Origin of the sequence: Tahibacter amnicola, assembly GCF_025398735.1 — a bacterium.
Taxonomy (GTDB): Bacteria; Pseudomonadota; Gammaproteobacteria; order Xanthomonadales; family Rhodanobacteraceae; genus Tahibacter; species Tahibacter amnicola.
Genome location: NZ_CP104694.1, coordinates 811651 through 866956 on the forward strand (window position 1 = coordinate 811651; position 55306 = coordinate 866956).

Genomic DNA, 55306 nt, shown 5'->3' on the forward strand with positions numbered 1-55306 from the left:
TGATCCCTTCTACTCGCCGGGCAGCGACTTCATCGGCATCAGCAACACCTACATCACCGAGCTGATTGCGCATGATCGCGCCGGCACGCCGGTGGCGCCGTATGCGAAGTTGTACGAGCAGTTCTACTTTTCGTTCTACGAAAACACGCTCTCCCTTTATCGCGACCAGTATCCGCTCTTCGGCGACGCGCAGATCATGCCGGTCAAAGTGATCTGGGACTACGCCTATTACTGGGGCGTGCTGTGCCAGATCGTTTTCCAGAACCGGCTGACCGACCTGCGGTTCCTCGGCGCGTTGCGCACGGACCTGGAATCGGCGAGCGCGTTGAACCTGCGCATGCAGGCCTTCTTCCGCGACTGGCTGGCGGTGAGCGAGGGCCGCAATCCGGCGGTGATGCTCGACCAGGGCCGTCTGGACTGGTTCCATGCGCTCAATGCAACCTTGCATGACGTGCTCGACCAGGCCACGGCGCAACAACGCATCCGCGACAATGTGAACATGTTGCAGAACCTGGCGGCCGGGATCGTGGCGCGGGCACAGCGGGCCTGCCCGCACCTGGCGGCCCCGGAAGACCTGGGTGATGCCTCCCTCGCGCCGGAACTCTTCGAGGGGCCCGCCTGGCAGACGGAAGGCGTGACGCGCTGCTCAAGCGGGCCCGCGTTCGCTTGACCGTGCCGGCGGCAGCGGGCTCAATGCCGTCATGAAACGACGACTGATTCCTGTCTGCCTGATGCTGGCCGCATGCGGCCAGTCCAACATGGCGCCGCCGCCGGAAAAATCCGCCGATGCGCCGGCGTTTTCCAACAGTCCGTCACGGGGTTCGGCGCGTGCGGGCAACTGGGCGCGGGCGAGCGCCGAGCACCAGGGCAAGCCGATCGTGTGGGAATACCGCGAGGATTTCCCGACGGAGAAACTCCAGCAGATGCCGCAGCTGATGGTGGTGTCGCTCTTCTACGAACCTTCGCGGGAGGATGCGCTGCCCAATGCCGGCCAGGAAGCGCGCTTTGACCTGGCGGAGGAACGCATGCGCGAACTGGCCAAGGGCAAGGCGGAACTGGTGGCAGCGATGAGCTGGAATCGCCAGCACGACTGGTATTTCTACGGTACGGCCCAGGCCAGCCAGGCGGAGTTCCGCAAGGTATTCGCCGACGCCGAACGCGTCGCCGGCACGGTCGAGGACGATGCCACCGGCAAGTTCTACAGCACCCTGCTCAAGCGCATGACCGGCAAGTAAGTTGCCGCGTCACCCCATGGCGCCGTTGATGCCGATCACCTGCCCGTTGATATAGCCGGCGATATCGCTGCACAGGAATGCGACCAGCGCGGCGACTTCCTCTGCCTTGCCCGCACGCCCGGCCGGCACCAGCTGCCGGATCTGCTCGGGCGGGAAACTCTCGCGCGCCATGCCGCCTTCAATCACACCGGGCGCCACGACGTTGACACTCACGCCGCGCGAGGCCATCTCGCGCGCAAGTGATTTCACCGCGCCGTGCAACCCGGCCTTGGCCGCGGCGTAATTGGCCTGGCCGCGGTTGCCGAGTACGGCTGCTACGGATGAGATAGCAACGATGCGCCCGTGCCTGGCACGGTTCATCGGCAGCAGCAGCGGCTGCGTGACGTGGAAGAACCCGTGCAGCGAAACATCGATCACGCGCGTCCATTGGGAAGGCTGCATGCCGGCCATGGGCGCGTCGTCGTGAATGCCGGCGTTGTGAACCAGGGTGGTGACCGGGCCGGATGACTGGAGTTGCTCGATCGCGGCGCGTGTCTGATCGCCATCGGCGAGGTCGAAGGCAATGGCCTCGGCGGTGCCGCCCTGTTTGCAGATGGCGTCCACCACCTGTTGCGCCCGGTCCGGCGCGCGATTGGCATGTACGATGACGTGCAGGCCCTGTTGCGCCAGCGCTGCGCAGATCGCACCGCCGATATCGCCACTGCCGCCGGTCACCAGCGCCCTGCGGTTTGGTGCGTTCATGCCGGTTCCTCTGCCCCGCCCGCGCTGCGATTGACCACGGCCGCACGTCCCTGGGCCAGCACCCTGCCGGCGTGTTCGACGCGGAACCCGTATTGCCAGCTGTCGGGGCCGGCGAGGAGGCGTTCGACATAGACGTCCAGGTCACCGGGGAGATCGTCCAGCCGGGCCACCGTCAGCTGCACCTGGCGTAGCGCGACGAGGAAACCCGGCGCTGCCGTTTCGCCGGCGGCCCGGGCGCAAAGGCCGCCATGTACGGCCATGGCCTGGGCGCCGTACTCGCAGGCGTGCACCGCGCGCAGCTTGTCACCATTGCGCAGCGGGTTGTCCAGCCGCCGGTGCGAGGCACTGCGTGCGTGCAGGGTCTGGGCGTCCCAGGCGACGACCTGGTCGAGCAGGCACATGGCGCCCGCGTGCGGAATCAAATGTTCCCATTGGGATCTATCCACGGGATGGCACCTTCTGGCGTCCGGACAGGAGCAGCGCAAGGATGAAGTTCGACACGACGCCGATCGTGACAGTAACGCCGATCGCGCGCAGCACCGGCAGTGTCGACAAGGCCAGCAGCAGGAACACCAGGAAGGTGCTGGCGCTGCACACCAGGATGGCGTGCAGGGTGCGCCGTTGCTCGCGTTCGTCGTCCTCGACGTGTTCGAAAAAGAGGGCGTAATCCAGGCCCAGGCCCGCCGCCAGGATCAGCGCCACGAGGTGGAACAGGGTCAGGCTGACGCCGCCGGCGCGCAGGCAGGCCAGGATGACCAGCGTGGTGAGCGCCATCGGCAGCACCACGCGCAGGATGCGGCCGACCCGTCGCAGGGCGAGCGCAACGACGCCGACCAGCAGCACGGAGGCCACCGCCAGCGACCACAGGACGCGCGTCCGGTAGGCGGCCACCAGCGATTCGGAAGCCTGTTTGAGATCCAGCAGGCGCACCGCGCTGTCGGGCGTGGCGGCCAGCTGCGCCAGGGCCTGGGGTTGGTGCACGCCGATCAGGCTGACCAGCCCGATGTGGTGATCGCCACGGGACTGCAGGACGGCACGCAGCCGCAATCCCAGGGGGCTGTCGCTGAACCGTGCGGCGTCGACAGGCGCGGCGGTGCGTGCGGCTTCGACATCCGCGAGGAAGGGGGCGAAGAGGTCGGTCTTGAACGGCAGCTCCTGGCTTGCTGTCGCCAGCTGTTGCCGCAAGGTTGTCGCGTCCGGCAGGCGCTCCTGGCGGGCGCGCTGGGTGAACTGGCTGGGCAGGTAGCGCGAGGGCAGCTCATAGCCGTCCAGTGCGCCGGCGGTCTGCAGTGCCGCAAGCGGTGCGTCCAGCTGCTCGCTGCGGCGTAGCACGGTTTCCGCATCGGCGCCTTCGATCACCAGCAGGTAGCGCACGTCCGGCGCGCCCAGCTCGGCGCGCAGCGCGGCGTCGCGCTGGACCAGGGCGGGGGCAACCGGCGTCAAAGCCGCGAGATTGTTCTCCCAGCAGGGCGTGCGCCCGGCGCCGATGCATACGGCGATCGCCACGCCACCCACCAGCGGTGCCAGCCACCAGGGCCGGGGGAGGGCCGCGACCCGGCGCGACAGCTGGGCCAGGCGCGGCGACTGCGCCGCATCGTGGGGGCGTCCGCCGAGCAGGCGGGACAGACCATAGCGCGTGGTCAGTGCGGCCGTGGCAAGACCGACGATAGTGAAGACCGCCAGCTGCTCCAGACCGTCCACGCCCGAGGCAAGGAAGGCCAGGTAGGCGATGCAGGTGGACGCCACGCCCGTTGCCAGTGTCGGCCAGAGGCGACGCGCCACTGCCAGTGCAGAGGTGCCTTCGCGCAGATGGCTGAAGAGATGGATCGGGTAGTCCTGCGCCACGCCGATCAAGGTGAATCCAAACGCCAGCGTGATGCCGTGCGCGCCGCCGAAGAGCAGCGTCAGTGCCGCCATGCCGGCCAGGCCGCCAGTCACCAGGGGCAGGGCACCGGCCATCACCGTGCCGACCCGCCGGTAGGCCAGGAGCAGCAACAGGACGAAGCCGATCGAATCGACCCTGCCGATCCGGTTGGCCTCGGTGCTGGTCTGGTGATTGATCGCAACCGTGAATGCGCCCGGTCCGCTGATCTCCCAGCGCGCCTGCGTGCCGGTTGCCGCGTCGGCCAGGTGCCGTTGCAGCGAGGCCAGGGCCGCGGACTGGCCCGCCGGGTCGAAGCCCGCGGCCTGGGTTTCCACCAGGAGCAGGGCCGAGCGGCCATCGCGGGTGAACCAGACATCGCCGTAGCGTTCCGGTTCGGCCGGGGGCGCCCAGGCTTCGGCCAGGCGAAGCGTCTCCAGCGTGGGATCCCGCGCCAGCAGCGGTTTGATCCAGGCGCCTGCCGGCGAGCCCAGGTCTTCCAGCCGCTGCTGCAGTTCGTCGCGCAACTGGTCGGCGTCCAGCGGGTGTTCGTCAAATCGCGGGCTGAGCAGATACCTGTACGGCAGAAAGTCGTCGCCGACGGCAGACAAATCCGTATCGCCGTTAAGGGCGCGTACGAACCGGGCATCCCCGCGCAGCGCCGGCACCAGGCGTTTGGAAACCTCCGCCAGACGGTCCGGGGTATCCCCGTACAGGGCCAGGAGCAGCAGCCGCGAGCCTGGCCCTTCGCCGATCTCCTCCAGCAGCAGGCGTTGCTCCGGCGTGCGTGCCGGCGGCATGAAATTGCGCAGGTCGGTGCTGACCCGGAGTGTCGTCACCACGTAGGCGAGCAGCGCGCCCAGGACGCCCAGCCACAGGAGCAGCAGGCCGGCCCTGGCCCGGGTGCTCATGGGCTGGTCCGGCACAGCTGGTCGAGTGCCGCCGGGGTGGGGGTTTCCGCCAGTGCGTGGGCGGCGAGGGTGTCGACCAGCAGGAAGCTGCTGTCGCCGCCGGCTTCCTCGACGCGAAAGCAGCGTGGCGTGTCGCCGCTGCCGTCGATCCGGACCCGGGTGACGTGCTTGGAAAGGGCCGCATCCCGCGGCGCCAGATCCAGCTGCCAGCGCGTGGCATTGCCGGTGCTCGCCAGTGTGTAGCTGCGCGCCAGGCGCGCGGCGTCCCCGGCCAGCGTCGCGCCGAAGCTTTCCAGGAACCCGGCCAGCGCCGGAGCCCGCTTGAGCGAAAAGCTGCGGCGCGGCTTGCCCTTGCGCTCGATCGTCACCTGGGAACCGGCGATCCTGGTGGTCTCGGAATAGGGCGCAGTGACGCGTTTGACGAGGGTGCCGTCGGCGTCGTACGCAAGTTCCCCGGCAAGGAGCAGTGGTGCATCGAGCATCTGCACGAAGCGGATCTCGCGGTAGGGGGTGAGCGCCGGCGCGTCGCGCCTGAGGCGCGCGACCAGCGCCGCGGGATCCGGCGGTGCGGCCGACTCAGGCGCGGCGAGGCTCGCCGTTGGCGGCAGCAGGCACGTCAACGCGATCGCTATGCCAGAAATCATAGAAGTTGAACCAGTTATAGGGATCCAGGCGCGCATAGTGCTCCAGCCGTTCGGCATAGCGGGCGAGCCACGCATCCAGGCGCTGGTTGCGCTCGGTGCGGGGTATTTCTATACAATCAGAAAATGACTCGAAATACAGATCGTAGCGGTTGCCGCCGCGATACAGGCCGAAGCACAGCAGTACCGGTGTCTTGAGCACGGAGGCGATCAGGTAGGGGGCTACCGGCAGCGGTGCGGGCTCACCCAGGACCAGCGCCGTGCGCGTGGGTTCATGCGGGCGCGCCCGGTCGGCCAGCAGTGTCACCAGCGCGCCTTCTTCCACGGCCTCCTTGAGCGCAAGCACGATATGCGTGCCGCCGACCGAGGCATCGATCACCGTCGCGGCGATCGCCGGGTTGAGTGCCTGCAGCAGGTCAGTCACGGCGGGCGTCTGCGACTTGTCCAGCACGACGCGGACTTTCACCTCCGGCCGCTCGCGCGCCAGCACGCGCAGGATCTCGAAGCTGCCGACGTGCGAGCCGAGCATCAGGATTCCGCGCCCCTGTCCGTAGGCCTGGAGCAGCAGGTCCAGCCCGTGGACGTTGACCTGGAAGCGGCGGCAGTCGTCACTGGCCAGCAGGAAGACGCGATCCAGGATGACACCGGCGAAGCGGTGGATATGGCGCATCACATCCAGCGTGCGTGCGGGCCGGCCCAGCACGCGGGTCAGGAACGCGCGCGATGCCTCGCGTTCAGGGCCCCGGCGCCAGTAGAAATACAGGGTGATCGGATACAGCAGCAGGCGGGCGATTCCGCGGCCGCCGTACAGGGCGATCGAGCGGATCAGCCAGATCGCGAAACGACCACCGCCTTCGGGACGGTCGGTCCAATGCGGTTGGCTCATGCCAGCTGCACCTCGCCGGTGGCGATGACGCGATCGGCATGGCGCACGTGGAAGCGCAGGCGCCCGGCGCCGTCGGTCAGGTCCAGCTGCGCTTCCTGCCCGGGCAGCAGCGGGAGCAGGAATTTCACCTGCGGCAAGCCGGCGGGCGGCGTACCCCGCCAGCGTTCGAGCGCTCCGGCCACCTGGTCGAGGATCACCACGCCGGGAACGACGGGATTCCCCGGAAAATGGCCGGGCAGGCTCGGATGGGTCGCCGGGATGCGGAAGGATTCCTGGTAGGTCTGCGCGGACATGGCTTGCGGCGTTGAAAACACGGAACGTGATGCGGCGGGCAAGGATCGCGGGTTTGCGCCGCACCGGCAAGTCGAGCCGGATGCGCGAACGGCGCCGGCTCAGTCGGCCTGGTGGACGATGCTGCGCCAGTTGCGGCTCAGATTGCTCGCGAACTGGCGTGCGCTCAAATGTGGTAAATGCCGCAAATGCCAATGCCGATAGGCGAATTCCGCCGCAAAACACAGGGCAATCACGCCGTAGCTGCCGACGTGGCCGTACCAGATGAAGGTGTCGCGCGAGACCGCAAACGCCGGCGCGATCCCCAGGTCGTCGAGGATGCCGCCGGGCACGGCCAGCACGGCGCCGGCCAGCAGCACCAGGGCTTGCGCGCCCAGGACGATGGCCCAGGCCCAGGTCAGGCCCAGGGCGTAGCCCGCGACGCCGGGCAGGGCCAGGCGTTCCTCGCCTTCGATCGCGACGATCGCCCGCGCCACCAGCGGGCGGTTTCCGGGCAGGAGGGTCCGGGCGAAGAAGCCGGCGATGGCCGCGTTGATCAGCACCGGCAAGAGCAGCAGTGCGGCGTCCGCGTTGCCGTGGACGATCAGCGCGGCGCCGCCCGCGGCGCTCAGGCCCCAGAACGTCCAGGCCACGCGGCCGCCGCGGATCAGCGAAGGCCATAGCAGCACGCTCAGGAGTACCAGTCCCGCGGCGATGGACAGCACCGCGCGGCGCGTCACCAGTGCGGTGACCAGGAGCGGAAAATAGGCGATGAGAAGCAGGGCGAAGAGACGGTCGCGCCAGGCCGGCTGTGGCAAAGGGAGATCTGGCGGCATGCGGGGCAGGAACCTCGGGACAGGCAGACAAAATGACGCACGCCGGCCACGGCGCCCGCCGCGGCCCCGGCGGACGCGCGGCGGGCGCTATGATACGGGCGGTCTCGACGAGGCGGGAGTTCCCATGCAAGAAGTGCAAGGCGACGTGAAATCCGACGCGGTACTCGATTGTGATGTGCTGGTGGTCGGCGGCGGGCCCGCCGGATCGACCACCGCCGCGATGCTGCGGCAACGCGGCTGGCAGGTGGTGATCCTGGAGAAAGAACACCATCCCCGTTTCCATATCGGCGAATCCCTGTTGCCGGCCAATATGCCGATCCTGGAAGAGCTCGGCGTGATGGAGCAGGTGCGCGACATCGGGGTGCTCAAGCTGGGCGCGGACTTCCCGCAACAGGCCGACAAGTTCCACACTTTCCATTTCCGCCGTGCGCTGGGCAATACCAAGCCCTTCGCGTTCCAGGTCAAGCGCGAGGACTACGACCGCGTCCTGTTCGAAAACACCCGGCGCCTGGGTGCCGATGCCCGCGAAGGCGTCAAGGTTGAAAAAGTGGACTTTCTCCCGGGTGGCGGCTGCCAGGCCCGGTGCAAGGTGGAGACCGGCGAGGCGCTGACCGTGCGCGCCCGCTACCTCGTCGATGCCAGCGGCCGCGACACGCTGCTGGGCAACGCGATGAAGATCAAGGTCAAGAACGAGAAGCACCAGAGCGCGGCGATCTTCGCCCACTTCGACGGTGTCGAACGGCGTCCCGGCGAGGATGCCGGCAATATCAGCATCTACCGTTTCGAGCACGGCTGGTGCTGGTTCATCCCGTTGCGTGACGGCCTGATGAGCATTGGCTGTGTGTGTTTCCCCGGCTACCTCAAGCAGCGTCGCGGCCGCACCACCGAGTTCCTCCTTGACACGCTCAAGCAGATGCCGGAGGCCTGGGCCCGCATCGGCGAGCCGAAGATCGTCAACGAAGTCCGCGTCACCGGGAATTATTCCTATACCTCGCAGCGCATGTGCGGGCCGGGCTATGTGATGGTCGGCGACGCCTATGCCTTCGTCGATCCGATCTTCTCCTCCGGCGTGTACCTGGCCATGCACAGTGGCAAGCACGCGGCGGCGATGGTTGACGCGATCCTGCGCGATCCTGCGCGCGAGGCGGCGCTGCAGGCGGCCTACGATGTCCGCATCCGGCGCGGTATCCGTGTGTTCTCGTGGTTCATCTACCGCTTCAATTCGCCGGTGATGCGATCGCTGTTCGCCAATCCGCGCAACTACTGGCGCGTCGAAGAAGGCGTGATATCGATGCTGGCGGGCGACGTCTTTGACAGTGCCCCGGTGCTTGCACGGCTGCGTGTCTTCAAGACCTTCTACGCGATCGGCAGCCTGCTGGATTTCCGTCGCTGGTGGGCGGATCTGCGTGAACGCCGGCGGCAGTCGCGAATGGCCTTCGAGGGCGGCACGACGCCGGTGGATCCGGCGTGAAAACGCGGAGAGCCGGGCGCAGGACCATTGCCGCGCGAGGCGCGGCGTCGGCCATTGCCGGCCGCACGGTGCTCACCCCAGCGAGGCGCTCAGGTGGTGCGATTCTGCTCGATATGCGCCGACAGGGCGCGCAGGGAGCCGAAGATGCGCTTGTTGTCGTCGTTGTCCGAGCGCAGCTGGAAACCATAGCGCTTGGACACGGCCAGCGCGATTTCCAGTGCGTCGATCGAATCCAGGCCCAGTTCGCCGCCGAACAGCGGCGCTTCGGGCTGGATCTGGCTGGCGGTGACACCGTCCAGGTTCAGGCTGGCAACAAGCAGCTCGGCCAGCTCGTGCTCGGCAGGAGTAAGTTCCGACATGGGATCCGCTCAGGTCAGGGCGCCGTCGCGGCAGCCCACAGGGCCGGCGAGTGTATCATAGGGTTTTGCCTGCGCCGGCCCTGCCGGCCAAGACACCGGTTTGATATGCCTGTCCACACCATCGCGCCCGTGCGAGGCGTAGCTGCGGGGCTTTGCCCGCATGAGTGACCTGCCGCTGTTGCACGTCGAGTACGCCCGCAACGACCTGGCCGACCTGTTGCGCCAGGACGACGTCCTCGCCGTCCTGGGATTTGGCCGGGACGCACCGCCCACCGGCGATGACCCGCGATACCTGCGCGTCGGCCTGGAGCCGTTGCAGGATCGCGCGCCGCTGGAAGTGTGGCGTGCGCCGGGCCCGATCAGCCACGGTGTCGCCGGCCGCGTGCGCTGGTCGTCCACGAACGACTATTGCTTCGGCGCGATCGAGGTTGCCGAGGCCGACTTTCCGGACGTCGCGACGGCGACCGAGGCGGCGTACAGCAGTCTTTCGGCGTTCGCCAGGGGCGGGCGCTGGCCGCACCTGCTGCGGGTGTGGAACTACCTCGCGGCCATCAACGAAGGCGCCGGTGACGCCGAGCGCTACAAGCATTTCTGCACGGGCCGGTCCGCCGGCACGCGTGAACTGGGCACGTATTTCCCGGCCGCCAGCGCAATCGGACGCAGCGACGGCGTCCCCGTGCTGCAGGTGTACTGGCTGGCGTCCCGCGTGCCGGGCACGGCGGTCGAGAACCCGCGCCAGACCAGCGCCTGGTGCTATCCGCGCCAGTTCGGTCCGACGCCGCCCACCTTCGCCCGGGCCATGCGCGGCCCGACCGCGACGCCGCAACTGCATATCTCCGGCACCGCGGCCGTGGTCGGGCATGATTCGCAGCACACCGGCGACCTTCAGGCGCAGCTGCGTGAAACCTTCGCCAACCTCGGCAGCCTGCTCAAGAGTGCCGGCAACCTGCCGGCGTTTGACCGCAACAGCGTGCTCAAGGCCTACGTGCGTCACCGCGAGGATCTCACGCGGGTCGAGGCCGCTCTGGGCGGTTACCTTCCACCGGAAATCCCCCGCCTGATCCTGCTCGGCGACATCTGCCGTGAAGAGCTGCTGGTGGAGATCGACGGTATCCACTCGGTGCGCTGAGGCAACGACTCAACGTGGGACTGGCGCCATCGGGTGCGGGCCTTCGCGCCGCACCGTCGCCGTCACCAGCCCGGCCGATACCACCAGGGCGAATGCCAGCGCCGCGTTGAAGATCAGGTGACCCTGCTTGGCCACGTCGGCCGTGCCGTCGCCGAGCAGGGTGATGGTGAACGTGGCGGCCATCAGCGTGGCGGTCAGCACGGCCAGCAGGCCCATCCCGTCACCGCGGCGCAGCGCCAGTACCACCCCGGCGAACGGCAGCAGGAACACCAAGTAGCGCAACGGCGCGGCATCGCGCAGTACTCCGTTGAGCGTGAGGTGATGCGCCGGAAGCTTGCCCAGGATCGCCCCTTCGACGTGCCCGAGGTTTTTCGGCAGCCAGGGATCCAGGGCCTGCAGCCCATTCAGCGCATAGCGGATGGCCGCCGCCGGCTCGCGCGCCAGTTCGCCGATGACGTCCAGACGCCCGACCTGCCCGATACCGGGGCAGACATCCTCCGGCATGCCGGGCATCTGCCAGGCCATCTTTCCGACATAAGCGATGCAGTGCGCCGGCAGCCCCAGGCGTGCGATGACGGGCGCCGGATCGCGCACGGCGGGCAGCAGGCCGGTGAACACCACATGCGCCCGGTTGAAGGAGCGGATCGACCGCATCATCGGATCGTCGCGGCCGAGCTGTCCGCACTGGACGAGAGCGCCCAGGATGGCGCCGGCCAGCAGGGCCGCACCTTGCCAGGGCAGCGTCCGACGGTGCCAGGCACCGAATGCGATCACGCCCACTGCCAGCGCCAGCGGCAGCACCAGGTGCTGGATCTTGCTCAGGGACAACAGCAAGGCGCCCAGGGCCAGCCACAGCACGCGCCGGCGGTCGGGCGCCTGGTTCCAGCACAACAGGACGCCATTGACCAGCGCATAGGCCACCGTCAGCGCGGTCGCCTCGGCGTAGAAGGTGTTGAAGTACATCGTGTTGGCCGGGTCCGTGAGCACCAGGGCGAAGAGGGCCGCGTTCGCGGACGCGGCAAACCGGTTGCCGCGGCGCCACCAGGCGCGGCAGAACCATCCGGCCAGTGCCGTGAGGGCGACCAGGCGCAAGGTGCCCATCCAGCGCACGGAATGCGTCCGGGTACCCGTGGCCATCGCTTCGACACGGTAGACGCCGTTCGCCAGGGCCTGCGGCAGGAGCTCGGTCGACAGGTAGCACAGCTTCACCGGATTGGCCTGGTAGCGGTAATCCTCGAACGGCGCGTTGGGGCTGTTCTCGTCAGGTCGGATGGGGACAGGGCGATCGGGGAACAGATCAAAGCAGCCGGTGTAGCGCGCCTGGTCGAAACTGTTGGCGATGGCGTAGACCGGATCGTGCCCGATGAGCGCCACTGCGCGCGCGAAACCCAGGACGAAAGCGAACCCCAGCAGCAGGGCCACGAGACGGTGGGATCGATCCATGACAGCGTGCTCCACAGCCGTCACGCGCGGCCGGTCCGGCGATTGTGCGGAGCGATGATGAAACTTGTGTGGTGGCCGCGCTCAGCGCAGGGCGCGCGCGTCCCGGAAACCGGTGCCGGACTTTTTCCGTGGCCAGGGCCGTGCGAACAGGGCGCAGAGCACGAAGGCACAGCTGGCGTTGAGTGCCAGGTGCGCGTGTTTGGCCAGTTCGGAAATGCCGTCACCGAAAACGCTCACGACCGGAACGCTGATGGCGACGGTCGCGCACAGAGCAGCAAATGCCAGGGCTGAAGGCGCCACATTCCGTCCGAGCAGCAGGCCGAGCCAGGCGAGCGGTGCCACCAGCAGCAGCGGCCATACCAGCCATGGCCGCGCGGCCAGCGGCCGGTCGATCGAATGGAACTTGCCGGGCACCTTGGCCATGTCGCGTCCGGCAACCATGCCGAGGTACCGGGGTTGCCAGGGCAGCAGCTGCGGCGGAACCGCGGCCACGACGCGCGCCAGCGTGACCGGTTCGGTTTGCAGCAGGGCCAGCATCCGCGTGCGGCGGAAATCGCCGATGCCGGGGCAGGCCGTCTCCGCGGGTACAGTCAGGCGGTACACCGTGTAGCCGGCATACGCGGCACATGCCGGCGGCAGCCCCAGTCGCTCCGCAGCGACCTCGGGTGACGAGGACGCCGGCAGCAGGGCGCTCAAGACGAGGTTGGCGTTGTTCACGGTGGCGATGCCCTCGAACAGGGCCGTGTTGCGCTGGCTCTGCTGCCATTGCAGCAGCAGGCCGGCTGATCCGCCGATCAGCAAGGCAATCGCGGCCGGCCACAGCGGCCGTTGTCGCAGCGCGCAAAGCGCCAGCGCGCCTGCCAGGAACAGTGGCAGCGCCAGATGCTGCATCTTCGACAGCGCCAGCAACACGGCGGCCAGGGCCAGTGCCGCGCAGCGCAGCAGACTCGGGCGCACGGCCGTCAACGTGCACAGCGCCACCACGAGGTAGGCAAAAAACACCGCCCCGGCTTCGGCGTAGAACGTGTTCAGGTAGACCGAATTGACGGGATCGAATCCGAGCGCGGCGAGCCATAGTGCATTGGCCAGCGCGAGCGCCGGCCGCCGCTCACGCCACAGCGCCCGCGAGATGGCGGCAACGACCAGCACCCACGCCAGCCAGCGCAGGCCGCCGAGCCAGCGCACCGAATAGGCGTTGTCGTGCCCGAACCCACTCATCGCGTGAAACAGACCGACGGCGGCGCCCTGGAACAGGTGATCCGAGCTCAGGTAGCACGGCGCGCCGTGAACCTCCTGGAAGGCGAAGGTTTCCAGTGGCGCCTGGTAGGTGATGGCGGTCGGATCCTCGCCCGGCCGCAGCGGGAAAATACCCAGGCAGGCCGAATAGCGCACCTGGTCATAGTTGTTCGCCATGGCGATCAGGGGCTGGGCGCTGAGCATCAGCAGCCCCCGAACCGCTGCGACCAGCCACACGGCCACCACCAGCCAGCCCAGGCGCTGCGACGGCGCGTGGCGCCGGTGCGGTTCCGGGAGCAGGGTGGGCCGGGTGCGACGGTGCAGGCTCATGCGGCGATCACGTCCTTGCGCAGAGTAGACCGTCGCTGCGTGAGGCGCCGGCCGTTCGAAGCTGTGGCTGGGAAGTGCCACGGGCCAATCCGCGGCGGGCTGGCCTGAGTCTAGCCTGACTGGCGAATGGTCGAGGCTGTTCGGTCAGCTCCCGCAGGGGCGTTTTTCGAGGAAACCGCCGCCGGAACAACCCTGGCGTAGACTGTGAGCGGTTTCACGGAAGCGAAGTGACCCCCGTTCGCGGCGGCGCGCCAAGCGCGCCACGGCAATCCGTACGCGCGGTGCTAAGCTGCCATCAGAGTCAACAGGCGTTCGCGCCTAACCGGAGCCGTCATGAAAACGCATCTGGGCCACTATGACATCGTCGCCGAATTGGGCCGCGGCGGCATGGGCGTGGTCTACAAGGGGTACGAGCCGTCCCTCAACCGCTACGTCGCGATCAAGGTGCTGGCCGAGTCGCTGGCCCACGACGAAAGCGTCAAGGAGCGGTTCCTGCGCGAAGCGCGCAGCATGGCCTCGCTCAACGACCCTCACATCATCCAGATCTACTTCATCGGCGAACACGAAGGGCAGACGTTCTTCGTGATGGAGTTCGTCGAAGGCGAATCGCTCGGTTCGCTGCTCAAGCGCGAGGGGCGGCTGCGCACGGAGCAGGCGGCACGGGTGATCTACCAGACGGCGCTGGGCCTTGCCACGGCGCACGAAAAGGGCGTGGTCCATCGCGACATCAAGCCCGGCAACCTGATGGTCACCAGTCGCGGCGCGATCAAGATCGCCGACTTCGGCATCGCCCTGGTCACGCAGGATTTTTCCAAAAAGCTCACTTCTACCGGCGAGTTCGTCGGTACGCCCGGCTATCTGTCGCCGGAAGTGTGCCTGGGCAAGACAGTGGACCAGCGCTCCGACATATTCTCGCTCGGCATCGTGCTGTTCGAGATGCTCACCGGCCGCATGCCCTTCACCGACGAATCGCCGCTGGGCCTCATGCTCGAAGTGGTGCGCGCCGATATCCCCGACGTGCGCCAGCTCAACAGTGACGTCGACGCGGAACTGTCGCGCGTGCTGACCCGCATGATTGCCAAGGATCCGGCTGACCGCTACCAGGATTGCCACGAGCTCGTCGCCGACCTCGGCCGTCATGCGGCCATTTCCGGCAACCCGACGATCAATCTGCGTCCGGTGATCTCCACTGCGGCGGCCACGGTCATCGGCATGAAGACGCCGACCTCGGGCCAGCGTCCGCTGCCGCCAACGCAACCGACCCCTCGCCCGGGCCCGGTGGCGCACGCACCGACCATGGCTTCGGCGATGCCGACGCCGCCGCCAGCGCCGCGGCCGTCGGTCATGGAACGCCAGGGCGCGCCGACCCGCCGATCCAGCCCGCTGCCGTGGGCGATCGCCGCGGCCGTTCTGCTGGCCCTGGGTGGCGGGGCGTATGCCTTCCGCAACCAGATTCCGTTCCTGAAGGGCGCACCGACGGTGGCTGAAACGCCCGCGGCGGTGACCGCGCCAGTGGCCACGGCCGCGACGCAGCCGCCGCCGGCGACAACGCCGCCGGCCACCCCGGCCATCACGGCGCCGGCGACGACAGCGCCCGCCAGCACGACCTCGCCGCCGGCCGTGGCAGCGACCGATGCGCTGCCGGCGTCAACGACACCGCCCGCCGCCACGACCGGCACCTTGCTGGTGGCAGCGACCGACAACGCCCCCGCCAAGGACGCCGCGCCCTCTGCGAGCGCCGACCAGCGTCCGGCCGAAACAGCATCGCCCGCTTCCGCGGACGCGCGTCCGTCGGAGGTGCAGGTCGCCGATACGCGCACCACGGGTGGTGAAACCGGTCCGGAACCACGCGCATCGCGCGTGGAGGCCTTGCGGGAGCTGGCTGCCGCACGGGCTGGCCAGAACGCGGGTGGACCGGGTCCGCGCATGGCGCGTATCCCGCCGCAGGACTCGCAGACCGGCCCGGTCGAGCCGAAGGTGCCCACCATCGCGGTGATTGTCGGCGGAGACCCGGTCATTGCCGGACCCGCACGCCAGGAAGTGACCCGTGCGCTGCAGCGTTCCGGTTTCAACGTCATCGAAGGTGGCCGCGCACGGGAAGACAACGATCTGGATGCCGGCCGCCTCGCCGGGCGCGCCAACGCCGCCGTGGTGGTGTACGTGCGCCCGGTCGGTTCGCAGGTGCTGACCTACTACGGCCAGGCGTCCACGCTGTACACCGCGCAGATTTCGCTGCGTGCCTTCGCCATCAAGGGCAAGCGTCCACTCGGTGCCGGCTGGACGGAGCAGGTCAACTTCACCAGCTTGAATGCGGCGGAGAAGGCCCGTGAAGTGATCGAACCGATGGCCGACGACATGGCCCAGGCGCTGGATGAATTCCGCGCCCGTCGCCGCGGCTGACCGGCCTGTGATGTGCTGATGAAAAACGGGGCGAAAGCCCCGTTTTTCATTGTGCGGCACTGGTTCCCGGTGCGCGGACCAGGGCGAATTCGCGCGCGTTCTCGTGCCATCGCGGCGTTTCGCGAATACGCGGCAGCACCGCCTCGGGCGTGTCCACCAGTGACCACATCTTGCCGTGCTCGGCGGTCATGAAACGCTCATCGATGGAGTGCCTGAGGAAGGCATCCAGCGGCGTGTAGAAATGGCGCGTGTTGAGCAGCACGATGGGGTTGAAATAGAGGCCCAGGCGCTTGAGCGTGATGGCTTCGAACAGTTCCTCTAGTGTGCCGCAGCCGCCGGGCATGGCGACGACGGCATCCGAATCGGTCAGCAGCCGGTGCTTGCGCTCGCGCATGTCCTCGACGATCTGCAGGTCGTCGACGCCCGGATGTTGCCATTCCACCTCGGTCATGAAGCGTGGAATGATGCCGATGATTTTTCCCTTCTGGGACAATGCACCATCCGCGACTGCGCCCATGAGGCCGTTGGCGCCGCCACCATAGACCAGGGTGGCGCCGGCCTGGGCAATCAATTCACCCAGGCGGTAGGCGGCCTGGTGGTAGGCCGCGTCGCAATGGGGGCTGGAAGCGCAATAGACGCAGATGCGCATGTTCGGCTCGCTGGCGGAAAGAATCCGCCATTGTAGCGTGCCGCCCGGACGGGCCTGGCAAGTGCTAGAGCAGCCGCGGATGCGCCGCCAGCACGATCGCGTCGGGGAACTCGCGCGAACTGGCTGCGGGATCGGCCATGCACAGCGCGTGGCGTCCGAAGGCGTTGAGCACCTCGCGGTCGCTGCTCAGGCGGCGCACCTCGACCAGCACGCGCACCAGGCGTGCGAACGTGGCAGCGAGACGACGGAATAATTCCGCCCACGCGGTACGCGCGGCATCCGCCAGCTCGCCGTAGGCGCGGCTGCCCATGTCGAGGAAGTAGCCCAGGCTCACCAGTCGCCGTTCCGCCTGTTCCGGAAACAGGCCGGCGATGAGCAGGCACCGGTCGCCCACGTCGCGCAAATTCTCGCGCCGGGCGTGGCCGCTGTCTTCCAGTGCGGCCAGGTAGTCCAGTGCCAGCACGTGGCCGGCAAGTCCGGCGTCGCGCAGATGTCGCATGAGGAGAAAGACGAGGTAGCTTTCCGTCTCGGAATCCAGCGTGGTCTGGCCGCGCTCCTCGGCTTCACGCACCAGGTCGTGCCAAAGGGCTGTGGCGGCACCGGTGGTGAGAATGGCGTTCATAGGCTGCACCTCCCGATTTCATTGTCTGCAAATCCGTCGCCGCGGGGAGTGCTGCATTGTGAACAGGCGAAAACTCCGTGAACCAGCGCACACCTTCGCCGCGGAACGGCGGCCATGGACGGACAAGTGGCGGCGATTTCGCTTGTATCGTGGTGAACGGGAGCGCAGGAAATGCACCGTCTGCGCAAGCGCCGGCGCGCCGCACAACGCACGAGCCCGGCGCGTCGGCGTGCAAACTGCGCGTTCTGTAAAAGGTTCGGTTGCGCCGTGGGCGTATCGGTCGTACAAGAGGCAAGGCGGCTGGCGGGGGCCATGCAAGATTTTCCGCGCCGCTCCGGTCTGTTGCCGGAGCGTGTGCGGCGCACTGCGCGAAACCGGGGGATCGCGCGGGATGCCGGCGGGGAGAAAGCTATGGCGATGAGCCAACGGATCAACACCGATCATGAAGCGGGCGTCGCCGAAGCCCTGTTGCAGCGCATCTGCGCCCGCGACGAGCAGGCCCTGGGCGAGCTCTACGACTGCTCCGTCGACAGGGTGTACGCCATCGCCGTCCGTATCCTGGGCGATGCCGACGATGCGGAAGAGGCGGTCGCCGACGTGTTTGCACAGGTCTGGGAACGGGCCGATCGCTACGACGCCAGCCGTGGCGGCGTGCTGGCCTGGCTGACGATGCTGGCCCACAGCCGGGCCGTCGACCGCCGGCGCCGGCGCGGCGACGGTGCTCCGCTGGTCCGCGGCGAGGAAGCCGACACCGTGCTGGCCCTGCAGCCCTGCCAGCAGGCGGGCCCCGCCGATCTGGTCGACCACCTGCAACAGGGCAGCGTGCTGCGCACCGGCATGGCAGCCTTGAGTCCGGTTCAACGCGAGTTGATTGGCCTGGCCTTCCTGGAAGACCTGAGCCACCCGGAGATCGCCGCTCGCACCGGCCTGCCGCTGGGTACGGTCAAATCGCATATCCGCCGGGGGCTGGAAAGCCTGCGGCGCGTGCTCGGGGTGGAGTGATACCGTGCATCCGCGAGCCCGTTCGCAGCCGTATACCGAGTATGCGATCCGTCGTGCTCGGTAGTGGGGCGGAGTCGAGAATCCAATGAACAGCCACGAAAAAGACCAGCCAGCCCTCGACCAGGACATCGTCCTGGCCATTGCCGACGCGATCGCGCCGGCCGCGATGACCCCGGCGCGGCGCATGCAGCTGCGCCAGCGCATCGTGGCGGCGGCGCGCCCGGCGGCACCGCCCCGGGAACTGATGAGCATCGTGCGCGCCGAGGAGGGGCAATGGTTGAGCCTGCTGCCGGGCATCTCGATCAAATTCCTGCGGGTGGACGCTGACGCCGGCAGCCAGTCGAGTCTGTGGCGGCTGGAGCCGGGCGCGACCCTGCCCTCGCACACGCACGACGACGACGAAGAATGCGTCGTGCTCGAAGGCGGCGTGCGCTTCGGCGGCAGGGATTACGGACGCGGCGACTTCCTGCTCGCCCGCTCCGGGCTGTTGCACGAGGCGTTTACGTCCGAGCAAGGCGCTTTGCTGTACATCCGCAGCGGGCTGAACGAACACCTCAAGGCGCTGGCGCGCCGGTCGGGCTGGTTGTCAGCCTGAGCGGCCTCAGCGCCGCCGCTGGGCGATCCACTGGTCCAGCTGGTTGGCAAAAGCCTGCCGATCGCGCGGATGCAACGCCGCCGGTCCGCCCGTCTGGACGCCGGCGCCGCGCAGTTCCTCCATGAAATTGCGAATGCTCAGGCGCTGCGCGATGGTGTCGGCGGTGTAGCGCTCCCCGCGGGGATTGAGCGCCGTTGCGCCTTTGGCGATCACGCGCGAGGCCAGCGGGATATCCGCTGTCACGACCAGGTCATCGGCCTCGACGCGCTCGGCGATCGCCGAGTCGGCCTCGTCGAAGCCGCCCGGCACCACGATCGAACGGACAAACCGCGACGGTGGCGTGCGGATCGACTGGTTGGCGACGAGGATGGTCTCGATCTGCGCACGCTCGGCCGCGCGGAAGACGATTTCCTTGATGACGTTGGGACACGCGTCTGCATCGACCCACAGGCGCATCAGCGGTCACCCCCGTGGGCAGCGCAGCGGGCAATCTGCTCCTCGACCGCGGCCACGAAGGCCTCGCGACCGGGCCAGGCGGTAATCCGGCCCAGGCGCCGGCTGCGGTGGAACAGGAAGAAGGCCGGTATGCCGTGCAGGCCGAAGCGCGGCGCCATGGCGTCGTCGTCGTAGACATTGCAGTGGAGCCATTGCACCTGCGGCCAGGTGAATGCACCGGGCGTGGCCAGGATGGCGCGTTTGGCCAGGTCGCAGTTGGGGCAGTCGCGCCCCCACAGGAACAGCACGCACACAGCCTCAGCGGCGGCCGCAAGGGTTTCGTCCAGGGCGCTGCTGGTCACCGCCCGCATCGGAAACCGGGTAAAGAAGTCGGGAACAGCGCTATCGTTCATGGCGAACCGGAAAGGACACGGACAGTGAGTGTACGGTGGATGGTGCCGGCAGCCGATGTCCACCCTCGTCGCTGGGTTTGGCGCACAATCGGCTGGCGACCGGGCAACAGGATTCGGCATGCACAGGGATCGGCGATGGGATGGCCAGGCAATCTTCGTGCGACGCCTTGTCGCACCGGCCCTGGCACTGGCAGCCGCCGCAGCGCAGGCGGCGGATCCGCCGCCCTGGCTTCCGCCGATCCTGGTCTCGCCGACGCCCGACGCCCTGGTATCGGCAGGCACTGTCCACCCGGCGCGCGAGGCGGCACTGGGTGTCGGATTGTCCGACTATCTCGCGGCGATTCCCGGCGTCCTGGGGCGCCATCGCCAGAACTATGCCCAGGATGAACAAGTGGCGATCCGGGGCTTCGGTGCGCGCGCGCCGTTTGGTATCCGCGGCGTGCGGCTGTACGTCGATGGCATCCCCGCCACGCTGCCGGACGGCCAGGGCCAGGCGTCCCACATCATCGTGGATGCCGCGGCGCGGATCGATGTCCTGAAAGGGCCTTTCAGCGCCCTGTTCGGCAATGCCAGCGGCGGGGTGATTGCGGTGACGTCCCGCGATGGCCGCACCGATCCGGGCCTGCAGGCGCGCATGGCGTTGGCCTCGCATGGCACCCGGCGCCAGACGATCGGCCTGGGCGGTGGCGCGGATGCCCTCGACTACCGGCTGGAGCTGGCGCACACCGAGATCGGTGGCGAGCGCCCGCACAGCCGGGCCCGGCGCGAGACGGCCAACCTGGTCAGCCGGGTCCAGTTGGCGCCGGAAACGCAGATCACGCTCGCCGCCAATCACTTCGATCAACCGTTTGCGCAGGATCCGCTGGGCCTGAGTGCCAGCCAGTGGCGCGACCGCGTTGCCGTGACGCCGGGCGCGATCGCCTTCAACACGCGCAAGACGGTGCAGCAGGACCAGCTTGGCCTCACCCTGGACCACGCCGGGACTTGGCATACGCTGGTGTACGCGGGCAATCGGCAGGTGCGGCAATTTCTCGCGGTGCCCGTGGCCGCACAGGCCAATCCGCTCAGCGGCGGCGGCGTGGTGGACCTGGATACGGACTACCGCGGCGCCGACCTGCGCTGGACCTTTTCCCCGCTCGGTCGCCTGGAGGGCGTGCTCGGCTTCAGCCTGGACCAGCAGCGCCAGCACCGTCGCGGCTACGAAAACAGCGTGGGTGACCGGCTGGGTGTCGTGGGTCGTCTGCGGCGTGACCAGACCGATCGCGTGACCAATGCCGACCCCTACGCCCAGTTGCGCTGGCGCGTGGCCGATTCGACCGACGTGCTGGCCGGTATGCGGCGCAGCCGCGTCCGCTTCCGTTCCGCAGATCGCCACATTACGCCGGACAACCCCGATGACAGCGGGCGGACCGATTACGCGGCGTGGCTGCCGGTCGCCGGTGTGCGCTACCGGCCGACGCCGCGCGATGAGGGTTTCGTCTCCTACGGACGCGGGCTGGAGACGCCGACGTCCAGCGAACTGGCCTATCGCCGCGATGGCAGTGCGGGGCTGGCCAGCGACCTGCGTGCTGCCCGTTCGCGCAGTGTCGAGGCCGGCTGGCAGCACGACTGGCCAGAGCGCGCCGCGCTCGCGCTGGCACTGTTCCGTGCCGACAGCCGAAACGAGCTGGCCGTGGCCAGCAACCTTGCCGGACGCACCAGCTACCGCAATATCGGCCATTCACGGCGCGAAGGACTGGAAGTGTCGGCCAGAGACAGCGGTGATGGTCCGTGGCGCTGGCAGCTGGCCGCGACAGCCATCGACGCACGTTACCGGACGCCGTTTCCGGCCTGTACGACGCCAGGCTGCACCGAACCCACCGTACCCGCGGGAACACGCATTCCCGCGATTCCCCGGACCCAGGCACAGGCCCGCCTGGGATGGGCGGACACCGGCGGATGGCGCTGGGACGCGGAGGCCCGCTGGATCGGCGCTGTCACTGCCGACGACCTCGGGCAGGCCAGGACCGCGGGCCATCTCCTGCTGGGCGTGTCAGCCAGCCGGACCTTTTCCTGGAGCGACGGCGCGCTGCGCATCCGCGCACGCATCGACAATCTCTTTGACCGTCGCCATATCGGCTCGGTCATCGTCAACGAGAGCAATGGACGGTTCTATGAACCCGGGCCGGGACGCAGCGGTTTCATCGAGATCGAATACCGCCACAGCCAAAGATTTGTTACAGATGCGCGGTGACCGCCGATGCCGGCGCCACACCGTTCCGGCCGCCTGGGTTGGGGCAGGGTGGGTGTGTATACTAATTTCAACCGGCGCGGCGGCGTGCCCTGGAAAGGGCGTTCGCCGCGGACGGCGCGACGCAGTGGGGGAGCCATCCGCCGGGGCGCTGACATGACCGCAGTCGACATCATGCACGCGCCGCTCAAGGCGCTGGTCGTCGAGGATAACCCCGGCGATGCGCGTCTGCTGCAGGAAGTGCTGCGGTCCGCGGATCCGCCGGTGTCCGTGCAGGTCTGTGATCGGGTGCAGCGCGCGCTCGAGCGCCTGCGCGCCGAGCCCTTCCACGTCGTCCTGCTCGACCTGGGCCTGCCCGACTCGGTGGGATTTGACGGCATCGAACGCCTGCAGCAGGAATTTCCCCACGTCGCGGTGGTCGTGCTTACCGGCCACGACGACGACGCGCGGGGCGCCCAGGCGATCGCCCGGGGCGCGCAGGACTACATCTTCAAGAGCGATCTGCGGCTGGACCTGCTGCAACGCGCCGTACGCTACGCTGTGCTGCGCAAATATCAGGAACAGCAGCTGCGCGAACACGAAACGCAGATGCGGGTGCTGTTTGACCTCAATCCGCAGCCGATGTGGATCCACGACCAGCAATCGCTGCAGTTCCTGTCGGTGAATCTGGCGGCGATCAAGACCTACGGCTACTCCGAGCGCGACTTCCTCAAGATGACGCTGACCCACCTGCTCTCGGACGAAGAGGTGGTCAATCTGCGCCGGGCGGCGGAACTCAACTCCTATACCGCGACCGCGATCGGCGTGGGCCGCCACCGACGCAAGGACGGTACCGAGATCGCGGTGGAGGTTTACGTACAGACGATTCCGTGGGGCACGGCCAAGGCGCAGCTGGTGCAGGCGCGCGATGTCACGGTGGAGCGGCGCGCCATCCGTGCCATGGAATCGAGCGAACGGCGCTTCCGCGACCTGTTCGAATACAGCCTGGGTTTCATCTGTACCCACGATGCGGACGGCGTGCTGCTGTCGGTCAATCCGGCGGCCGCCAATGCACTGGGCTACCGCACGGTGGAGATGATGGGCCGCTCGCTGCGCGATCTCGTCCCCGACGAGCTCAAGCAGGTGTTCGACCACTACCTCAAGCGCATCTACCAGCAGACGCACGACGCCGGCCTGATGGTGCTGGTCGACCGGAAAGGCGAGCGCCGCATCTGGCAGTACCAGAACCGCCTGTTCTTCGACGTGGAAGGCGAAAGCTATGTCATGGGCCACGCCCAGGACGTCACCGAGCGCCGCCGCTACGAGCTGGAGCTCAAAACCAAGCAGGCCGAACTCGAAGCGGTGAACGATGCATCACCCCTGGGCCTGTTCCGGACGGATGCTTCCGGCCAGTGCACCTATGTCAACCGCACCTTCGAGCGCTTGTCTGGCCGCCAGCGGGAAGAGGCATTCGGCGACGGCTGGCTGATGGGTGTGCATCCGGACGACCGCGAGCGTGTGCACAACGAATGGCGCAACGCCGTGCGTGCGGGCGTTCGCTATTCCGGTATGCATCGCTATCTGACCGATAGCGGTGACGTGGGTTGGGCGGTCGTCCAGGCGGCACCGGTTCTGGTCGACGATATCGTGGTCGGCTATGTCGGCTGCGCCGAAGACATCACGGCCCAGCACAACGCGGAGCGTGCGTTGCGGCTGAATGAAGAGCGCCTGCGCACCATTGCCGATGCGCTGCCGATCGTGATTGCCTACGTCGATCGTGACGAGCGCATGACCTTCGTCAACGACGCCGGCACCATGTATTTCGGCCGGACCAGCGCCGATATCCTGGGGCATCCGGTCAAGGAGATCCTGGGCGAAGAGCGCTACCAGCGCCGCCATCCGTATATCGAACGCGCCTTGCGCGGCGAGCGCGTCACCTTCGACGACGAGCAGGGTACGGGCAACGCCTTCCGCGCCATCGAGGTGTCCTACATCCCGCAGCGCGCCGACGACGGCGGCGCGGCGATCGGCTTTCACGTCATGATGCAGGACGTCACTGACCGCAAGCGCGAGCAGCGGCGCCTGATCCAGCTGGTACAGATCGACAACCTTACCGGGCTGCTCAATCGGGCCGGTTTCCTCGACCGGCTCGAGCAGGCCATGGCGCGCAGCCGCGACCAGCGCAAGCCGATCGCCCTGATGTTCATCGACGTCGACAAGTTCAAGTCCGTCAACGACACCTACGGCCACGCAGTCGGTGATCACGTGCTCAAGGCATTTGCCGACCGCCTGACGACTACCCTGCGCGCATCAGACGTGATTGCGCGCATGGGCGGCGACGAGTTCACCGTCATTCTCGAAGGCATCAGCCGCCCCGAAAACGCCGCGGCGACCGCCGCCAAGGTCGTCACCGCAATGGCGCGGCCGTTCGAATTCGAAGAAGAAGGCCTGTCGTTGCAGATCGGCGCCAGCATTGGCGTGGCCATGTACGAAGGCAGCGCCCAGAGCACTGCCGAGCTGGTGCGGCAGGCGGACGCGCAGCTCTATGAGGCCAAGCAGGCGGGACGCAACACCTATCGGTTGAAGGTGGCGGGTGCGGCTGTCGGGGTTCCGGCGGTTGCACCGGCTGGTGAAGCTGCCGATGGTGTGCCGGCCCCGGCGGATGACGTGGTGGATGGAGGGGCGACGCAGCCCTGAGGCTCGCTGCGTGGATGGGGGCGGCTGGTGGCCCAGCACAATCAGCAGATCAAGGGCGTTTCGTCTGCCCGCAGGGCAGACGAAACGCTTCTGGACTTCGTGCCGGGGTGACCGGCAACTACTCCACCGTCACACTCTTCGCCAGATTCCGCGGCTGGTCCACATCCGTCCCACGCAGCACGGCGACGTGGTAGGCCAGTAGCTGCAACGGCACGGTGAATACAGCCGGTGCGATCAGTTCGCCGCAGGGCGGCAGGGTGATCATCTTGCCGTTGGCATGCGGCATGTGCTGCGCGACGTCGGCATCGGCGAGCACGTAGAGTTCGCCGCCGCGGGCGCGGACTTCCTCGATGTTGGACTTGAGCTTTTCCAGCAGATGGTCGTTGGGTGCCACGGCAATGACCGGCATTTCCTCGTCCACCAGCGCAAGCGGACCGTGCTTGAGTTCGCCGGCGGCGTAGGCCTCGGCATGGATGTACGAGATTTCCTTGAGCTTGAGCGCGCCTTCCATTGCGATCGGGAACTGCGTGCCGCGGCCCAGGAACAGGGCGTGCTGCTTGCTGACGAAGCGTTCGGCGAGCTGGCGGATTTCGCCGTCCAGTGCCAGGGCGGCATTGACGGCACCAGGGAGCGTCTGCAGCTGGCGCACGAGGGCTTCGTAGCGCTGCGGATCGATGCCGTGGTGACGCGCCAGTTCCAGTGCAAGCAGGGACAGCGCCGCCAGCTGCGTGGTGAAGGCCTTGGTCGAGGCCACCCCGATCTCGGGGCCCGCGCGTGTCATCAGGGAGAGGTCAGACTCGCGCACGATCGACGATTCGGGCACGTTGCAGACGGCAAGCGTTGCAAGGTATCCCTTCGCCTTGGCGGACTTGAGCGCGGCCAGCGTATCGGCGGTTTCGCCGGACTGACTGATGGACACGAACAGGGTATCCGGCTGAACGACGCATTCGCGATAACGGTATTCAGACGCAATTTCCACATTGCAAGGCAGCTTCGCGAGTCCTTCGATCCAGTAGCGCGCGACGAGGCCGGCATGGAAGCTCGTGCCGCAGGCAATGATCTGCACCGCGCGCGTGCGCGAGAGCAGTTCTTTCGCGCCGACGCCGAAGATCTCCGTGAGGATGTGGCTGCCGGACAGGCGCCCCTCGAGCGTATCTGCAATGGCCTGGGGCTGCTCGTGGATTTCCTTGAGCATGTAGTGACGGAATTCGCCGCGCTCGACGGCGTCGGCGGAGAAGTGGGCCTGCTTGACCGGCCGGTCAGCGGGGGCTCCTGCTTCGTCGTAGATGGCGACACTGTCGATCTTCACATCGGCGACGTCGCCTTCGGCGAGGTAGATGAAGCGACGGGTCACCGGCAACAGCGCGTGGATGTCGGATGCAAGGAACTGCTCACCGTCGGCCAGGCCGACGACCAGCGGACTGCCGCGGCGGGTGCCGACCACGCGACCGGGTTCGTTGCGCGAGATCACCGCGATCGCAAACGCGCCGTGCAGGCGTGGAATGACGTGGCGGACGGCAGCGAGCAGATCCATCCCGCGCGCGTGGGCCTGTTCGATCAGGTGGGCGATGACTTCCGTATCCGTCTGCGTGGCAAACTCGTAGCCGGCAGCCTGGAGCTCGGCACGAAGCGACTCGTGGTTTTCAATAATACCGTTGTGAACAACGGCAATCGTATCCCGCGAGGCCACCGGGTGGGCATTGGTGGTGTTGGGTGCCCCGTGCGTGGCCCAGCGCGTGTGCGCAATGCCGGTGAAACCGGCCAGTGGCGCCGTACCGAGCAGGGCTTCCAGGTCGCGCACCTTGCCCTTGGTGCGCTGGCGTTCCAGGCCCTTGTCGGTCAGGAGGGCCACGCCGGCGGAGTCATAGCCCCGGTATTCCAGGGCTTTCAATCCGCTGATCAACGTGTCTACGACGTCGCGCCGCGCGGCGGCGCCAACAATTCCGCACATCGGGGAAGTCCTTCGGTGTAGTACGGGAGAGGTCGATGATTCTACCGCAGGGGGGCAGATGGCAGGGCCAAAACCGGGCGATTTGCAGGCAGTTCCCGGGGTTTGACGCCGCGACAATGCGCTTGTCGCCCTCGTCGCTGCCGCCGGGATGCGTCAGCTTTCACGCTTTTTCGGGCGTTTCCAGCCGGAAATCGTGTGCTGGCGCGCGCGCCCGATGGTCAGTTCGCCGGCCGGTGCATCGCTGGTGATCACCGACCCGGCAGCAATGGTGGCTCTGTCGCCGATCCTGACCGGCGCAACGAGCGAGGAGTTGGATCCGATGAAGGCGTCATCGCCGATTGTGGTGGTGGATTTGTTTACGCCGTCGTAGTTGCACGTGATGGTGCCTGCCCCGACGTTGGTGCGGGCGCCGATGACGGCGTCGCCCAGGTAGGTGAGATGGTTGGCCTTGGCGCCCTCGCCGAGCACGGCCTTCTTGGTTTCCACGAAATTGCCGACATGCACGCCCGCTGCGAGCTCGGTGCCCGGACGCAGCCGCGCAAACGGACCGATCGTGCACGGGCCATGCGTGACCACACCGTCGAGGTCGCAGTGCGACAACACCTGCGTACCTGCCGCCAGCGTCGTGTTCTGCACTCGGCAGAAGGGCCCGATGCGGACGCCGTCGCCCAGTTGCACGTTGCCTTCGAACACGACGTTGATGTCGATGTCGATATCGCGTCCCACCGTGACGCTGCCGCGCAAGTCAAACCGCGAAGGGTCCGCAAATCGCACGCCCGCGGCGCACAGTGCGCGGACCTGACGCAACTGGTAATGACGTTCCAGTTCCGCCAGCTGCCAGGGATCGTTGGCGCCGAAGGCTTCGTGGCGGTCGTTGCAGGGCACGCAGATGGCCGGCGTGCCGGCGTGGGAGGCCATCGCGAAAACGTCCGTGAGGTAATACTCGCGTTGCGCGTTGTCATTGCGCAGTGCATCCAGCCAGGTGCGCAGCAGGTCGCCGCGCGCCGCGATGATGCCGGTATTGACCAGGCAGATGCGCCGTTGCTCGGTGTTGGCATCCTTTTCCTCGACGATCGCGCGCACCTGGCCGAGTCCGTCGCGCACGATGCGGCCGTAGCCTGTGGGATCGATCAGTTCTGCGCCCAGGACAGCCAGTTCCGCATCCGCTTCCGCCAACGGTGCCAGCGTAGCGGCCGTAATGAGCGGCACATCACCGTAGAGCACCAGGACGCGTGCGCCCGGCGGCACTGCGGGCATGGCCAGGCGCACGGCGTGACCCGTTCCATGCTGTTCGAGCTGGTGCACCCAGGTGATATCCGTGTCGCTGGCAAAGGCTGCCAGCACCTGGTCGCCCCGGTGGCCGTAGACCACGTGGATGGCGGCCGGCCGCAGCGCGCGTGCCGTCGCCAGCACATGGCCGAGCATCGGCTGTGCTGCCAGTGGTAGCAACACCTTGGGTTGGGCCGATTTCATGCGCTTGCCCTCGCCGGCGGCGAGAACGATGACGTGCAGCGGTGCGGTCATGAGTGCGGAAGATTCCAGGATGATGGGGGTGGATTATCGCAGTTTGGGGACGCTACGCCGGTGCGACGTCGCCGGATGCGGCATTGTGAATTCTGCAGCCCACGTGAAGGCCGGCGAAAACCTCTGCCAGCCATTGGAAAAGTGGCCGCCAGAATGTGCTGGCACAAAGGGGCGAACGGACGCCGTCATGGCCGGTGCGATGAGCCGCTTTGCAGGGTCGGCGTGGTTACGGTGTCTTCCGGCTGGTAGCGCGACAGCGCGAGGGTCGCCTCCAGCGTGCGCAGGTTGAGGTCACGGAAGAATCGGTGCAGATAGCGGTCGCCGCGGCCCGCGAGGTCCAGTGCGTCGAGCTGCGCAGCCAGGCGTGCGCTGTCGGCGCCAGCGCCGTTGTCGGCTGGCAGGAACTCCGACGCCAGGAGCGGTGCGTCCAGGCTGCCCTTGGCATCGCGCAGCAATTTGCCCAGGCGGGTGCAGGCGGCGGTGTCATGCCAGGCGGAGTGTTCGCGGCACAGCGACTCACGCGCCTGGTTGAGGGTTGCCTGCGTCATGGCGCGCAGACCAGGGTGAAGATCCAGCACCGCGCCGCAGGTTCGTGGTTGGTAGCCGTCCGGACGGGCCGGGCTGTCCTTGGCGACGACGAGGGCGTCGTAGTAGTGCGCAAGGATTTCTGCCGTACCGTCGGCAAAGTGCCTGGCGGCCGTGATGGCGGTGATCGTGGTACGGCGGGTCTTTTCATCGGCACCCTCCTGCTCGATCACGCGCAGTACCCAGGGCCAGGCGTTCTGGCGATCCACCGATGTCCACGCGTCGAGAATGCGGCGGCAGCCATCAGCGTCGCTGCCGGCGCAGCGGCCTAGCGTCAGCAGCGTGCGGGAACCGGCGTCGCGGGGAAGCGGTTGAGGCGGGATGGGCTGATCGTCCGGAAGGATGGCGTTTGCCAGGAGTCGGTCGCGTGGGTGCGACGACGTCTTCAGCCGGGCCACTACCGGCTGGAGCCACCGGTCGCGCGCCGTGTCATAGGCGATGTCCTCGGCCCGTCGGGCCGGGCATTCGGTGCCCTGGGCTACCCCGCTGAGGACGGCGGCTGCAATGAACAGGGCGACGGTGACGGAGCTGGATCGGTGCTTCATGGCGGTCATTCCCCTGTAGGCGGAATTCGGTGCGGAATGTCATCAACGGCTGGCTGGGCCGTCGCGGTCAGTGTGATGGCTGGCGGGCAAAGTTCGCCTGGTGGGTAATCGTCAGTCAGCGACGATGATGGCTGCGCCAGCGCTGCAATGCCTGCAGCTGCGCCAGTGCATGGATCAGTTCCGCCTGGGCCCGGGCGATCTCCTGCCTGTCGGCCGCACTGGCCAATATCCGTTCGGCGTGCGCCTTGGCCTCAGCCGCAGCCGCCTCGTCGAGGTCGTCCGCGCGGATCACGGTATCAGCGAGCACGGTGACGGACTTTGGCTGCACCTCCAGGATGCCGCCGGACACATAGAACAGTGGCTCTTCGCCGCTGTCGAGGATCATTCGAACCTGCCCCGGTCTCAGCCGGGTGATCAGCGGCGCATGGCGCGGCGCAATGCCCAGTTCACCCATCTCGCCCGAGGCGATCACCATCCGGACTTCGCCGTGAAAGATATCGCCTTCGGCGCTGACGATGTCGCATTGGATGGTGAGTGGCATGGCGGAGTAGATAGCCCGGCAAGCGTCGTGGCGTCAAACCACGGCGGACCGGACCGGCGCTGATTGCAACGTCCTGCGAAGAACGGAGGCGCCACGTTCAGCCCGCTACCACTCGGTGCCTGGCAACGTCGTCGGGGCGCGGTCTATTTCAATGCACAACACCGCTCAAGCTCCGCCAGCGCGGACTGCTCAGCGCGCTGCCGGGCTTCGGCACTGATACGCCCCGCGTATTCCGCGAGCGTTATCTCGTCCGTGCCGAGCAGCGGATCGACCATCTTGGCGCTGTACTGGTACTGATAGGCCAGGGCGTGGTCAGCTGGCGCCCGGTAGCCCGTTGCATAAGAGCTTGCGAGCAGGATGTAGGCCTGGGCGTTGGGCAGTAACGATACTTGCCGAAGGTAGTGCAAGGACGTTTCCTTGTAGGGCCGTATGCGGTCCGGGTGGCGGAGCAACTCGCGTTCGTCACCCAGTATCTCGTCGGGAAAATACGCATAGTACAGTTGCGCCTGTGGGTGGCCCGCCGCGGCGGCCATCTCAAGGAACTGCCCGCGTTTGCCAATCAGTTCGCCGGAAATTCCCGCGCATAGCTCGAACTGCTCCTCGGTGTGCGCCACATGGTCTGCGGCCTCTTGTTCCGGAACGTTCCGCAATGTCGCAGGCAAATCGGTGCTCAGGACGCCCTTGCAATGGCGGAGGGAATGATAGATCGCAAGCGCTGCCTCGCGATCCTGCGGGGCTTTCCGGATGAGTTCCGGGAGTACGTCGCTGTAGCGGCCTTCCGGGCGGTGGCTGAGCAGTAGCGGCGGCTTGCGATAGCGGCCAGGTGTGCGCAACGGCGTGCCGGTGGTCAGCACGGCGGAGCCAGGGGGTGCAGCAGTACTCGGAGCGTCAGCATTCGGCTCGGTTGGTGTAGCCGGATCATCGGTGGGAGCGACGACGACTGGCGTCCCGGATGGATGCTCCGGATGCCGCTGGTCGAACCACACCATCAAGCAGGCAATCGCTGCAACTGCCGCAATCAGACCTGGCCAGTTGCGGCGTTCATATCGCAGTGTTCGGTGCGTCATGGTGCCGAGGAAAATTCAGTGATCGGTGCGCAATCGAATGCGCGGGCAGTGGCTGGGACGCGTGGCGCCGTCGTAGTGGCTGACTAGGGGACTGCGCAGCAGTGATCGAGATCTTCGCGCGCTGCCTGTTCGAGTCCCTTGCGCTCCAGCTCGGTCAGCAGCGGTGCCAACTGGTCGCGGATCCGGATGACTTCGGGGGGCGTGTTCGCGAGCTGCGTTGCCGTCCAGGCATAGCGATACGCCTGCGCCAGGTCGATGTCAGCCAGCACGCCGTCGCGATAGGTGGAAGCGAGCAGTTCCATGGCCTTTTTATTGCCGCTTGCAGCTGCATTGCGCAGGTAGCGGACGGCGCGTTCCTTGTACGGCGGGATGGCGTCGGGGTTACGCACCATTTGCCCGTAGGTGCCGACGATCGCGGCGGAATCCGTAGCGTATATGGCTGCAGCCATTGTGTTGCCGGTGTCAGCGGCGATCGTCAGGAAGGTGCCGCGTTGCTTGATCTGGTCAGCGGAGACGCCGGCACACTGGTCCACAGAGGGCGCCGTTTCGGCCAACATGGATTCATAGGCCTGATCGTCGCCGGCAAATTGTTCGCGCGACACCCGCCGGGCAAAGAAGTCGCGGCACAGGCTCAGGGCAAAGTAGCCGGCGAGGGCGGCTTGCGCATCGCCTCTGCGGGCGCGCTTTTCCAGATCCGGCAGCAAGGCTGTGACCGGTATGGAAGGGAAATCGACTGGAGCAGGTTCGACGTCCCTGTAGACGACGGCGCGGGCAGGTCCGGACGTCGTTCCGGGGGGATTGCCGTAGTGACTGCCGTTGTCGCGATCACCGTTGGTCGAACCGCGTCGCGCGCAGGGGCCTGGACGGAACGCGTATCGGAAGGTGCCTCCGCGCGGTTACTGCGTGCAAAAAAGGGGATAACAACGCAAATGACGATAATGGCGATGACGGCGAAAGCCCGAATGCGTCGCGGTATCGGCTTGCGGGTTGAAATCACTGAATCAGGGACCGGATCGTCGTATGTGAAGGCAAATAGTGCACTAGACGAAACTCTGTGCGCTACCGAATCGTCGTTGCTTGCGGCGCTTCTTTCGACGGCGCGTGAATTGCGCGTCAATGTGGAAAGGTGTGCGAAAGGCACGCGTTGGGCCGGGTTGGCGCTGATGGACTCGTTGTCACAAGGGCGTTCCGCCAGATTGCTGATGCTTTCTGCGGAAATAGGCGTGGACCGCCGGCTTGAAAGCCAATCAGAGGGCTGGACGCTCTGCAGAAGATCGGGGGTACCAGCCTTCTCTTCTGCATCACGACGTACGTAGGCTTCCCACAGCCAATGCCGGGCATCGTGGGGTGCGTCGGCGATCCAGCGTTCCGGAGGCGCGGTGCATGTCGCGACTCCGGGCCTCGATGCAGAACCAAAAACGCCGGCTCAAGGCCGGCGTTTTCGAATCAGTCACGTGCTCGAACTTCAGTGTTTGAGGTTCTTGCGCAGTCGCTCGAGTGCCTGCAGCTGGGCCACGGCCTGGGCGAGTTCTGCCTGGGCCTGGGCGATTTCCAGCGCGTCGGTACGGTTGGCCAGGGCGCGCTCGGCCTGTTCCTTTGCCTTGCGGGCAGCGGCTTCGTCGAGGTCCTTGGCGCGGATGGCGGTGTCGGCCAGAACCGTCACGACCTGCGGCTGCACTTCGAGGATGCCGCCGGAAACGTAGAAGAACTGCTCGTCGCCGTTTTCCAGGATGACGCGCACCTGGCCAGGCTTGAGACGGGTGATCAGCGGCGCGTGACGCGGCGCGATACCCAGCTCGCCAAGCTCGCCGGTGGCGACGACCATCTGCACGGCGCCGTGGAAGATCTCTTCCTCGGCACTGACGATGTCGCAACGAATGGTGGATGCCATGGGGTTTACCTTATTGCGTTGGGCGGATCAGGGATCCGCCGTCACCGGTCGTGTTGCGAATCCTTGGCGGTACTGCGACGGAATTCGACGTCGTACCGGCAAGGTGTGGGGGATCGTGGGATCCCCCGGAGCATCAGGCAGCCTTCTCGGCCATTTTCTTGGCCTTTTCCATGACTTCGTCGATGCCGCCGACCATGTAGAACGCCTGCTCCGGCAGGTGGTCGCATTCGCCATCCACGATCATCTTGAAGCCGCGGATGGTTTCCTTGAGCGAGACGTACTTGCCCGGCGAACCCGTGAACACTTCGGCCACGTGGAACGGCTGCGAGAAGAAGCGCTCGATCTTGCGCGCACGGGCCACGGCCTGCTTGTCTTCTTCCGACAGTTCGTCCATGCCGAGGATGGCGATGATGTCCTTGAGTTCCTTGTAGCGCTGCAGCGTGCCCTGAACCTTGCGCGCGACTTCGTAGTGCTCGCTGCCGATCACGTTCGGATCGAGCTGGCGGCTGGTGGAGTCGAGCGGGTCGACGGCCGGGTAGATACCCAGCGCCGCGATGTTACGCGACAGCACGACGGTGGCGTCGAGGTGGGCGAAGGTCGTGGCCGGCGACGGGTCGGTCAGGTCGTCCGCGGGCACGTACACGGCCTGGATAGAGGTGATGGAGCCGGTCTTGGTCGAGGTGATGCGTTCCTGCAGGACGCCCATTTCCTCGGCCAGCGTCGGCTGGTAACCCACGGCGGACGGCATGCGGCCCAGCAGCGCCGACACTTCCGTACCGGCCAGCGTGTAGCGGTAGATGTTGTCGACGAAGAGCAGCACGTCGCGGCCCTTGCCGGACGCGTCCTTCTCGTCGCGGAAGTATTCGGCCATGGTCAGGCCGGTCAGGGCGACGCGCAGACGGTTGCCCGGCGGCTCGTTCATCTGGCCGTACACCATCGCAACCTTGTCCAGAACGTTCGAGTCTTTCATTTCGTGGTAGAAGTCGTTGCCCTCGCGGGTACGCTCACCCACGCCGGCGAACACGGACAGACCCGAGTGTTCCTTGGCGATGTTGTTGATCAGTTCCATCATGTTGACGGTCTTGCCCACGCCGGCGCCGCCGAACAGGCCGACCTTGCCGCCCTTGGCGAACGGGCAGACCAGGTCGATGACCTTGATGCCGGTTTCCAGCAGCTCGTTGCTGGACGCCTGCTCGGCGTAGCTCGGGGCCTGGCGGTGGATCACCCAGCGATCCTGCTCGCCGATCGGGCCGGCTTCGTCGATGGGGTTGCCGAGCACGTCCATGATGCGGCCCAGCGTCTTCACGCCGACCGGCACCTTGATGCCTTCACCCGTGTTGCGGGCGATCAGGTTGCGCTTCAGGCCGTCGGTGGAGCCGAGGGCGATCGCGCGCACGATGCCGTCGCCGAGCTGCTGCTGAACTTCCAGCGTGATTTCGGTGCCGTCGACCTTGAGTGCGTCGTACACCTTCGGTACCTGGTCGCGCGGGAATTCGACGTCGACCACGGCGCCGATGATCTGAACAACTTTGCCCTGGCTCATGATGGTTTCCTTTGACTCTTGAAATTCTTTGTGGGCGGTCGGCGCGAGCGGGGCACGCGGCACGACCGGCCCGGGGATTCGTCAGACCGCCGCAGCGCCGCCGACGATTTCGGAGATTTCCTGGGTGATCGCCGCCTGGCGCGCCTTGTTGTAGATCAGCGACAGGGTTTCGATCGCCTTGGTGGCGTTGTCGCTGGCCGACTTCATGGCCACCATGCGCGCCGCATGCTCGCTTGCCAGGTTTTCCAGGGTGGCCTGGTAGACCAGCGACTCGATGTAGCGCGTCAGGACGTGGTCGAGCACCGTTTCCGGGCCCGGCTCGTAGATGTAGTCCCACTCGTGCGACGTCGCCAGTTCTTCCGACGGCGGCAACGGCAGCAAGGTGTCGATCGTCGGCTTCTGCGTCATCGTGTTGATGAAGTCGTTGTAGCCGAGCTTGAGCTGATCGATGCGCCCTTCCGTGTAGGCATCGAGCATCACCTTGATCACGCCGATCAGGGCCGCGACCTGCGGCTTCTCGCCGAGGTGGGTGGCACTGCCGACCAGGTTGACCTTCAGGCGCTTGAAGAAGGCGTTGGCCTTGGCGCCGATGGCGACGACATCGATCTCCACGCCGCGGTCCGTAAGTTCGCGGATTTCCGCGATCAGGCGACGGAAGAGGTTCGAGTTGAGGCCGCCGCAAAGGCCGCGGTCGGTCGACACGACGATGTAGCCCACGCGCTTGACGTCCTTGCGCGCGACCATGAACGGATGCTGGTACTCGGTATTCGCCTTGGCGATGTGACCGATGACCTGCCGCATCAGGCGCGCATAGGGACGCGAGGCCTTCATGAGGTCCTGCGCCTTGCGGATCTTCGAGGCCGAGACCATTTCGAGCGCGCGCGTCACCTTGCGGGTGTTCTGCACGCTCTTGATCTTGGTTTTGATTTCTCTGCCGCCTGCCATAGATATCTCGTCTTGGGTGTTCGGGGCGCGGCGCTAGCTACGCCAGTACACACACACTTGAAGCCGTTGGAACGATCCGCGCCTTTCCCGGGTGGGAAAGGATCGCCCCCTCGGTCGAGGGGGCGAGGGGCGTCTTACCAGCTGCCAGTCTTCTTGAACTCGGCGATGCCGGACTTGAAGGTGGCTTCGATGTCGTTGTTCCAGTCACCGGTAGCGACGATCTTCTTCATCAGCTCGCCGTGGTTCTGGTGGAAGAACGCGTGCAGGCCCTTTTCGAACGGCAGGATCTTGGCGACCGGCAGGTCGTCCAGGAAGCCCTTCTCGGCGGCATAGACGGACAGTGCCAGTTCCGCAATCGACAGCGGGGCGTACTGGTTCTGCTTCATCAGTTCCGTCACGCGCTGACCGCGTTCGAGCTGGGCGCGGGTGGCGGCGTCGAGGTCCGAGGCGAACTGGGCGAAGGCCGCCAGTTCACGGAACTGCGCCAGCGCCAGCTTCACGCCGCCGGAGAGCTTCTTGACGATCTTGGTCTGGGCGGCGCCGCCGACGCGGGACACCGAGATACCGGCGTTCACGGCCGGACGGATACCGGCGTTGAACAGGTCGGTTTCCAGGAAGATCTGGCCGTCGGTGATCGAGATCACGTTGGTCGGAACGAAGGCCGACACGTCGCCCGCCTGCGTTTCGATGATCGGCAGGGCGGTGAGCGAACCGGTCTTGCCCTTTACTTCACCGTTGGTGAATTTCTCGACGTATTCCTCGTTCACGCGGGCGGCGCGCTCGAGCAGACGCGAATGGAGATAGAACACGTCGCCCGGATACGCTTCGCGACCCGGCGGACGCCGCAGCAGCAGCGAGATCTGGCGGTAGGCCACGGCCTGCTTGGACAGATCGTCATAGATGATCAGCGCGTCCTGGCCACGGTCGCGGAAGTATTCGCCCATGGCGCAGCCCGAGTAGGGGGCGATGTACTGCAGCGCGGCGGATTCGGAAGCCGAGGCGGCGACGATGATGGTGTGATCCAGGGCGCCGTTTTCTTCCAGCTTGCGCACGACGTTCGCGATCGAGCTCTGCTTCTGGCCGATGGCGACGTAGATGCACTTAATGCCGGTGCCTTTCTGGTTGATGATCGCGTCGATGGCCAGCGCGGTCTTGCCCGTCTGGCGGTCACCGATGATCAGCTCGCGCTGGCCGCGGCCGATCGGAATCATCGAGTCGACGGACTTGTAGCCGGTCTGCACCGGTTCGTCGACCGACTTGCGCCAGATCACGCCCGGCGCGACCTTTTCGATCGGCGAGGTGACCTTGGCGTTGAGCGGGCCCTTGCCGTCGATCGGGTTGCCGAGCGAGTCGACGACGCGACCGAGCAGTTCCGGGCCGGTGGGGACTTCGAGAATGCGGCCGGTCGTCTTGACCTTATCGCCTTCGCGCAGGTGCTGGTACTCACCCAGAACCACGGCGCCGACCGAGTCGCGCTCCAGGTTCAGGGCCAGGGCGAACGAACCGCCCGGCAGCTCGATCATTTCGCCGGACATGACGTCGGCGAGGCCGTGGATGCGCACGATGCCGTCGGAGACCGACGTGATGGTGCCTTCGTTACGCGCTTCCGCCGTGGCCTGGAACTGCTGGATGCGGCTCTTGATGAGCTCGCTGACTTCGGAAGGATTGAGCGTGGTTTGCATGGGATTTCTCACGTAGGGCGGGCCTAGGGCCCGCCGTTCTGAACATGGTCGCGACGGCGGGCGCGAGCCCGCCCTACTCGTCAGTGCGTCAGGTTCTGCGCCAGGCGTTCGAGGCGTCCGCGGACGGAACCATCGATCACCACGTCGCCGGCATCGATGATCGCGCCACCGATGACGCTTTCGTCGATCTCGCTTTCCAGTTCGATCTGGCGGCCGAAGCGCTTGGTCAGGGCAGCCTTGAGCGTTTCCGCCATGGCTGCATCGACTGGCACCGCGGCGCGTACGCGCACCTTGAGGACGCCTTCGGATTCGCGCTTGAGCACGGCGAAGCCCTGGGCCACGTCAACGAGGATCGGCAGGCGGCGGTTGGCCGCCAGCGTGCCCAGGAAGTTGGCGTAGGCCGAATCGGTCTTTTCGCCCTGCGGAAGCAGCAGACCGACCAGTTGCTCGCCGGTGACACCCGGGTTGCCGATCAACTGGCGGACCTGGGGATCGCTGGCGACAGCGGCGGCGAATTCCAGTTTCTTCGACCACTCGTTCAGCGCGTTGGCTTCCCGGGCGAGGTCGAAGGCGGCGCGCGCATAGGGACGTGCGAGGCTCTCAGCGCTGCTCATGGATCAGATCTCTTTGGCCAGTGCGTCAAGCAGATCGCGGTGACGGGCCTGATCGATCTCACGCTTCAGGATCTTCTCCGCGCCGGCAACCGCCAGCGAGGCGACCTGCTGACGCAGCACTTCCCGTGCCTGATGCGAGAGGGATTCGATCTCGGCCTGGGCCAGGGCTTTCTGGCGGGCGCCTTCGGCGACCGCATCGACCTTGGCCTTGTCGACGATCTGGTTGTACTGCTGGTTCGCGCGGTCGACGATGTGGGCGGCCTCTTCACGGGCCTTGCGGATTTCGTCGGCAACGCGGGCGTCGGCGTCCTGCAGTTCCTGGCGGGCGCGCTCGGCGGCAGCCAGACCATCGGCGATGGTCTTCTGACGCGATTCGATGGCCGCATTCAGAGGCGGCCAGATGAACTTCATCGTGAACCAGACGAGGATCCCGAAGGAGATCATCTGGCCGAAGAAGGTCAAATTGATATTCATGTTGACTCCTCAGGCATTCGCTGCGTGCTGGCCATGAAGGCGGTGCTTCATGACAAACCGCGCGGCCCCGTCATGGGGCGCGCGGAGAGGTGCAAGCGACGTGCGTGATTAGTGCGCGGCGGTCTGCAGGACGCTGATCAGCGGGTTGGCGAACGCGAAGAACAGCGCGACGGCCAGACCGATAATGAACGCGGCGTCGATCAGGCCGGCCAGCAGGAACATGCGGCCCTGCAGCATCGGCACGAGTTCCGGCTGGCGGGCGGCCGATTCCAGGAACTTCGAACCCATGATGGCGATACCAAGGCAGGCGCCGAGCGCACCCAGACCAATGATGATGCCGATGGCGATGGCGGTCAGGCTCTGAACGTTGGCAATGAATTCCATGGTGGTTCTCCTGAAGTGAAGTCGATTACAAAAGGTGAAGGAAAAGAAAAACGATTAGTGACCTTCGCGGGCGCCGGCGATGTAGACGACCGTGAGGATCATGAAGATGAAGGCCTGGAGCAGGATGATCAGGATGTGGAAGATGGCCCACGCCGCGTTGGCGATGATGCCCGGCAGGAAGGTGAACCAGCTTGCCATCAGGCCGGCGATCAGCATGAACACGAGCTCGCCGCCGTACATGTTGCCGAACAGTCGCATCGCGAGCGAAACCGGCTTGACCAGCCATTCGATGATGTTCATCAGCAGGTTGACCGGGGCCATCACGATGGCCATGGGGCCATGGGCGTGGAACGGCGCGGTCAGGAGCTCCTTGCCGAAGCCGAAACCGCCCTTGGCGGCGATCGCGTGACCCAGCAGGATGAAGAAGACGGAGGTCGACAGCGCCAACGTCGTGTTGAGGTCGGCGGTGGGGACGACGCGGAAATAGGTGTGGTGGGCGGCCTCGGCGCCGGCCACGGTCTGGACGAGCCAGCCGGGGAGGTCGAGCGGGATCAGGTCCATGGTGTTCATGAACACGATCCACATGAAGATGGTCAGCGCGAGCGGGGTGACGGAGCGGCGGTCGCCATGGAAGGTGTCCTTGACCTGGCCGTCGACGAATTCGAGGATGATCTCGACGAACGCCTGGCCCTTGCTCGGCACGCCGGCCGTGGCCTTGCGGGCCTTCGAGCCGAACCACATCACGAAGATGAGGCCCAGGACCAATGCGACGATCCAGCTGTCGAAGTTGAATCCCGAACCGATCTGGATCGTGTTGTGGGTCAGGTGATGCGAGATATACCCGTTCAGACCGCCGGTCGCTGCTTCGCTGCTCACGTTGAACTCCGCTAATCCTTGAACCGCAGCCCCGCCAGATTCACCAGCGTGGCCGCAACGAAACCTGTAATCGCCGCCAGGGGTGGAAACCGCCATACGCCCAGCAGGGCCACCAGGCCACCCGCGAGCAACAGCCACTTCAACACCGTGCCCAGCAGGAAGCCCCAGAAGGCCCCTTGCCCACTGATGGCCTCTCCGACGAACATCCGGGCCGCCAGCAGAGCGGTCCCGCACGTCGCCAGCATCCCGCCCGCGAAGGCGCCCGTTGCCGGTCGCGCTCCCTGCGCCAGGAATACCAATGCCATCAGAAGGGAAACTCCCGTCTGGGCGAACACAATCCGAGCGGCCAGTCGCCGGCCGGCGGCGATCGAATTTCTCACGCGGATGTTGCCCTGACGGTTGCCCGGTTCCGCGCTTCGAAGCTGCGCAAACCGGTCACTAAGCAGCGGAATTATATCAGCCGGTTTTCGCCAGCCGCAACCGAAATGGCAGGTAAAGTCGGCCATTCGCGGCGCCCCGCCGCCGCCGGCGGGTTCTTGCGCCAGGCCACGGAATTCGGTGGAAAAGTCGGGAGGCTTTGGTGTAGCGCGGACGCTATGGCGTGACGGCGAACCGGCAGAGATAACTCCAGGTCTCGCCGACCTGGGTGACCCCATAGGTGTGCCCGCCATTGAACGTCACATAGTTGAGGGTGTCGCCCGCTACCCAGCCGGCCGTCTGGAAACGGACCGGGTCCTGGGAGGCAAAATAGGGCGAGCCATACATTGGATCAGTGGTGCCCAGGTGGATGTCGAGCGGCAGTTTGCGCGCCTGGGTGTTGAGACGGTTCTGGCAGCCGGCTTCGCTCTGTCCGGCGCAAGCCAGGGCATAGAGCCTTGCCGAGCCGACGGAGTAGGCCGCGAGATGGTTCTCATCCAGTTCGGGCACGGCACCGTTGACCAGCAGGTCGTGGGCGACGCCGCCGCCAGCGGAGAAGCCCCACAGGTACATCCGCGCGCGATCGATGTTGTAGGCGGTCGGCAGGTCCTGCGCCACGGCGGCCAGGAAGTCGTAGTCGGAATAGCCGGCAGCCGGCGGATTGAGCCACGATCCGGACGGGCCGTTGGCCACGGGCGCCGCGATAATCGGACGATGGGCGCTGGTGGCCGATTCCCAGGCGTTGCGCGCGCTGCGGGCGTAGGCGTCGGCGTTGACGGGCGTGCCGGCATAGCCGTGCAGCACAATCACCAGGGGCCAGGCGATGCGCGGATCGTAGTCCGGTGGGATGGACAGGTGCACGGTCTGCGTCCCGGTGCCCAGTCCGCCCAGGCTGTACTGGCGGATCTGCCAGCCGGTGCCCGTACTGCCGGAGCCGCCGCTGGGCTGGCTCGGGACGAATTCGGGACCGTCGAATCCGCTGCGCAGGATGCGGTCGCCCGTGCCGCAGGCCCAGGGAGGGAGTTTGACAGTCGTGGCGGCGGGAGCCGGTGCGGCCAGAAACAGCGCAAGAAGCAGATGGATCGATCGGGGGCGCATGGCGGGGACGATGATGTTCTTCAGCGCAGACTAGCGGTCCCCCGGGAGAAATGGTGTGAATTCCCACGCAGTCGTGTCCGGGCCTGTGCCGGGAAGCCGGACGGACCTGGCGGGTTGCGCCCGCCCAGGTTCACCGGCCCGCCGCTGACGAGCGGGCCGGGGCTGTGCGCGGGCGGTTGCGTGCACAGGTGGAAGTGTGGCTATTGCAACTCGTCTGCGCAGGGCGATGGCCGTGGCAGGTGCCAGGCCCGGTGATGCGTCTGTCGACCGCTAGCGCGGCAGAATCGTTTCGGGCGTGTCTTCGAAGTCATCGGCAAAGATCAGATCGGGCGGCGGGTTGCGCTCGACCAGCGAGATATCGTCGAAGTACACCTCCGGCTGCGGATCCTTGTTCTGGTCGCGGAAGTGAAATTGCGTGAATCCTTCGTCGATGATCAATGGGTCAACATCAAAGGAGGCTGTCACCTCGGTCCACATGTCCGCCGGAATGGGGCCGCCGATCAGATCCGAAACCAGGACGGACGCCACTTCTTCCGGCGGCTCGCCATTGAGGAAAGTCAGGCGGATGACCTGGCCGCCAGAGGATCCGCCGTGAATCCAGAAGCGCAGTGCGCGGTAGATCTCCGTGCTGATGCCGCCGGCCGGCGCACACCAGCTCAGGCCGCCGAAGTAGGACGGGGTGAAGCGGATGGCGTAGTCACCCGAATGCACGGTGGCCGTGCTGGCGAAATCGACGTCCGGGCTCCAGGTGCAGGTCTGGTCGAATCCGTTCTTGGTGGAATCATCGTAGATGACCAGGTCTGCCGCGGCGGCAGTGGTAGCGGTGGCGATCAACAGCAGCGATACGACGGCGCGTTGCAATGACATGGCGTTCTCCCTCGGCGGATGCAGTCCAGGACGCTTGCTATCGGTGCCGGTCGCGAGTGGCGGCCAACACGCACTAGTGTGCGCCTGACGGCTTCGGGCTGACTAGGTTGAAAGGCGCCGGCATGGCGAGCCCGGGCGTCGATTGCCGCGCGGATTCCCCGCTCGGCATAATCGCTGCGAAGCGACGCACGCGGCACGGGAAGGCACATGGCAAAGGCGAACGACCTTTACATCGAGGTTCCGGCTGGGCAATGGGTTTTTCGCGAAGGCGAACCCGGCGCCGAGATGTTCATCATTGAATCGGGCACGGTCGAGATCCGGCGCAGCGCGCGTGGTGATGTGACCATCGCCACGCTGGAGAGCGGCGACTTCTTCGGCGACATGGCGATGCTGGAAGACCAGCCGCGGTTTGCCTCGGCACTGGCCCGGACCGATTGCCGGCTGCTGCGGATACAGCGCGCCGCCTTTGCCGACCTGTTGCGCCAAAATGTGGAAATTGCGGTGCGGATCATGCGCAAGCTCGCGGCACGCCACCGGCGCGCCGAGCAGCGCGCCGCCGAACTGCAGGCCGCGCTCGACCAGCTGCGGGGCGCCGCAGCGACGGCCGCAAAGCCGGCGACCGAGCCGGCGGTCCGCCCGCCGCGGCCGGTGACACCGCTGCCGCCGCCATCGGCAGTGGGGCCTGCAGTCCTTGTGCACGCGGCCAGCGGGCAGCGTTTTGCGCTCGATCCGGCACGTACCGAATTCCTGATCGGCCGTACGGATCCCGTCACCGGCATCACGCCCGAGATCAATCTCGGTCCGCTGGATGCGTCACGCAGTTTGAGCCGCCGGCATGCGAAGCTTCTGAGCGAAGGGGGGATCTACTTCCTGCGCGAAGAGGTGGGTACCGCCAACGGCACCTTTGTCAACGGACAGCGCCTGGCGACCGGCGCGACTGTCCCGCTGAAAACCGGAGACCGCCTGAAATTCGGTGCGGTCGAGATCGAGTTGGTCGCGGCCTGAAACGCGACAGGGGAGCATCATGACGAACGAACGACTGGCGGCGCTCGAAGCGGTGGATCTGTCCGCCGTTGCCGACCTGAAACACCTGAAGGCCGAGCAGGACATCCTGGCCGAGCGTCTGACCCAGCTGGAGGAACGGCGGAGCGCCGTCGCTGATGCGGTGTACCTGCGCGTGCGCGGCGACTACCAGGCCAGGACGCGCGAGCTGGAAACGAAGTCGGCACCGCTCAAACAGCAGGCGCGCGAGCAGTACGCCACGCTCAAGGTGCTGCACCATCGCTTCGCCGCCGATCACGAAGCCATCTCGCTCGATCGCCAGGAAATCGAGTTGCGTCACCAGCTGGGCGAGTTCGACGGGGCCGAGTTCCAGCGCCGCAGCGCTGATCTCGAAAAAGACCTGGCCGAGCGGCGCGAGGCATTGGGACGCGCCGAGTCGCTCAAGGCGCAGTTCCTCGAAGCCTTCCATTCGGAAGCCGAGCTCGAAGCGGCCGCGCGTGCACCGGAACCGGCGCCCGCTCCATCTGTCGTAGCGGCCCCGCCGGCTCCGCCTGCAGCGGTCGAGCCCGATCCGGCACCGACGCCCTCGCGCAACGAGATCCCGACCAAGGCCTACCAGACGCTGGAAACGGAAACGATTGCGCCGCCGGATGCGACCCAGGCCATGGCGATGCCGCCGTTGCCCACGATGGAGCCTGCGCCCGCCATGCCAGCCCCACCGGCGACACCGCGGCGTCCTCCCAGTGAGACGCAGATCATGCCGGTACTGGACATCCCGCTGCCGGCCCGCTCGAGCGCCACGCCGGCCGCGCCGTCGGGCGCGACGGTCGTCGTTCGCGCCGCCCGGCTGGTGCCGCAGAATCCCGAGGCGGGCAAGAACAGCATCATGCTGAACCTCAAGCCGCTGAACATCGGTGCGGACCCGGCCAATGACGTTCGCGTCGGCGGCCCGGGCGTGGAAGCCAGGCACGCCCAGCTGACGGTGAGCATGGCGGGTTATACGGTTGTCGACCTGGGCACCGCACACGGCACGCGGGTCAATGCGGAGAAAGTGCGCGAGCGGCTGCTGCGCGACCAGGACGTCATCCAGGTCGGTGCTGCGCGCTGGGTATTCCGGGAGGGTTGAGGGGTGGGCCTTGAGATCGTCACCGAGCAGCAGGGGCAGGTGCATGTCCTGCTGCTGGGCGGCCGGCTCGACGCCGAAGGGGCGGTCGACCTGGAGCTCGCCCTGCAGGAACTGGAGGGCGCAGGTGCCCGCTATTTCCTGTTCGACCTGACGGCGCTCAATTACGCGTCCAGCGCCGGTATCAAGGTGCTGGCCCACCTGGCGGACCGTCTGCGCGGCAAGGGGACGACCTGGCTGGCGGGCGTTCCCGATTCACTGCGGGAGATCTTCACCCAGCCCGAGCTGGCGCAACGCCTGCCCGTGTACGCCGATCGGCGCAGTGCCCTGGCGCGGCACTCCCAGGCGCAGCTGGATCCGCGCCTGGTATCAGCCGCTACGGAACTGATGGGGGCGCCCGCGGCGGACTCCGCGGCGGCCGGCGGCGGCGCTTCCGACCTGACCCAGGCGGCCGCACGGCTGCTGGGAGCCAAGACAGCGCCCGAGAGGGTCGAAACGCGCAATCCGACGCCATTGCCGCCCGGCCGTGAACCGGCAGGGCTCGCGGCGAAACTCAAGCGGTGGCTGGGGCCAAAAAGCTGACCCCTCACCGCTGACCCTGGAGCGCTCGCGGGGGCGAGTGCATTCGAACGTTCCATTCCGATCAGAAAGGAAGGCGAAATGACGATTGCGCTCTGGACCATCCTCGTGGCGGCCTTTCTGCCGCTGGTGTTCACCGGCATTGCCAAGTTCAGCAAAGGGGCGACGCGCTTTGACAATCGCCAGCCGCGCGTCTTCCAGGCCAACCTGGACGGATTCCGCGCCCGTGCGCACTGGGCGCACCTGAACTCGATCGAGGCGTTCCCACCGTTCGCGGCCGCGGTGCTGGTGGCGCATGTGCTGCACGCGCCACAGGACAAAGCGGATCTGCTCGCCGTCGCGTTCATCGTGCTGCGACTGGTGTACGGCGCGATGTACCTGGCGAACCAGGCGACCTTGCGCAGTGTCGCGTGGGCGCTGGGCGTGGCCTGCGTGGTCGGTCTCTTCGTGATCTCGGCCTGAGGCCGGGATAGCAGTCCCCCAAAGAAAAAGGCCGGATGACTTGCGTCATCCGGCCCAAAGCAGCACTGCGACTACGGGGAGGGGAGGGTCGTCGCAGCGCGGCTTGGTACTCGTTGTTCAGTGCTTACTTCGCCGGGGCCGCGGGGGCAGCCTTCTTGAAGGCGTTGGCCTGGTTCTGCAGCGTTTCGTTGGTGGCGGCAAAGGTCGTCTTGGCCAGTTCGCCGAGCGCTTCGCTCGTCTTGATGCCGAGGCCGAACACTTCCTGGCTGGTGCTGTAGACCTTCTCGGCCGATTCCTTGGCGAGGCTGACGCTCTTCGGCCAGATGGCCTTCAGACCGTCGAAGTCACGCACTTCCAGTGCTTCCGACACGAACGCCGCGGTGGCGTTTGCACGGTTCTCGAACGTCTTCAACTGCAGGTCAGCGATCTTTTCGAAGTTCTGGAGCGCCAGGCCCTGAACCTTGAAAGCGGCATCGGCGAAGCTCTTGCTGAACGCCAGCACTTGGTTGTTGTACTGCTCGATCATGGTGGCTTGCCCTCGCAGGCGGTTGGTGGAGTGTGGGCGCGAAGCGTACCAGGGGTTTTGTTGCGTTGCAACACGTGATTCGCAAGAAAATACCCATGACACCGGGATCGGTAGAAATGACGGGAGTCTGCCCGGTGTCAGGGCGTCGTGCATTGCGTCAAAAAAGTGTTAGCAAGGCGGGATTGCGCGCGCGATCCCGCAACGCCGCCCAGGGCGGGCGGTGGCACGAAGCGTGTTCTGGCGCCGGGCGGTAGGGGGCTCAGGGCCCGTCGATATTGGCCAGCAGCGTGTCGCGGAATTCCCGCGGCGCCTTTTCACCGAGCCAGATTGCGATCAGGGCGCGGTTGAACTCCACGCCCGCCAGCTGGCCGACGGGTTTGTTGTCCACATAGATGCGCATGCCGGCATCAGGGATGTAATCGAACAGGATGGTCTGGCCATGCTCGGCGGCGCCGAAGAGGGCCAGGAAGCGATCGACGTTGCCCTTGATGCGCGGCATCTGGTTCGCACCGACCGCGTCGGTGAACGATTTCAGCCAGTACTCGTCGACACGGGCATCATCAAGAGCAGGGATCTGCCAGATGACGGTCATGCGGAAGGGGGACATGCCCGATGCCAGCTGTTCGCCCGAGCGCACCGAAAGCGGTACGTACAGCGCAGCGGTATAGAACGGGACGAAATTGCGATCCAGGACGGCCGCGCCGGACAAATGCAGGTTGTTGCCCACGCCCGGGACGTCAATGCGCTCCGGGAATTCCTCGCCGCCGACAGTGACGGCGGAGGCGGTTGCGGAAAGCGTCAAAAGGCACAACGAGAAAATTCGCGACAGAAGCATGCGCGACACCGGCCCGGAAATTTTCCCGAGTTTAGCCGGTTCCGGTGCTGTCGGGGCCACCGTATGCGCAGCCGGATGTACAGGTTTCGTGAACCACTACACGGCTGAGCAGTGGCAGCGCCGGTTTGAGTTGCTGCCAGATCCAGATCGCCAGGTTCTCGCTGGTGGGATTGGCGAGTCCGTCGATGTCGTTGAGGTAGCGGTGGTCCAGCGCATCGAAGACCGGCGCGAAGGCCTGCTTGATGTCGGCGAAGTCCATTACCCAGCCGGCGCGCGGATCGACCGGGCCGCTGACGTGGATTTCAATCCGGAAGGAATGACCGTGCAGTCGTGCGCACTTGTGGCCCGGCGGAACCTCGGGCAGGCGGTGCGCCGCTTCGATCTGGAATACCTTGAAGAGATCCATCGCGCAGGACGGTGCCGGTCGCGTGCCGGCAAAATACGTGGCCGGCGCGCCAGAAGAAGGAATGGTGGCTAGAGGCGGGATCGAACCGCCGACCTCAGCATTATGAGTGCCGCGCTCTGACCGGCTGAGCTACCTAGCCACTACGGGTAATTGTGCCCGAAATAGGGTCGGGCATTGTAGCTTCGCCGGGGCCGCTGTCAAGGCCGGTTCCATACTCTGCCTTGCTGGCCCCTCGCGCGCTGTGGAAGAATCCTTGCCAGGGCGTAATTTGGAGTGGCCAGTGATCGATCCCGATGGCTATAGGCCGAATGTCGGCATCGTTCTGTTGCGGGATGATGGCCGCCTGTTCTGGGCACGGCGCATCAACCGCGATGGCTGGCAGTTTCCGCAGGGTGGCATGCGCAGCGACGAAACGCCGCTGGAGGCCATGTACCGCGAACTGCACGAGGAAACCGGTCTTGGCGCCGAACATGTGCAGGTGCTGGGAGCCACGCCCGGCTGGCTGCGTTACCGGTTGCCGCGCCGTTATCTCCGGCGCAATGAGCGCCCCCTGTGCATCGGTCAGAAACAGGTCTGGTTCCTGCTGCGGTTCATTGGCGAGGAGCGGCATTTCCGCCTGGATGCCAACGAGAAGCCCGAGTTCGACCTGTGGCGCTGGGTCGATTTCTGGTACCCGGCGCAGAACGTCGTGACTTTCAAGCGGCGTGTGTACGAACGGGCGCTGCGCCAGTTTGCGCCGACGGTGGAGTCGGTGTGCCGTGTGCGCCTGGGGGATCTCCCGGCGCCGGTCGAGAAGAGCCTTTCGGCGGTTCCGGCCCTGGTCTGACGTGCGTGACCGTGCCGTCAGCCGCCCGGCCGACGATGTACGCAGTGGGGCAGCGCGGTCGCGATGTCCGGCAGGTTAGGTGAGATACATTCCCAGTGGATGCCCATCGCCAGTTCCGGCGTCGTTTCGCCGCGCAGGATGATCTGGCCGCCGTCGACGCCCGAGCGCCCGTCGAAGGTGAGGGTGATGGTTGATCCGCTGACGGCCAGCGTCCGCAGCGATTCTCCCCGGTAGAGCGACGGTTCCGGCAGGCCGGCCTGGGCATTGGAGCTAGGCCAGGTACCGTGGGAGAAGTAGAACTCCGCCAGGGCCACCCGGGCTGGATCGGCGGCACGGCGGAAATCGCTCTCGAGGACGCGGTCCCGTTCCTGGCGCGCGCCAACCCCGAAATCACCGCCAGTGCGGCTGCCGCGCAGGTAGTCGTGGAGAAGCAGCGCCGCCAGCGCGGCCGCGAATACCACCACGAAATTCAGGGCCAGGCGCTGCATCGGCGTGCTCCTTGGTGCGCGTGATGATGATCGACACCGGGTGGGTTGCGTCCAATGGGAGAGATGTTGACAATCATTCTCATTTGCAGTTGAATGGATGCACCAAAGGGGCTCTGCACCATGTACGTCTGCATCTGTAACGGCATCACCGATTCGGCCATCCGCGACGCGGCTGCTGATGGTGTACGTTCCCTGGCCGAGCTGACCATGCGGACCGGTTGCGCCGGTACCTGTGGATCCTGCGCCGACTTTGCCGAGCAGGTGCTGCGCGAAGCCATTCCGCGCAATGCCAAGCCCTTCGGACTGGCCCTGGTGGCTGCCGCCGCCTGACGCGCGGCCCATTCCCTCCTGCTGTTCTGCGGTGCCCGGCGGATGAGCCTGGCGATTTCCCGCATTGGATAGTGCATCCGATTCGCGTTTCCTCCTGGGCAGACCGGCGGCGGTATAGTCTGGTCGTTTTCGTTCAAGGAGCAGGACATGAAAGGCGACGCCAAGGTCATTGAGCATCTCAACCGGGCGCTCTACAACGAACTCATCGCGATCAACCAGTATTTCCTGCACGCGAAGATGTTCAAGAACTGGGGCTTCAAGGAACTCGCCGATCACGAGTACAAGGAATCGATCGACGAGATGAAGCACGCGGACAAGCTCATCGACCGCATTCTGTTCCTCGACGGCCTGCCCAACCTGCAGCAGCTGGGCAAGCTGCTGGTCGGCGAATCGCCCAAGGAAGCGCTGGAGTGCGACCTGAAGCTCGAGTACGCGGCAGTGCCGGACCTGAAGGCCGCCATCGCCTATTGCGAACAGGTCGGCGACTACATCAGCCGTGAACTGTTCGAGTCGATTCTCGAATCCGAAGAAGAACATATCGACTGGCTGGAAACGCAGCTCACGCTGATCCGCCAGCTGGGCGATACCGCTTATCTGCAGACCAAGATCGGCAGCTGACATCCGCCCTTTGCGGGCACTTGCGGGTGGGGGTCTGAATACGTACATTAGTACGTATGACGACCCCCGAGCTCACTCCCAAGCAACGCCGCGTACTGGAATTCGTTCGCGCCTATGCGAGCGAGCACGGCTATCCGCCCAGTCTGCGCGAGATTGCCGAAGCGCTCGGCCTGCGCAGCCACAGTTCCGCCCAGGACTACATCGACGCCCTGATGCGCAAGGGCGCCCTGGAGCGCTCCGCCCAGCACCGCGGCCTGCGCCTGCCGGCTGTCGAGACACCGTCGGCGGATTACCGGCTCCTGCCGCTGGTCGGCCGCGTGGCAGCCGGCAGTCCCATTCTTTCGGAAGGCAATATCGAAGCCCAGTTTGCCGTGGCCGGCAATCTGTTCCGGCCGCGGGCGGATTTCCTCCTGCGCGTGGTCGGCGCGAGCATGCGCGAGGTCGGCATCCTCGATGGTGACCTGATCGCCGTGCACCGCACGCCGACTGCGGATGATGGCCGCATCGTGGTGGCACGGCTGGATGACGAAATCACCGTCAAGCGTCTGCGGCATGCGGGCGATCGCCTGCTGCTGCTGCCGGAGAATCCGGATTTCTCACCCATCGAGGTCGATCCACGCCGCACGGACAGCTTCGCCATCGAGGGCGTGTACGTGGGCGTCATCCGTCAGGGGGAACCATGAGTGCCGCACCGGTCCGATCGCTACCCCTGGAAGGCGGCCGTTCGGCGCCTGCCGCCGGGCTGGATGGCGTGCTGCGCCATCCAGGTGTATGGCGCCGCTCCGCGCCGCTGTCGATGCGGGCGCAATCCACCGGCTGGGATGCGCTGGATCGTCTCCTGCCCGGCGGCGGCTGGCCGCTGGGAGCACTCTCGGAAATTCTCATCGGTGCCGATGGCCTGGGAGAGCTGAGCCTGCTGATGCCGGCGCTGGCCAGCCTCACCCGCCAGAAGCAGCGGGTGGTGTTCGTGGCGCCGCCCTACATTCCCTATGCGCCGGCCCTTGCTGCCCAGGGCATCGACCTGGCCTTCGTGGCGGAGGTCGGCAATCCCACCGACGACCCTCTTGGTTCGATGCGGCCGCGTGTCTCCTCGGCGGCCGCTCTGCAGTCCGCTGGTGGAATAGCACCCGCTGCGATGCCGCCCAGGGCAGGAACGACGACGTCTTCTCCTGCTGGTGGGCGCCGGGTGTCCGATGCCTCCTGGAGTGCCGAGCAATGCCTGCGTTCCGGTGCCTGTGGCGCCGTCCTTTTCTGGGCCGACAAGACCGACTACGCCCAGCTGCGCCGTTGGCAGCTGGCGGCGGAACATGGCGGTGGGCTCGCGTTTGTCTTCCGTCCCGAAGCGATGGCCTCACAGGCCAGTCCCTCGGCGTTGCGCCTGCTTGTACATGCGGACGAACAGGGCACATCGGCGGAGATCCTCAAATGCCGCGGCAGCTTTGGTGCTGCTGCCACACGATTGCGATGGCGTGCCTGAGCAGGCAGACCGCCCAGGCCTCGCAAACCTGTCAGTTGGTCAGGAGTTCACCGCCACGGATGGCACTTCGACAGGAGCAACTCATGTGTGAAACACCAGCTTGCTACGCACTGGATAGCGGATGCATGCGACAGCGTCGCAACAGGGCAATGCAACCGACGCGTTCGTCGTCCGCTTTGCCACTTCTGGTATCAGCCGGCGATGGTCCTTTGGCATCAAGCACCGTCAGACGACGCAAGCCTGGGTCATCGGTTGCATCGGCGCCGGAGTGGGTTACGGGTAACCCTCTATCGTTGCCGCCAGCACCATCCGGCAGCGATGCCGTGGTTTCGCGGACCGGCATGCGGTGCACGTCCTTGCCATTCGATGCGTCGACGAGGGGGCCGATGAAGAACGCTTCTCCTGCGAGGCGTGGGTCTTCCGGCGGGAAGGACCAACAGCAGGGCCGGTCACTGGCCGCGAGGCGTCCTGGCAATTGATCTGGCGCACATCCTGAGACACGTACTGGCCAAGGTTGGCTTTCCTGACCACATTACCTTGCCATGCTCTGGGCCTGCCTCCATTTTTTTGAATTGCCCCTGGCAGCGGTATTCGCTACCGCAGGTACCGCGGAAGCGGTGACCGATGACGTCGCCAGCGAGCCGGCACAACCGCAGGCGGTGTATGAAGGTCCGCGCCAGCGGCCGGTGATCGCGCTGGCCAACGCGCCGGCGCAGGCCCAGGGGGTGCGGCGTGGTCAGTCCTTGCCGGCGGCGTCGGCCTTGTGTGCCCAGGTGACGCTGCGGCCGCGCGATCCGGCAGGTGAGCGGCAATTGCTGGATCTGCTCGCCGCCTGGGCCTACGGCTATAGCGCCCAGGTCAGCCGGTTCGAGGATCACTCCCTGCTGGTGGAAGTGGGAGCCAGCCTGCGTCTGTTTGGCGGATGGTCTTCACTGGAGCGGCAATTGCGCGCCGACCTGCAGCAACTGGGGTACGCCCACCGCATGGCGGTGGCGCCTGTCGCCGCTGCCGCCAGCGTACTGGCCCGGATCAGCGACGGTGTCGCCATTGTTCATGACGCGCCGCTGCGTACGGCACTGCGTCGCGTACCGCTGCCTTTCTGCGGGTTGGATGCGAAAGCCGTGGAATGCCTCACCGGCATCGGGCTGACCCGTCTGTGCGACGTCCTGGCCCTGCCGCGCGCGGAACTGACCCGGCGTATCGGCGTTGACGGCGTACGCTGGCTCGACCGCCTGCAGGGTCGAGCCCCCGAGACATTGCCGCTGTACCGTCCACCCGATCGCTTTGCGCGACGAATCGAGCTGGACGGGCGCGTGGACAGCTGGCCGGCGCTACTGTTTCCGTTGCGGCGGCTGGTGCGCGAACTGGCGCTCTACCTGGATCTGCGCGACAGCAGCGTCGAGCACTTTCATCTGCTGCTCGAACACGAGCAGCGCGCCGCCACCCAGGTGCCGGTCACCCTGCTGACCGCGCGCCGCGATGCCGACGGTCTGTTCGAGTTCTGCCGCGGACGCCTGGAGCGCGTCAGCCTGGCTGCCGAGGTTAGTGCTATTTCCCTGGTAGCAGAAGACCTGCCGCCCTTCCAGCCGCGCCACGGCGACCTGTTCGACGTACGCCGTGAGCAGTCCCTCGACTGGCCAGACCTCGCCGATCGCCTGCGCGCCCGCCTGGGCGACGGCGCCGTGCGACAGCTGGCCGTCGGTCACGATCACCGGCCTGAACTCGCCTGGCACTACGGGGCGGCAGGTCGCCTGGACCCACCCCTGCGTGGTCCACGGCCGCTGTGGCTGTTGCGCCGTCCGATCGTGCTGCGACCGGATCCGGCGCGCATCCTGGCGGGGCCCGAGCGCATCGAAAGCGGCTGGTGGGAGGCTGATGCGCGGCGCGACTACTACATCGTGCAGACCCGCGATGGCCAGCGTGCCTGGGCCTTCCTGCCTGCCGGGGCGTACAGCGGCTGGATGCTGCACGGCTGGTTCGCATGAAACCGCCCGGCAAGGTGGTGCCGCTGCGGCCGCCCTCCTTTGACGAGCCGCCGCAGATCCACGACCACGGCCCGGTCAGCCGCCCGCGCCGCCTGCCGCGGCCCCGCGTGGATGGCGGTTCCGAGGCGCCGCCGTTGCATCCGTCCGTCGCCGTCTACTACGCGGAACTGCATTGCCTGAGTGACTTCAGTTTCCAGCGCGGCGCCTCCAGTGCGGCCGAGTTGTTCGAGCGGGCCGCGCGGCTGGGCTACAACGCCCTGGCCATCACCGACGAGTGCTCCCTGGCCGGCATCGTGCGTGCCTGGGAGGCGTCGAAGAAGTTCGACCTGCGCCTGATCGTCGGCAGCGAGATCCGGCTGGCGGACGGCCCGACCCTGGTCTTCCTGGTCGAAGACCTCGCCGGCTACACGGAGTTGTGCCGCCTGGTCACCCTCGGGCGACGCCGCTGCGAAAAAGGCAGCTACCGGCTGTGCCGGGCGGATGTGGAAAACCTCGCGCCGGGCCTGGTCGTGCTGTGGCTGCCGGATCCTGCCGGCCTGCCTTCGCGCCAGCCGGCGCCGGACGCGCAGGCGGTCACCGCGGCGCTCGCCGATGATGCCGACTGGGTCCGGCGGCACTTCGCCGGCCGTGCCTGGATTGCCGTCGAACTGCATCGCGGCGCGGACGACGCGGCCGACGAAGCGGCATTGGTGCAATTGGGAAAACACAGCCATTTGCCGGTGCTCGCGGCCGGTGGCGTCCATATGCACCATCGCAGCCGGCGCGTGCTGCAGGATGTCCTGACGGCGGTTCGCCTCAACACCACCGTTGCCAACGCGGGCGATGCGCTGTTTCCGAACGGTGAACGGCACCTGCGCCAGATCGCGACGCTGTGCGCGATCCATTCGCCGGCGCTGCTGGCCGAAACGCAGGTCGTGGCCGACCGGTGTCGCTTCCGGCTGGATGGCATCAACTACGAGTATCCGCATGAACTGGTTCCGCAAGGCCGCGACGCGACAACTCATTTGCGTGAACTGACCTGGCAGGGAGCCCGTGCCCATTGGCCGGACGGCATTCCGGACAGGGTGGTCCGCCAGCTGGACAAAGAGCTGGCCCTGATCCGGCACAAGAAGTACGAGCACTTCTTCCTCACGGTCTACGAACTGGTCGACTGGGCGCGCCGGCAGGATCCGCCCATCCTCTGCCAGGGGCGCGGATCGGCGGCCAACTCGGCTGTCTGCTACTGCCTGGGTATCACCTCGGTCGATCCGGCGACAGGGCACCTGCTGTTCGAACGCTTCCTCTCGGCCGATCGCGACGAGCCGCCGGATATCGATGTGGACTTCGAGCACGAGCGGCGCGAAGAGGTGCTGCAGCACGTGTTCTCCAAATATGGTCGCGACCGTGCCGCGCTCGCGGCGACCGTGATCACCTGGCAATCCAAGAGCGCCGTGCGCGCGGTGGGTGCGGCGATGGGGCTGGGCGCTGATCAGCTCGATGCGCTCAGTCGCGTGTTCACGCGTGGCAACGGGGGCGAATCGCTGGATGCGTTGCTGGCGGAAAACGGCTTCGACAGCCGTGATCCCACCCTGCAACGCATCATGGCCGTCACCGCCGAGCTGGTGGACCGCCCCCGCCACCTCTCCCAGCATGTCGGTGGCTTCGTCATCTCCGAACATCCGCTGCACAGCCTGGTGCCGGTCGAGAATGCCGCCATGGCGGACCGCACCGTCATCCAGTGGGACAAGGACGACCTGGAGGCCCTGGGCCTGCTCAAGGTCGATTGCCTGGCCCTGGGCATGCTGACCTGCCTGCGCAAATGTTTCGACCTGATCCAGGTACACAAGGGAGAGAAACTGGGCCTCAAATCCATCGCGCCGGACGATCAGGCCACGTACGAAATGATCCAGAAGGCCGACACGATCGGTGTCTTCCAGATCGAATCGCGTGCGCAGATGTCGATGCTGCCCCGCCTGAGGCCGGCCACCTTCTACGACCTCGTCATCGAAGTGGCCATCGTGCGGCCGGGGCCGATCCAGGGCGGCATGGTGCATCCCTATCTGCGCCGGCGCAGCGGTGAAGAGCACTATGTTCCAGACGAGCGCCTGGCGCCGGCGATCGGTCGGACGCTGGGCGTGCCGATCTTCCAGGAGCAGGTGATGCACCTGCTGCAGCTCGCCGCCGACTTCACGCCGGAGGAATCGGACAAGCTGCGTCGTTCCATGGCGGCCTGGAAGCGGCACGGTGGCCTCGAGCACTTCGAGCAGCGTATCCGCGACGGCATGCGCCGGAATCACTACGACGACGCCTTTGCCACGCAGATTTTCGAGCAGATCAAGGGGTTTGGCAGCTACGGCTTTCCTGAATCCCACGCGACGAGCTTCGCCCAGATCGCCTATGTGTCTTCCTGGCTCAAATGCCATCACCCGGAAGCGTTCACCTGCGCGCTCATCAATTCCCAGCCGATGGGCTTCTATCCGCCGGCGCAGCTCATCCAGGACCTGCGCCACCACGGCGGCTGCGTACGCCCGGCCGATGTCAGCCACAGCGACTGGGATTGCACCCTGGAGGCGCTGCCCGGCGGCGGCCATGCACTGCGCCTGGGCCTGCGCCTGGTCAAGTCGCTCAAACAGGTGGTAGCCGAACGCATCGTGACAGCGCGGCGCGTGCGGCCATTTGCCGATGTGGCCGACTTCACCGCCCGCGCACAGATCGAACGGTTCGAGCGCGACCGTCTGGCGGAAGCCGGTGCACTCAAATCGCTGGCGGGGCATCGCCATCGCGCCCGCTGGGAGAGCGCAGGCGCGCAGATCCCCACGCCGCTGCTGAGCGGAGCCACCGTGCAGGAGGAGCGCGTAGCCCTGCGTCCCCCCACGCGTACAGCCAATGTCATGGCCGACTACGCCACGACCGGCCTGTCACTGGAAGCGCATCCGGCGGCATTGGCGCGCGCCGCCCTGCGCCGGCGTGCAGTGCGCGATTCGCGCGAATTGCAGGCGCTGGACGGCAACACCTTTGCACGCAGCGCGGGGCTGGTCACGGTGCGGCAAGCCCCGCCGACGGCCAGCGGCGTGGTCTTCGTCACGCTGGAGGACGAGCACGGGCAGGTCAATGTGGTCGTCTGGCGCGACCTTGCGCAACGCCAGCGCCGGGTCTTGCTGGAGTCGGTGCTCCTGGGGGTCGATGGTGTACTGCAGACGGAGCAGGGCGTCCGCCATCTGGTTGCCAAGCGGCTGCACAACTATACGTCGCTCCTGCCGGCCGGGCTCGACAGTCAGGTTCGCAATTTCTACTG

General features: G+C 66.5%; 56 protein-coding genes and 1 tRNA gene (2 of these 57 running past the window's edge). 21 read left to right on the forward strand and 36 right to left on the reverse strand.

Annotated elements, in window-relative coordinates; all coding sequences use genetic code 11:
- Positions 1–670 carry the final stretch of an NAD(P)/FAD-dependent oxidoreductase gene (locus N4264_RS03345; RefSeq protein ID WP_261695661.1) on the forward strand. The gene continues 968 nt to the left of window position 1, outside the view, so the window shows 670 of its 1638 coding nt (coding positions 969–1638); its start codon lies off the left edge, out of view; its stop codon occupies positions 668–670.
- A 31-nt stretch (positions 671–701) separates the two neighbouring features.
- Positions 702–1235: a DUF695 domain-containing protein gene (locus N4264_RS03350; RefSeq protein ID WP_261695662.1), complete on the forward strand. Its 534-nt coding sequence runs from the start codon at positions 702–704 to the stop codon at positions 1233–1235.
- Between the two features lie 9 nt (positions 1236–1244).
- Here N4264_RS03350 and fabG read toward each other — a convergent pair whose 3' ends face one another.
- The 7 genes from fabG to N4264_RS03385 form a co-directional block, all read right to left on the reverse strand.
- A complete protein-coding gene (gene fabG, locus N4264_RS03355; protein ID WP_261695663.1) occupies positions 1245–1976 on the reverse strand; it encodes a 3-oxoacyl-ACP reductase FabG in 732 nt (243 codons plus the stop codon).
- A complete protein-coding gene (locus N4264_RS03360; RefSeq protein ID WP_473562898.1) occupies positions 1973–2422 on the reverse strand; it encodes a hotdog family protein in 450 nt (149 codons plus the stop codon). Before N4264_RS03360 ends, fabG begins: the two co-directional genes overlap by 4 nt.
- The gene (locus tag N4264_RS03365) at positions 2415–4748 is read right to left on the reverse strand and encodes an MMPL family transporter (protein WP_261695664.1); all 2334 of its coding nucleotides are present in this window, start codon (positions 4746–4748) and stop codon (positions 2415–2417) included. Before N4264_RS03365 ends, N4264_RS03360 begins: the two co-directional genes overlap by 8 nt.
- Positions 4745–5392 (reverse strand): LolA-related protein, encoded by a 648-nt coding sequence (locus tag N4264_RS03370; RefSeq protein WP_261695665.1) that lies wholly within the window; start codon positions 5390–5392, stop codon positions 4745–4747. The genes N4264_RS03365 and N4264_RS03370 overlap by 4 nt, the downstream gene beginning before the upstream one ends.
- Positions 5325–6275 carry a lysophospholipid acyltransferase family protein gene (locus N4264_RS03375; RefSeq protein ID WP_261695666.1) on the reverse strand — a complete coding sequence of 317 codons (951 nt, stop codon included), beginning with the start codon at positions 6273–6275 and terminating at the stop codon, positions 5325–5327. Before N4264_RS03375 ends, N4264_RS03370 begins: the two co-directional genes overlap by 68 nt.
- Entirely contained in the window at positions 6272–6568 is a 297-nt protein-coding gene (locus tag N4264_RS03380; protein WP_261695667.1) for an ApeI family dehydratase, read from the reverse strand. Before N4264_RS03380 ends, N4264_RS03375 begins: the two co-directional genes overlap by 4 nt.
- A 99-nt stretch (positions 6569–6667) precedes the next feature.
- Positions 6668–7381, reverse strand: a complete 714-nt coding sequence (locus tag N4264_RS03385; RefSeq protein ID WP_261695668.1) for a xanthomonadin biosynthesis protein — start codon at positions 7379–7381, stop codon at positions 6668–6670.
- A gap of 124 nt (positions 7382–7505) precedes the next feature.
- Here N4264_RS03385 and N4264_RS03390 point away from each other — a divergent pair, with 124 nt between their 5' ends.
- The gene (locus N4264_RS03390) at positions 7506–8852 is read left to right on the forward strand and encodes an NAD(P)/FAD-dependent oxidoreductase (protein ID WP_261695669.1); all 1347 of its coding nucleotides are present in this window, start codon (positions 7506–7508) and stop codon (positions 8850–8852) included.
- An 89-nt stretch (positions 8853–8941) separates the two neighbouring features.
- On the opposite strand, the gene N4264_RS03395 is transcribed toward N4264_RS03390, so the two are convergent.
- Positions 8942–9211: an ApeE family acyl carrier protein gene (locus tag N4264_RS03395; RefSeq protein WP_261695670.1), complete on the reverse strand. Its 270-nt coding sequence runs from the start codon at positions 9209–9211 to the stop codon at positions 8942–8944.
- 160 nt (positions 9212–9371) lie between these two features.
- On the opposite strand from N4264_RS03395, the gene N4264_RS03400 reads away from it, so the two are divergent.
- Positions 9372–10340: a chorismate transformation FkbO/Hyg5 family protein gene (locus N4264_RS03400; RefSeq protein WP_261695671.1), complete on the forward strand. Its 969-nt coding sequence runs from the start codon at positions 9372–9374 to the stop codon at positions 10338–10340.
- Between the two features lie 9 nt (positions 10341–10349).
- Here N4264_RS03400 and wsfD (N4264_RS03405) read toward each other — a convergent pair whose 3' ends face one another.
- Entirely contained in the window at positions 10350–11783 is a 1434-nt protein-coding gene (gene wsfD / locus N4264_RS03405) for a glycan biosynthesis hexose transferase WsfD (protein WP_261695672.1), read from the reverse strand.
- A gap of 81 nt (positions 11784–11864) precedes the next feature.
- Positions 11865–13349 carry a glycan biosynthesis hexose transferase WsfD gene (gene wsfD, locus N4264_RS03410; protein ID WP_261695673.1) on the reverse strand — a complete coding sequence of 495 codons (1485 nt, stop codon included), beginning with the start codon at positions 13347–13349 and terminating at the stop codon, positions 11865–11867.
- Positions 13350–13682: 333 nt separating this feature from the next.
- Here wsfD (N4264_RS03410) and N4264_RS03415 point away from each other — a divergent pair, with 333 nt between their 5' ends.
- Positions 13683–15749, forward strand: a complete 2067-nt coding sequence (locus N4264_RS03415; protein WP_261695674.1) for a serine/threonine-protein kinase — start codon at positions 13683–13685, stop codon at positions 15747–15749.
- 46 nt (positions 15750–15795) lie between these two features.
- On the opposite strand, the gene N4264_RS03420 is transcribed toward N4264_RS03415, so the two are convergent.
- Both N4264_RS03420 and N4264_RS03425 read right to left on the reverse strand, forming a co-directional pair.
- Entirely contained in the window at positions 15796–16398 is a 603-nt protein-coding gene (locus N4264_RS03420) for an LOG family protein (protein WP_261695675.1), read from the reverse strand.
- 64 nt (positions 16399–16462) lie between these two features.
- Positions 16463–17020: a hypothetical protein gene (locus N4264_RS03425; protein WP_261695676.1), complete on the reverse strand. Its 558-nt coding sequence runs from the start codon at positions 17018–17020 to the stop codon at positions 16463–16465.
- 411 nt (positions 17021–17431) lie between these two features.
- Here N4264_RS03425 and N4264_RS03430 point away from each other — a divergent pair, with 411 nt between their 5' ends.
- Both N4264_RS03430 and N4264_RS03435 read left to right on the forward strand, forming a co-directional pair.
- Positions 17432–18022, forward strand: coding sequence for an RNA polymerase sigma factor (locus tag N4264_RS03430; protein WP_261695677.1), 591 nt, complete (start codon positions 17432–17434; stop codon positions 18020–18022).
- Between the two features lie 85 nt (positions 18023–18107).
- Positions 18108–18617 carry a cupin domain-containing protein gene (locus N4264_RS03435; RefSeq protein ID WP_261695678.1) on the forward strand — a complete coding sequence of 170 codons (510 nt, stop codon included), beginning with the start codon at positions 18108–18110 and terminating at the stop codon, positions 18615–18617.
- 6 nt (positions 18618–18623) lie between these two features.
- Here N4264_RS03435 and N4264_RS03440 read toward each other — a convergent pair whose 3' ends face one another.
- Together N4264_RS03440 and N4264_RS03445 are read right to left on the reverse strand one after the other, a co-directional pair.
- Positions 18624–19073, reverse strand: a complete 450-nt coding sequence (locus N4264_RS03440; protein ID WP_261695679.1) for a YaiI/YqxD family protein — start codon at positions 19071–19073, stop codon at positions 18624–18626.
- A complete protein-coding gene (locus tag N4264_RS03445) occupies positions 19073–19465 on the reverse strand; it encodes a YbbN family protein (RefSeq protein WP_261695680.1) in 393 nt (130 codons plus the stop codon). The genes N4264_RS03440 and N4264_RS03445 overlap by 1 nt, the downstream gene beginning before the upstream one ends.
- Before the next feature lie 157 nt (positions 19466–19622).
- On the opposite strand from N4264_RS03445, the gene N4264_RS03450 reads away from it, so the two are divergent.
- On the forward strand, positions 19623–21698 hold the full coding sequence (locus N4264_RS03450; protein ID WP_261695681.1) for a TonB-dependent receptor family protein: 2076 nt from the start codon (positions 19623–19625) through the stop codon (positions 21696–21698).
- A gap of 6 nt (positions 21699–21704) precedes the next feature.
- The gene (locus N4264_RS03455; protein WP_261695682.1) at positions 21705–24371 is read left to right on the forward strand and encodes a PAS domain S-box protein; all 2667 of its coding nucleotides are present in this window, start codon (positions 21705–21707) and stop codon (positions 24369–24371) included.
- 118 nt (positions 24372–24489) lie between these two features.
- Here the strand turns inward: N4264_RS03455 and glmS are convergent, their stop codons facing one another.
- The 6 genes from glmS to N4264_RS03485 all read right to left on the reverse strand — a co-directional run bounded on the left by glmS (position 24490) and on the right by N4264_RS03485 (position 31288).
- On the reverse strand, positions 24490–26322 hold the full coding sequence (glmS, locus tag N4264_RS03460; RefSeq protein ID WP_261695683.1) for a glutamine--fructose-6-phosphate transaminase (isomerizing): 1833 nt from the start codon (positions 26320–26322) through the stop codon (positions 24490–24492).
- 153 nt (positions 26323–26475) lie between these two features.
- Positions 26476–27846, reverse strand: coding sequence for a bifunctional UDP-N-acetylglucosamine diphosphorylase/glucosamine-1-phosphate N-acetyltransferase GlmU (gene glmU / locus N4264_RS03465; protein WP_261695684.1), 1371 nt, complete (start codon positions 27844–27846; stop codon positions 26476–26478).
- Positions 27847–28031: 185 nt separating this feature from the next.
- Positions 28032–28976, reverse strand: coding sequence for a hypothetical protein (locus N4264_RS03470; RefSeq protein ID WP_261695685.1), 945 nt, complete (start codon positions 28974–28976; stop codon positions 28032–28034).
- A 115-nt stretch (positions 28977–29091) separates the two neighbouring features.
- Complete coding sequence (locus tag N4264_RS03475; RefSeq protein ID WP_261695686.1) at positions 29092–29517, reverse strand: F0F1 ATP synthase subunit epsilon; 426 nt, start codon at positions 29515–29517, stop codon at positions 29092–29094.
- A 143-nt stretch (positions 29518–29660) separates the two neighbouring features.
- Positions 29661–30584, reverse strand: a complete 924-nt coding sequence (locus N4264_RS03480; protein ID WP_261695687.1) for a hypothetical protein — start codon at positions 30582–30584, stop codon at positions 29661–29663.
- Positions 30585–30667: 83 nt separating this feature from the next.
- The gene (locus N4264_RS03485) at positions 30668–31288 is read right to left on the reverse strand and encodes an SEL1-like repeat protein (protein WP_261695688.1); all 621 of its coding nucleotides are present in this window, start codon (positions 31286–31288) and stop codon (positions 30668–30670) included.
- 102 nt (positions 31289–31390) lie between these two features.
- Here N4264_RS03485 and N4264_RS03490 point away from each other — a divergent pair, with 102 nt between their 5' ends.
- On the forward strand, positions 31391–31900 hold the full coding sequence (locus tag N4264_RS03490; protein WP_261695689.1) for a hypothetical protein: 510 nt from the start codon (positions 31391–31393) through the stop codon (positions 31898–31900).
- Positions 31901–32049: 149 nt separating this feature from the next.
- On the opposite strand, the gene N4264_RS03495 is transcribed toward N4264_RS03490, so the two are convergent.
- From N4264_RS03495 to N4264_RS03545, 11 genes are all read right to left on the reverse strand, one after another.
- On the reverse strand, positions 32050–32475 hold the full coding sequence (locus N4264_RS03495; RefSeq protein WP_261695690.1) for a F0F1 ATP synthase subunit epsilon: 426 nt from the start codon (positions 32473–32475) through the stop codon (positions 32050–32052).
- Positions 32476–32608: 133 nt separating this feature from the next.
- Positions 32609–34018, reverse strand: a complete 1410-nt coding sequence (atpD, locus tag N4264_RS03500) for a F0F1 ATP synthase subunit beta (protein ID WP_261695691.1) — start codon at positions 34016–34018, stop codon at positions 32609–32611.
- Positions 34019–34099: 81 nt separating this feature from the next.
- Positions 34100–34963, reverse strand: coding sequence for a F0F1 ATP synthase subunit gamma (gene atpG, locus N4264_RS03505; protein WP_261695692.1), 864 nt, complete (start codon positions 34961–34963; stop codon positions 34100–34102).
- Between the two features lie 134 nt (positions 34964–35097).
- Complete coding sequence (atpA, locus tag N4264_RS03510) at positions 35098–36645, reverse strand: F0F1 ATP synthase subunit alpha (protein WP_261695693.1); 1548 nt, start codon at positions 36643–36645, stop codon at positions 35098–35100.
- 80 nt (positions 36646–36725) lie between these two features.
- Positions 36726–37259 carry a F0F1 ATP synthase subunit delta gene (locus N4264_RS03515; RefSeq protein ID WP_261695694.1) on the reverse strand — a complete coding sequence of 178 codons (534 nt, stop codon included), beginning with the start codon at positions 37257–37259 and terminating at the stop codon, positions 36726–36728.
- 3 nt (positions 37260–37262) lie between these two features.
- On the reverse strand, positions 37263–37733 hold the full coding sequence (locus N4264_RS03520; RefSeq protein ID WP_261695695.1) for a F0F1 ATP synthase subunit B: 471 nt from the start codon (positions 37731–37733) through the stop codon (positions 37263–37265).
- 108 nt (positions 37734–37841) lie between these two features.
- The gene (gene atpE, locus N4264_RS03525) at positions 37842–38117 is read right to left on the reverse strand and encodes a F0F1 ATP synthase subunit C (RefSeq protein WP_261695696.1); all 276 of its coding nucleotides are present in this window, start codon (positions 38115–38117) and stop codon (positions 37842–37844) included.
- Positions 38118–38171: 54 nt separating this feature from the next.
- Positions 38172–38993, reverse strand: coding sequence for a F0F1 ATP synthase subunit A (gene atpB, locus N4264_RS03530; protein WP_261697569.1), 822 nt, complete (start codon positions 38991–38993; stop codon positions 38172–38174).
- Between the two features lie 11 nt (positions 38994–39004).
- Positions 39005–39499, reverse strand: coding sequence for an ATP synthase subunit I (locus N4264_RS03535; RefSeq protein WP_261695697.1), 495 nt, complete (start codon positions 39497–39499; stop codon positions 39005–39007).
- A gap of 88 nt (positions 39500–39587) precedes the next feature.
- The gene (locus N4264_RS03540) at positions 39588–40508 is read right to left on the reverse strand and encodes an alpha/beta hydrolase family protein (RefSeq protein WP_261695698.1); all 921 of its coding nucleotides are present in this window, start codon (positions 40506–40508) and stop codon (positions 39588–39590) included.
- Between the two features lie 270 nt (positions 40509–40778).
- On the reverse strand, positions 40779–41375 hold the full coding sequence (locus tag N4264_RS03545; RefSeq protein WP_261695699.1) for a hypothetical protein: 597 nt from the start codon (positions 41373–41375) through the stop codon (positions 40779–40781).
- 207 nt (positions 41376–41582) lie between these two features.
- Here N4264_RS03545 and N4264_RS03550 point away from each other — a divergent pair, with 207 nt between their 5' ends.
- The 4 genes from N4264_RS03550 (at position 41583) to N4264_RS03565 (ending at position 44541) form a co-directional block, all read left to right on the forward strand.
- Complete coding sequence (locus tag N4264_RS03550) at positions 41583–42380, forward strand: cyclic nucleotide-binding domain-containing protein (protein WP_261695700.1); 798 nt, start codon at positions 41583–41585, stop codon at positions 42378–42380.
- A 19-nt stretch (positions 42381–42399) separates the two neighbouring features.
- The gene (locus N4264_RS03555; RefSeq protein ID WP_261695701.1) at positions 42400–43503 is read left to right on the forward strand and encodes an FHA domain-containing protein; all 1104 of its coding nucleotides are present in this window, start codon (positions 42400–42402) and stop codon (positions 43501–43503) included.
- Positions 43504–43506: 3 nt separating this feature from the next.
- Positions 43507–44082 carry an STAS domain-containing protein gene (locus N4264_RS03560; RefSeq protein WP_261695702.1) on the forward strand — a complete coding sequence of 192 codons (576 nt, stop codon included), beginning with the start codon at positions 43507–43509 and terminating at the stop codon, positions 44080–44082.
- A gap of 78 nt (positions 44083–44160) precedes the next feature.
- Complete coding sequence (locus N4264_RS03565; RefSeq protein WP_261695703.1) at positions 44161–44541, forward strand: MAPEG family protein; 381 nt, start codon at positions 44161–44163, stop codon at positions 44539–44541.
- A 124-nt stretch (positions 44542–44665) separates the two neighbouring features.
- On the opposite strand, the gene N4264_RS03570 is transcribed toward N4264_RS03565, so the two are convergent.
- From N4264_RS03570 to N4264_RS03585, 4 genes are all read right to left on the reverse strand, one after another.
- Positions 44666–45067 (reverse strand): phasin family protein, encoded by a 402-nt coding sequence (locus N4264_RS03570; RefSeq protein ID WP_261695704.1) that lies wholly within the window; start codon positions 45065–45067, stop codon positions 44666–44668.
- 259 nt (positions 45068–45326) lie between these two features.
- Positions 45327–45902, reverse strand: coding sequence for a chalcone isomerase family protein (locus N4264_RS03575; RefSeq protein WP_261695705.1), 576 nt, complete (start codon positions 45900–45902; stop codon positions 45327–45329).
- A 31-nt stretch (positions 45903–45933) separates the two neighbouring features.
- The gene (queD, locus tag N4264_RS03580) at positions 45934–46308 is read right to left on the reverse strand and encodes a 6-carboxytetrahydropterin synthase QueD (RefSeq protein WP_261695706.1); all 375 of its coding nucleotides are present in this window, start codon (positions 46306–46308) and stop codon (positions 45934–45936) included.
- A 62-nt stretch (positions 46309–46370) separates the two neighbouring features.
- Positions 46371–46447, reverse strand: a tRNA-Met gene (locus tag N4264_RS03585).
- 141 nt (positions 46448–46588) lie between these two features.
- Between N4264_RS03585 and N4264_RS03590 the strand changes: the two genes are divergently transcribed.
- The gene (locus N4264_RS03590) at positions 46589–47134 is read left to right on the forward strand and encodes an RNA pyrophosphohydrolase (protein ID WP_261695707.1); all 546 of its coding nucleotides are present in this window, start codon (positions 46589–46591) and stop codon (positions 47132–47134) included.
- 17 nt (positions 47135–47151) lie between these two features.
- On the opposite strand, the gene N4264_RS03595 is transcribed toward N4264_RS03590, so the two are convergent.
- On the reverse strand, positions 47152–47622 hold the full coding sequence (locus tag N4264_RS03595) for a pilin (RefSeq protein ID WP_261695708.1): 471 nt from the start codon (positions 47620–47622) through the stop codon (positions 47152–47154).
- A gap of 120 nt (positions 47623–47742) precedes the next feature.
- On the opposite strand from N4264_RS03595, the gene N4264_RS03600 reads away from it, so the two are divergent.
- From N4264_RS03600 to N4264_RS03625, 6 genes are all read left to right on the forward strand, one after another.
- Positions 47743–47952, forward strand: coding sequence for a (2Fe-2S)-binding protein (locus N4264_RS03600; protein WP_261695709.1), 210 nt, complete (start codon positions 47743–47745; stop codon positions 47950–47952).
- A gap of 147 nt (positions 47953–48099) precedes the next feature.
- Entirely contained in the window at positions 48100–48570 is a 471-nt protein-coding gene (gene bfr / locus N4264_RS03605) for a bacterioferritin (protein ID WP_261695710.1), read from the forward strand.
- Between the two features lie 56 nt (positions 48571–48626).
- Positions 48627–49253, forward strand: coding sequence for a transcriptional repressor LexA (gene lexA / locus N4264_RS03610; protein ID WP_261695711.1), 627 nt, complete (start codon positions 48627–48629; stop codon positions 49251–49253).
- Positions 49250–50047: an ImuA family protein gene (locus tag N4264_RS03615; RefSeq protein ID WP_261695712.1), complete on the forward strand. Its 798-nt coding sequence runs from the start codon at positions 49250–49252 to the stop codon at positions 50045–50047. The genes lexA and N4264_RS03615 overlap by 4 nt, the downstream gene beginning before the upstream one ends.
- 542 nt (positions 50048–50589) lie before the next feature.
- A complete protein-coding gene (locus N4264_RS03620; protein ID WP_261695713.1) occupies positions 50590–52032 on the forward strand; it encodes a Y-family DNA polymerase in 1443 nt (480 codons plus the stop codon).
- Positions 52029–55306, forward strand: the 5' portion of a protein-coding gene (locus N4264_RS03625; protein WP_261695714.1) for an error-prone DNA polymerase. 1 nt of this gene lie beyond the right edge of the window; only the first 3278 of its 3279 coding nucleotides appear in the window; it begins with the start codon at positions 52029–52031; only part of the stop codon is in view: it crosses the right edge, with 2 bases visible at positions 55305–55306. The genes N4264_RS03620 and N4264_RS03625 overlap by 4 nt, the downstream gene beginning before the upstream one ends.

What these genes read in the sequence shown, in the direction of transcription:
- N4264_RS03350 (WP_261695662.1), top strand. Translation starts at nt 702, where the DNA reads ATGAAACGACGACTGATTCCTGTCTGCCTGATGCTGGCCGCATGCGGC.
- fabG (WP_261695663.1), bottom strand. Translation starts at nt 1,976, where the DNA reads ATGAACGCACCAAACCGCAGGGCGCTGGTGACCGGCGGCAGTGGCGAT.
- N4264_RS03365 (WP_261695664.1), bottom strand. Translation starts at nt 4,748, where the DNA reads ATGAGCACCCGGGCCAGGGCCGGCCTGCTGCTCCTGTGGCTGGGCGTC.
- N4264_RS03370 (WP_261695665.1), bottom strand. Translation starts at nt 5,392, where the DNA reads ATGATTTCTGGCATAGCGATCGCGTTGACGTGCCTGCTGCCGCCAACG.
- N4264_RS03375 (WP_261695666.1), bottom strand. Translation starts at nt 6,275, where the DNA reads ATGAGCCAACCGCATTGGACCGACCGTCCCGAAGGCGGTGGTCGTTTC.
- N4264_RS03380 (WP_261695667.1), bottom strand. Translation starts at nt 6,568, where the DNA reads ATGTCCGCGCAGACCTACCAGGAATCCTTCCGCATCCCGGCGACCCAT.
- N4264_RS03385 (WP_261695668.1), bottom strand. Translation starts at nt 7,381, where the DNA reads ATGCCGCCAGATCTCCCTTTGCCACAGCCGGCCTGGCGCGACCGTCTC.
- N4264_RS03390 (WP_261695669.1), top strand. Translation starts at nt 7,506, where the DNA reads ATGCAAGAAGTGCAAGGCGACGTGAAATCCGACGCGGTACTCGATTGT.
- N4264_RS03395 (WP_261695670.1), bottom strand. Translation starts at nt 9,211, where the DNA reads ATGTCGGAACTTACTCCTGCCGAGCACGAGCTGGCCGAGCTGCTTGTT.
- N4264_RS03400 (WP_261695671.1), top strand. Translation starts at nt 9,372, where the DNA reads ATGAGTGACCTGCCGCTGTTGCACGTCGAGTACGCCCGCAACGACCTG.
- wsfD (WP_261695672.1), bottom strand. Translation starts at nt 11,783, where the DNA reads ATGGATCGATCCCACCGTCTCGTGGCCCTGCTGCTGGGGTTCGCTTTC.
- wsfD (WP_261695673.1), bottom strand. Translation starts at nt 13,349, where the DNA reads ATGAGCCTGCACCGTCGCACCCGGCCCACCCTGCTCCCGGAACCGCAC.
- N4264_RS03415 (WP_261695674.1), top strand. Translation starts at nt 13,683, where the DNA reads ATGAAAACGCATCTGGGCCACTATGACATCGTCGCCGAATTGGGCCGC.
- N4264_RS03420 (WP_261695675.1), bottom strand. Translation starts at nt 16,398, where the DNA reads ATGCGCATCTGCGTCTATTGCGCTTCCAGCCCCCATTGCGACGCGGCC.
- N4264_RS03425 (WP_261695676.1), bottom strand. Translation starts at nt 17,020, where the DNA reads ATGAACGCCATTCTCACCACCGGTGCCGCCACAGCCCTTTGGCACGAC.
- N4264_RS03430 (WP_261695677.1), top strand. Translation starts at nt 17,432, where the DNA reads ATGGCGATGAGCCAACGGATCAACACCGATCATGAAGCGGGCGTCGCC.
- N4264_RS03435 (WP_261695678.1), top strand. Translation starts at nt 18,108, where the DNA reads ATGAACAGCCACGAAAAAGACCAGCCAGCCCTCGACCAGGACATCGTC.
- N4264_RS03440 (WP_261695679.1), bottom strand. Translation starts at nt 19,073, where the DNA reads ATGCGCCTGTGGGTCGATGCAGACGCGTGTCCCAACGTCATCAAGGAA.
- N4264_RS03445 (WP_261695680.1), bottom strand. Translation starts at nt 19,465, where the DNA reads ATGAACGATAGCGCTGTTCCCGACTTCTTTACCCGGTTTCCGATGCGG.
- N4264_RS03455 (WP_261695682.1), top strand. Translation starts at nt 21,705, where the DNA reads ATGCCGGCGCCACACCGTTCCGGCCGCCTGGGTTGGGGCAGGGTGGGT.
- glmS (WP_261695683.1), bottom strand. Translation starts at nt 26,322, where the DNA reads ATGTGCGGAATTGTTGGCGCCGCCGCGCGGCGCGACGTCGTAGACACG.
- glmU (WP_261695684.1), bottom strand. Translation starts at nt 27,846, where the DNA reads ATGACCGCACCGCTGCACGTCATCGTTCTCGCCGCCGGCGAGGGCAAG.
- N4264_RS03470 (WP_261695685.1), bottom strand. Translation starts at nt 28,976, where the DNA reads ATGAAGCACCGATCCAGCTCCGTCACCGTCGCCCTGTTCATTGCAGCC.
- N4264_RS03475 (WP_261695686.1), bottom strand. Translation starts at nt 29,517, where the DNA reads ATGCCACTCACCATCCAATGCGACATCGTCAGCGCCGAAGGCGATATC.
- N4264_RS03480 (WP_261695687.1), bottom strand. Translation starts at nt 30,584, where the DNA reads ATGACGCACCGAACACTGCGATATGAACGCCGCAACTGGCCAGGTCTG.
- N4264_RS03495 (WP_261695690.1), bottom strand. Translation starts at nt 32,475, where the DNA reads ATGGCATCCACCATTCGTTGCGACATCGTCAGTGCCGAGGAAGAGATC.
- atpD (WP_261695691.1), bottom strand. Translation starts at nt 34,018, where the DNA reads ATGAGCCAGGGCAAAGTTGTTCAGATCATCGGCGCCGTGGTCGACGTC.
- atpG (WP_261695692.1), bottom strand. Translation starts at nt 34,963, where the DNA reads ATGGCAGGCGGCAGAGAAATCAAAACCAAGATCAAGAGCGTGCAGAAC.
- atpA (WP_261695693.1), bottom strand. Translation starts at nt 36,645, where the DNA reads ATGCAAACCACGCTCAATCCTTCCGAAGTCAGCGAGCTCATCAAGAGC.
- N4264_RS03515 (WP_261695694.1), bottom strand. Translation starts at nt 37,259, where the DNA reads ATGAGCAGCGCTGAGAGCCTCGCACGTCCCTATGCGCGCGCCGCCTTC.
- N4264_RS03520 (WP_261695695.1), bottom strand. Translation starts at nt 37,733, where the DNA reads ATGAATATCAATTTGACCTTCTTCGGCCAGATGATCTCCTTCGGGATC.
- atpE (WP_261695696.1), bottom strand. Translation starts at nt 38,117, where the DNA reads ATGGAATTCATTGCCAACGTTCAGAGCCTGACCGCCATCGCCATCGGC.
- N4264_RS03535 (WP_261695697.1), bottom strand. Translation starts at nt 39,499, where the DNA reads ATGGCCGACTTTACCTGCCATTTCGGTTGCGGCTGGCGAAAACCGGCT.
- N4264_RS03540 (WP_261695698.1), bottom strand. Translation starts at nt 40,508, where the DNA reads ATGCGCCCCCGATCGATCCATCTGCTTCTTGCGCTGTTTCTGGCCGCA.
- N4264_RS03545 (WP_261695699.1), bottom strand. Translation starts at nt 41,375, where the DNA reads ATGTCATTGCAACGCGCCGTCGTATCGCTGCTGTTGATCGCCACCGCT.
- N4264_RS03550 (WP_261695700.1), top strand. Translation starts at nt 41,583, where the DNA reads ATGGCAAAGGCGAACGACCTTTACATCGAGGTTCCGGCTGGGCAATGG.
- N4264_RS03555 (WP_261695701.1), top strand. Translation starts at nt 42,400, where the DNA reads ATGACGAACGAACGACTGGCGGCGCTCGAAGCGGTGGATCTGTCCGCC.
- N4264_RS03565 (WP_261695703.1), top strand. Translation starts at nt 44,161, where the DNA reads ATGACGATTGCGCTCTGGACCATCCTCGTGGCGGCCTTTCTGCCGCTG.
- N4264_RS03570 (WP_261695704.1), bottom strand. Translation starts at nt 45,067, where the DNA reads ATGATCGAGCAGTACAACAACCAAGTGCTGGCGTTCAGCAAGAGCTTC.
- N4264_RS03575 (WP_261695705.1), bottom strand. Translation starts at nt 45,902, where the DNA reads ATGCTTCTGTCGCGAATTTTCTCGTTGTGCCTTTTGACGCTTTCCGCA.
- queD (WP_261695706.1), bottom strand. Translation starts at nt 46,308, where the DNA reads ATGGATCTCTTCAAGGTATTCCAGATCGAAGCGGCGCACCGCCTGCCC.
- N4264_RS03595 (WP_261695708.1), bottom strand. Translation starts at nt 47,622, where the DNA reads ATGCAGCGCCTGGCCCTGAATTTCGTGGTGGTATTCGCGGCCGCGCTG.
- N4264_RS03600 (WP_261695709.1), top strand. Translation starts at nt 47,743, where the DNA reads ATGTACGTCTGCATCTGTAACGGCATCACCGATTCGGCCATCCGCGAC.
- bfr (WP_261695710.1), top strand. Translation starts at nt 48,100, where the DNA reads ATGAAAGGCGACGCCAAGGTCATTGAGCATCTCAACCGGGCGCTCTAC.
- lexA (WP_261695711.1), top strand. Translation starts at nt 48,627, where the DNA reads ATGACGACCCCCGAGCTCACTCCCAAGCAACGCCGCGTACTGGAATTC.
- N4264_RS03615 (WP_261695712.1), top strand. Translation starts at nt 49,250, where the DNA reads ATGAGTGCCGCACCGGTCCGATCGCTACCCCTGGAAGGCGGCCGTTCG.
- N4264_RS03620 (WP_261695713.1), top strand. Translation starts at nt 50,590, where the DNA reads ATGCTCTGGGCCTGCCTCCATTTTTTTGAATTGCCCCTGGCAGCGGTA.